General features: G+C 67.8%; 60 protein-coding genes and 2 pseudogenes (1 of these 62 only partly in view). 31 read left to right on the plus strand and 31 right to left on the minus strand.

The annotated features are described in order from the left end of the window. The 4 genes from ACFPLC_RS42105 to ACFPLC_RS42120 form a co-directional block, all read right to left on the minus strand. Window positions 1-2,600 carry the 5' portion of a CHAT domain-containing protein gene (locus ACFPLC_RS42105; protein ID WP_378194446.1) on the minus strand. The gene continues 679 nt to the left of window position 1, outside the view, so the window shows 2,600 of its 3,279 coding nt (coding positions 1-2,600); it begins with the start codon at window positions 2,598-2,600; the stop codon falls past the left edge of the window. 12 nt (window positions 2,601-2,612) lie between these two features. Continuing rightward, the gene (locus ACFPLC_RS42110; protein WP_378194449.1) at window positions 2,613-4,409 is read right to left on the minus strand and encodes a WD40 repeat domain-containing protein; all 1,797 of its coding nucleotides are present in this window, start codon (window positions 4,407-4,409) and stop codon (window positions 2,613-2,615) included. Between the two features lie 18 nt (window positions 4,410-4,427). Further along, complete coding sequence (locus ACFPLC_RS42115) at window positions 4,428-5,312, minus strand: hypothetical protein (RefSeq protein ID WP_378194452.1); 885 nt, start codon at window positions 5,310-5,312, stop codon at window positions 4,428-4,430. A gap of 101 nt (window positions 5,313-5,413) precedes the next feature. Then, complete coding sequence (locus ACFPLC_RS42120; RefSeq protein ID WP_378194455.1) at window positions 5,414-5,761, minus strand: hypothetical protein; 348 nt, start codon at window positions 5,759-5,761, stop codon at window positions 5,414-5,416. 746 nt (window positions 5,762-6,507) lie between these two features. Between ACFPLC_RS42120 and ACFPLC_RS42125 the strand changes: the two are divergent. The 7 genes and pseudogenes from ACFPLC_RS42125 to ACFPLC_RS42155 form a co-directional block, all read left to right on the plus strand. Continuing rightward, window positions 6,508-6,552 (plus strand): annotated as a pseudogene (locus tag ACFPLC_RS42125) (hypothetical protein); the annotation flags it as partial. Window positions 6,553-6,660: 108 nt separating this feature from the next. Next, window positions 6,661-6,876 (plus strand): hypothetical protein, encoded by a 216-nt coding sequence (locus ACFPLC_RS42130; RefSeq protein WP_378194458.1) that lies wholly within the window; start codon window positions 6,661-6,663, stop codon window positions 6,874-6,876. A 97-nt stretch (window positions 6,877-6,973) separates the two neighbouring features. Beyond that, on the plus strand, window positions 6,974-7,474 hold the full coding sequence (locus ACFPLC_RS42135; protein ID WP_378236148.1) for a hypothetical protein: 501 nt from the start codon (window positions 6,974-6,976) through the stop codon (window positions 7,472-7,474). A 1,317-nt stretch (window positions 7,475-8,791) separates the two neighbouring features. Then, a complete protein-coding gene (locus ACFPLC_RS42140; protein ID WP_378194463.1) occupies window positions 8,792-9,676 on the plus strand; it encodes an ATP-grasp domain-containing protein in 885 nt (294 codons plus the stop codon). Between the two features lie 16 nt (window positions 9,677-9,692). Continuing rightward, on the plus strand, window positions 9,693-10,460 hold the full coding sequence (locus tag ACFPLC_RS42145; protein ID WP_378194466.1) for a 2OG-Fe dioxygenase family protein: 768 nt from the start codon (window positions 9,693-9,695) through the stop codon (window positions 10,458-10,460). A 28-nt stretch (window positions 10,461-10,488) separates the two neighbouring features. Beyond that, a complete protein-coding gene (locus ACFPLC_RS42150) occupies window positions 10,489-13,116 on the plus strand; it encodes a hypothetical protein (protein ID WP_378194469.1) in 2,628 nt (875 codons plus the stop codon). Beyond that, window positions 13,116-14,054, plus strand: a complete 939-nt coding sequence (locus tag ACFPLC_RS42155; protein ID WP_378194472.1) for a phosphotransferase — start codon at window positions 13,116-13,118, stop codon at window positions 14,052-14,054. The genes ACFPLC_RS42150 and ACFPLC_RS42155 overlap by 1 nt, the downstream gene beginning before the upstream one ends. A gap of 365 nt (window positions 14,055-14,419) precedes the next feature. Here the strand turns inward: ACFPLC_RS42155 and ACFPLC_RS42160 are convergent, their stop codons facing one another. The 3 genes from ACFPLC_RS42160 to ACFPLC_RS42170 all read right to left on the minus strand — a co-directional run bounded on the left by ACFPLC_RS42160 (window position 14,420) and on the right by ACFPLC_RS42170 (window position 15,944). After that, complete coding sequence (locus tag ACFPLC_RS42160; RefSeq protein WP_378194475.1) at window positions 14,420-15,175, minus strand: hypothetical protein; 756 nt, start codon at window positions 15,173-15,175, stop codon at window positions 14,420-14,422. Between the two features lie 216 nt (window positions 15,176-15,391). Continuing rightward, window positions 15,392-15,520: a hypothetical protein gene (locus ACFPLC_RS42165; protein ID WP_378236149.1), complete on the minus strand. Its 129-nt coding sequence runs from the start codon at window positions 15,518-15,520 to the stop codon at window positions 15,392-15,394. 178 nt (window positions 15,521-15,698) lie between these two features. Beyond that, window positions 15,699-15,944 (minus strand): ANTAR domain-containing protein, encoded by a 246-nt coding sequence (locus ACFPLC_RS42170; RefSeq protein ID WP_378194478.1) that lies wholly within the window; start codon window positions 15,942-15,944, stop codon window positions 15,699-15,701. 371 nt (window positions 15,945-16,315) lie between these two features. Between ACFPLC_RS42170 and ACFPLC_RS42175 the strand changes: the two genes are divergently transcribed. After that, window positions 16,316-17,347 carry a DUF3800 domain-containing protein gene (locus ACFPLC_RS42175; protein WP_378194481.1) on the plus strand — a complete coding sequence of 344 codons (1,032 nt, stop codon included), beginning with the start codon at window positions 16,316-16,318 and terminating at the stop codon, window positions 17,345-17,347. Window positions 17,348-17,747: 400 nt separating this feature from the next. Here the strand turns inward: ACFPLC_RS42175 and ACFPLC_RS42180 are convergent, their stop codons facing one another. From ACFPLC_RS42180 to ACFPLC_RS42190, 3 genes are all read right to left on the minus strand, one after another. Then, complete coding sequence (locus ACFPLC_RS42180) at window positions 17,748-18,077, minus strand: hypothetical protein (protein ID WP_378194484.1); 330 nt, start codon at window positions 18,075-18,077, stop codon at window positions 17,748-17,750. Next, complete coding sequence (locus ACFPLC_RS42185; protein WP_378236150.1) at window positions 18,074-18,313, minus strand: hypothetical protein; 240 nt, start codon at window positions 18,311-18,313, stop codon at window positions 18,074-18,076. The genes ACFPLC_RS42180 and ACFPLC_RS42185 overlap by 4 nt, the downstream gene beginning before the upstream one ends. Window positions 18,314-18,523: 210 nt before the next feature. Next, window positions 18,524-18,862 carry a PadR family transcriptional regulator gene (locus tag ACFPLC_RS42190; RefSeq protein ID WP_378194489.1) on the minus strand — a complete coding sequence of 113 codons (339 nt, stop codon included), beginning with the start codon at window positions 18,860-18,862 and terminating at the stop codon, window positions 18,524-18,526. A gap of 404 nt (window positions 18,863-19,266) precedes the next feature. Between ACFPLC_RS42190 and ACFPLC_RS42195 the strand changes: the two genes are divergently transcribed. After that, window positions 19,267-20,490 carry a hypothetical protein gene (locus ACFPLC_RS42195; RefSeq protein ID WP_378194492.1) on the plus strand — a complete coding sequence of 408 codons (1,224 nt, stop codon included), beginning with the start codon at window positions 19,267-19,269 and terminating at the stop codon, window positions 20,488-20,490. A 50-nt stretch (window positions 20,491-20,540) separates the two neighbouring features. After that, complete coding sequence (locus ACFPLC_RS42200; protein WP_378194495.1) at window positions 20,541-20,687, plus strand: hypothetical protein; 147 nt, start codon at window positions 20,541-20,543, stop codon at window positions 20,685-20,687. 48 nt (window positions 20,688-20,735) lie between these two features. On the opposite strand, the gene ACFPLC_RS42205 is transcribed toward ACFPLC_RS42200, so the two are convergent. Then, the gene (locus ACFPLC_RS42205) at window positions 20,736-20,975 is read right to left on the minus strand and encodes a hypothetical protein (protein ID WP_378236151.1); all 240 of its coding nucleotides are present in this window, start codon (window positions 20,973-20,975) and stop codon (window positions 20,736-20,738) included. 10 nt (window positions 20,976-20,985) lie between these two features. Between ACFPLC_RS42205 and ACFPLC_RS42210 the strand changes: the two genes are divergently transcribed. Further along, window positions 20,986-21,420 carry a hypothetical protein gene (locus ACFPLC_RS42210; protein WP_378236152.1) on the plus strand — a complete coding sequence of 145 codons (435 nt, stop codon included), beginning with the start codon at window positions 20,986-20,988 and terminating at the stop codon, window positions 21,418-21,420. Window positions 21,421-21,621: 201 nt separating this feature from the next. After that, window positions 21,622-22,032 (plus strand): annotated as a pseudogene (locus ACFPLC_RS42215) (VOC family protein); the annotation flags it as partial. A 57-nt stretch (window positions 22,033-22,089) separates the two neighbouring features. On the opposite strand, the gene ACFPLC_RS42220 reads toward ACFPLC_RS42215, so the two are convergent. Continuing rightward, window positions 22,090-23,763, minus strand: a complete 1,674-nt coding sequence (locus ACFPLC_RS42220; RefSeq protein ID WP_378236153.1) for a DUF294 nucleotidyltransferase-like domain-containing protein — start codon at window positions 23,761-23,763, stop codon at window positions 22,090-22,092. A 557-nt stretch (window positions 23,764-24,320) separates the two neighbouring features. Here ACFPLC_RS42220 and ACFPLC_RS42225 point away from each other — a divergent pair. The 5 genes from ACFPLC_RS42225 (at window position 24,321) to ACFPLC_RS42245 (ending at window position 28,379) form a co-directional block, all read left to right on the plus strand. Further along, entirely contained in the window at window positions 24,321-24,815 is a 495-nt protein-coding gene (locus ACFPLC_RS42225; RefSeq protein ID WP_378194504.1) for an RNA polymerase sigma factor, read from the plus strand. Next, window positions 24,812-25,777 (plus strand): Crp/Fnr family transcriptional regulator, encoded by a 966-nt coding sequence (locus ACFPLC_RS42230; protein ID WP_378194507.1) that lies wholly within the window; start codon window positions 24,812-24,814, stop codon window positions 25,775-25,777. Before ACFPLC_RS42225 ends, ACFPLC_RS42230 begins: the two co-directional genes overlap by 4 nt. 12 nt (window positions 25,778-25,789) lie before the next feature. After that, entirely contained in the window at window positions 25,790-26,002 is a 213-nt protein-coding gene (locus ACFPLC_RS42235) for a hypothetical protein (RefSeq protein ID WP_378236154.1), read from the plus strand. A gap of 952 nt (window positions 26,003-26,954) precedes the next feature. Beyond that, window positions 26,955-27,776, plus strand: a complete 822-nt coding sequence (locus ACFPLC_RS42240; protein ID WP_378194510.1) for a helix-turn-helix domain-containing protein — start codon at window positions 26,955-26,957, stop codon at window positions 27,774-27,776. A gap of 147 nt (window positions 27,777-27,923) precedes the next feature. Further along, on the plus strand, window positions 27,924-28,379 hold the full coding sequence (locus ACFPLC_RS42245; protein WP_378194513.1) for a hypothetical protein: 456 nt from the start codon (window positions 27,924-27,926) through the stop codon (window positions 28,377-28,379). 436 nt (window positions 28,380-28,815) lie between these two features. On the opposite strand, the gene ACFPLC_RS42250 is transcribed toward ACFPLC_RS42245, so the two are convergent. Continuing rightward, entirely contained in the window at window positions 28,816-29,133 is a 318-nt protein-coding gene (locus tag ACFPLC_RS42250) for a hypothetical protein (protein WP_378194516.1), read from the minus strand. Between the two features lie 212 nt (window positions 29,134-29,345). Here ACFPLC_RS42250 and ACFPLC_RS42255 point away from each other — a divergent pair, with 212 nt between their 5' ends. From ACFPLC_RS42255 to ACFPLC_RS42270, 4 genes are all read left to right on the plus strand, one after another. Continuing rightward, on the plus strand, window positions 29,346-29,633 hold the full coding sequence (locus ACFPLC_RS42255; RefSeq protein ID WP_378236155.1) for a hypothetical protein: 288 nt from the start codon (window positions 29,346-29,348) through the stop codon (window positions 29,631-29,633). A gap of 273 nt (window positions 29,634-29,906) precedes the next feature. Then, window positions 29,907-30,113 carry a hypothetical protein gene (locus tag ACFPLC_RS42260; protein ID WP_378236156.1) on the plus strand — a complete coding sequence of 69 codons (207 nt, stop codon included), beginning with the start codon at window positions 29,907-29,909 and terminating at the stop codon, window positions 30,111-30,113. Between the two features lie 347 nt (window positions 30,114-30,460). Beyond that, window positions 30,461-31,456, plus strand: coding sequence for a hypothetical protein (locus ACFPLC_RS42265; protein ID WP_378236157.1), 996 nt, complete (start codon window positions 30,461-30,463; stop codon window positions 31,454-31,456). Between the two features lie 261 nt (window positions 31,457-31,717). Beyond that, window positions 31,718-32,209, plus strand: a complete 492-nt coding sequence (locus tag ACFPLC_RS42270; RefSeq protein ID WP_378194974.1) for an AAA family ATPase — start codon at window positions 31,718-31,720, stop codon at window positions 32,207-32,209. Here the strand turns inward: ACFPLC_RS42270 and ACFPLC_RS42275 are convergent. After that, window positions 32,118-32,438, minus strand: coding sequence for a hypothetical protein (locus ACFPLC_RS42275; protein ID WP_378236158.1), 321 nt, complete (start codon window positions 32,436-32,438; stop codon window positions 32,118-32,120). The two genes, ACFPLC_RS42270 and ACFPLC_RS42275, sit on opposite strands and share 92 nt — an antisense overlap. Window positions 32,439-32,891: 453 nt before the next feature. On the opposite strand from ACFPLC_RS42275, the gene ACFPLC_RS42280 reads away from it, so the two are divergent. The 5 genes from ACFPLC_RS42280 to ACFPLC_RS42300 all read left to right on the plus strand — a co-directional run bounded on the left by ACFPLC_RS42280 (window position 32,892) and on the right by ACFPLC_RS42300 (window position 36,763). Continuing rightward, entirely contained in the window at window positions 32,892-33,542 is a 651-nt protein-coding gene (locus tag ACFPLC_RS42280; RefSeq protein WP_378194525.1) for a pentapeptide repeat-containing protein, read from the plus strand. Next, complete coding sequence (locus ACFPLC_RS42285; protein WP_378194528.1) at window positions 33,500-33,736, plus strand: pentapeptide repeat-containing protein; 237 nt, start codon at window positions 33,500-33,502, stop codon at window positions 33,734-33,736. The genes ACFPLC_RS42280 and ACFPLC_RS42285 overlap by 43 nt, the downstream gene beginning before the upstream one ends. Before the next feature lie 191 nt (window positions 33,737-33,927). Next, window positions 33,928-34,173: a hypothetical protein gene (locus tag ACFPLC_RS42290; protein ID WP_378194531.1), complete on the plus strand. Its 246-nt coding sequence runs from the start codon at window positions 33,928-33,930 to the stop codon at window positions 34,171-34,173. Continuing rightward, window positions 34,170-36,338, plus strand: a complete 2,169-nt coding sequence (locus ACFPLC_RS42295; RefSeq protein WP_378194534.1) for an EAL domain-containing protein — start codon at window positions 34,170-34,172, stop codon at window positions 36,336-36,338. Before ACFPLC_RS42290 ends, ACFPLC_RS42295 begins: the two co-directional genes overlap by 4 nt. A 35-nt stretch (window positions 36,339-36,373) precedes the next feature. Beyond that, window positions 36,374-36,763: an NADPH-dependent FMN reductase gene (locus ACFPLC_RS42300; protein ID WP_378194537.1), complete on the plus strand. Its 390-nt coding sequence runs from the start codon at window positions 36,374-36,376 to the stop codon at window positions 36,761-36,763. A gap of 179 nt (window positions 36,764-36,942) precedes the next feature. Here ACFPLC_RS42300 and ACFPLC_RS42305 read toward each other — a convergent pair whose 3' ends face one another. The 6 genes from ACFPLC_RS42305 to ACFPLC_RS42330 all read right to left on the minus strand — a co-directional run bounded on the left by ACFPLC_RS42305 (window position 36,943) and on the right by ACFPLC_RS42330 (window position 42,433). Continuing rightward, window positions 36,943-37,716, minus strand: a complete 774-nt coding sequence (locus ACFPLC_RS42305) for a hypothetical protein (RefSeq protein ID WP_378236159.1) — start codon at window positions 37,714-37,716, stop codon at window positions 36,943-36,945. 461 nt (window positions 37,717-38,177) lie between these two features. Then, complete coding sequence (locus ACFPLC_RS42310; RefSeq protein ID WP_378236160.1) at window positions 38,178-38,786, minus strand: GNAT family N-acetyltransferase; 609 nt, start codon at window positions 38,784-38,786, stop codon at window positions 38,178-38,180. Window positions 38,787-38,834: 48 nt separating this feature from the next. After that, complete coding sequence (locus ACFPLC_RS42315) at window positions 38,835-39,539, minus strand: hypothetical protein (RefSeq protein WP_378194546.1); 705 nt, start codon at window positions 39,537-39,539, stop codon at window positions 38,835-38,837. A 510-nt stretch (window positions 39,540-40,049) separates the two neighbouring features. Next, window positions 40,050-40,997: an FHA domain-containing protein gene (locus ACFPLC_RS42320; protein WP_378236161.1), complete on the minus strand. Its 948-nt coding sequence runs from the start codon at window positions 40,995-40,997 to the stop codon at window positions 40,050-40,052. A gap of 68 nt (window positions 40,998-41,065) precedes the next feature. Further along, a complete protein-coding gene (locus ACFPLC_RS42325) occupies window positions 41,066-41,383 on the minus strand; it encodes a hypothetical protein (RefSeq protein ID WP_378194552.1) in 318 nt (105 codons plus the stop codon). 576 nt (window positions 41,384-41,959) lie between these two features. Continuing rightward, window positions 41,960-42,433 (minus strand): hypothetical protein, encoded by a 474-nt coding sequence (locus ACFPLC_RS42330; RefSeq protein WP_378236162.1) that lies wholly within the window; start codon window positions 42,431-42,433, stop codon window positions 41,960-41,962. Between the two features lie 134 nt (window positions 42,434-42,567). Here ACFPLC_RS42330 and ACFPLC_RS42335 point away from each other — a divergent pair, with 134 nt between their 5' ends. Beyond that, window positions 42,568-42,906: a hypothetical protein gene (locus ACFPLC_RS42335; protein ID WP_378194555.1), complete on the plus strand. Its 339-nt coding sequence runs from the start codon at window positions 42,568-42,570 to the stop codon at window positions 42,904-42,906. 287 nt (window positions 42,907-43,193) lie between these two features. Here ACFPLC_RS42335 and ACFPLC_RS42340 read toward each other — a convergent pair whose 3' ends face one another. The 3 genes from ACFPLC_RS42340 to ACFPLC_RS42350 form a co-directional block, all read right to left on the minus strand. After that, complete coding sequence (locus ACFPLC_RS42340) at window positions 43,194-44,810, minus strand: pentapeptide repeat-containing protein (RefSeq protein ID WP_378194558.1); 1,617 nt, start codon at window positions 44,808-44,810, stop codon at window positions 43,194-43,196. Between the two features lie 75 nt (window positions 44,811-44,885). Further along, window positions 44,886-45,179 carry a hypothetical protein gene (locus ACFPLC_RS42345; protein ID WP_378236163.1) on the minus strand — a complete coding sequence of 98 codons (294 nt, stop codon included), beginning with the start codon at window positions 45,177-45,179 and terminating at the stop codon, window positions 44,886-44,888. Beyond that, window positions 45,176-45,913: a DUF6624 domain-containing protein gene (locus ACFPLC_RS42350; RefSeq protein ID WP_378194561.1), complete on the minus strand. Its 738-nt coding sequence runs from the start codon at window positions 45,911-45,913 to the stop codon at window positions 45,176-45,178. The genes ACFPLC_RS42345 and ACFPLC_RS42350 overlap by 4 nt, the downstream gene beginning before the upstream one ends. A 317-nt stretch (window positions 45,914-46,230) precedes the next feature. Between ACFPLC_RS42350 and ACFPLC_RS42355 the strand changes: the two genes are divergently transcribed. From ACFPLC_RS42355 to ACFPLC_RS42365, 3 genes are all read left to right on the plus strand, one after another. Next, window positions 46,231-46,776 (plus strand): pentapeptide repeat-containing protein, encoded by a 546-nt coding sequence (locus tag ACFPLC_RS42355; RefSeq protein ID WP_378194564.1) that lies wholly within the window; start codon window positions 46,231-46,233, stop codon window positions 46,774-46,776. Beyond that, on the plus strand, window positions 46,725-47,030 hold the full coding sequence (locus ACFPLC_RS42360; protein WP_378236164.1) for a hypothetical protein: 306 nt from the start codon (window positions 46,725-46,727) through the stop codon (window positions 47,028-47,030). Before ACFPLC_RS42355 ends, ACFPLC_RS42360 begins: the two co-directional genes overlap by 52 nt. A gap of 66 nt (window positions 47,031-47,096) precedes the next feature. After that, window positions 47,097-47,642, plus strand: a complete 546-nt coding sequence (locus tag ACFPLC_RS42365) for a zinc-binding dehydrogenase (RefSeq protein WP_378194570.1) — start codon at window positions 47,097-47,099, stop codon at window positions 47,640-47,642. Between the two features lie 128 nt (window positions 47,643-47,770). Here ACFPLC_RS42365 and ACFPLC_RS42370 read toward each other — a convergent pair whose 3' ends face one another. The 4 genes from ACFPLC_RS42370 to ACFPLC_RS42385 all read right to left on the minus strand — a co-directional run bounded on the left by ACFPLC_RS42370 (window position 47,771) and on the right by ACFPLC_RS42385 (window position 50,723). Next, window positions 47,771-48,457: an SDR family NAD(P)-dependent oxidoreductase gene (locus ACFPLC_RS42370; RefSeq protein ID WP_378194573.1), complete on the minus strand. Its 687-nt coding sequence runs from the start codon at window positions 48,455-48,457 to the stop codon at window positions 47,771-47,773. Then, a complete protein-coding gene (locus ACFPLC_RS42375) occupies window positions 48,454-48,861 on the minus strand; it encodes an ester cyclase (RefSeq protein ID WP_378236165.1) in 408 nt (135 codons plus the stop codon). Before ACFPLC_RS42375 ends, ACFPLC_RS42370 begins: the two co-directional genes overlap by 4 nt. Window positions 48,862-48,952: 91 nt before the next feature. After that, window positions 48,953-49,561 carry a TetR/AcrR family transcriptional regulator gene (locus tag ACFPLC_RS42380; RefSeq protein WP_378194578.1) on the minus strand — a complete coding sequence of 203 codons (609 nt, stop codon included), beginning with the start codon at window positions 49,559-49,561 and terminating at the stop codon, window positions 48,953-48,955. Between the two features lie 661 nt (window positions 49,562-50,222). Continuing rightward, a complete protein-coding gene (locus ACFPLC_RS42385) occupies window positions 50,223-50,723 on the minus strand; it encodes a MarR family winged helix-turn-helix transcriptional regulator (RefSeq protein ID WP_378194581.1) in 501 nt (166 codons plus the stop codon). 66 nt (window positions 50,724-50,789) lie between these two features. Between ACFPLC_RS42385 and ACFPLC_RS42390 the strand changes: the two genes are divergently transcribed. Further along, window positions 50,790-52,214: an FAD-dependent monooxygenase gene (locus tag ACFPLC_RS42390; protein WP_378194584.1), complete on the plus strand. Its 1,425-nt coding sequence runs from the start codon at window positions 50,790-50,792 to the stop codon at window positions 52,212-52,214. A 60-nt stretch (window positions 52,215-52,274) separates the two neighbouring features. Here ACFPLC_RS42390 and ACFPLC_RS42395 read toward each other — a convergent pair whose 3' ends face one another. The 4 genes from ACFPLC_RS42395 to ACFPLC_RS42410 are packed head-to-tail and all read right to left on the minus strand — an operon-like array spanning window position 52,275 to window position 55,614. Further along, entirely contained in the window at window positions 52,275-53,747 is a 1,473-nt protein-coding gene (locus ACFPLC_RS42395) for an FAD-binding oxidoreductase (protein WP_378194587.1), read from the minus strand. 49 nt (window positions 53,748-53,796) lie between these two features. Then, window positions 53,797-53,982 (minus strand): tautomerase family protein, encoded by a 186-nt coding sequence (locus ACFPLC_RS42400; protein WP_378194590.1) that lies wholly within the window; start codon window positions 53,980-53,982, stop codon window positions 53,797-53,799. After that, window positions 53,942-55,153 carry a Cmx/CmrA family chloramphenicol efflux MFS transporter gene (locus ACFPLC_RS42405; protein WP_378194593.1) on the minus strand — a complete coding sequence of 404 codons (1,212 nt, stop codon included), beginning with the start codon at window positions 55,151-55,153 and terminating at the stop codon, window positions 53,942-53,944. The genes ACFPLC_RS42400 and ACFPLC_RS42405 overlap by 41 nt, the downstream gene beginning before the upstream one ends. Window positions 55,154-55,182: 29 nt before the next feature. After that, entirely contained in the window at window positions 55,183-55,614 is a 432-nt protein-coding gene (locus ACFPLC_RS42410) for a GlcG/HbpS family heme-binding protein (protein WP_378194596.1), read from the minus strand. Window positions 55,615-55,748: the final 134 nt, after the last annotated feature.

Here is a 55,748-nt window from a genome sequence, read left to right on the forward strand (position 1 = left end):
AGGGGCAAGAGGCCGAGTGCAGCGGTCGGTACCCACCACACCCGATGCGGCCTGTCGGACGGGGGCAACGCGTGCACTACGGGTTCGACGACGGCGTCCCATAACCACTTCAGCGTCTCCGGCACGACGCGGCGGCGGCGCAACCGGCGGGCCCGCGACTCGTCCGCGAACGCGTCCAGCAGCGCCGCCACCCGGGCGTCTCCGTCGCGCAGGCCGGTCAGCGCGACCATGCTGGGGTCGGCGTCGGCGCGGACGAGGACCGCGTTGCCGCCGTGCCGGTCCGCGTTGATGAGCACTGTCGTGCCCGTCTCCGGCCGCAGGTCGGACTCCCGCGGTGCGGCGAGGAACTCCTCGAAGCCCGGCAAGGCGCGGATTTCGCCGAGGAGATTGTCGTAGTCCGACCACCAGCGCTTCCGCTCGTCGGCCGGGAAGCCGGGGGTGTTGAGCCGCTCGCACACCCACTCGAACCGGTCGGCCACCCGCGGCTGCCGTTTGGCCAGGTCGGCGAGGTCGACGCGGGTGTTCGCCTCGGCGGCCAGCAGCACCCCGCGGCCCAGTTCAGCCGTCTCCATCGCCCCCGCCGGGTCGCCGATCGCGCAGTGCGCCGACACCGCCGCTTCGACCAGGCCGATCCTGTCGCCGACCCGCTGTTGCCGGTCCGCCCAGCCGGCCTCCCGGGGCGGCAAGGACGGCAACAGGGCGATCGCCGAGTCCAGGACCGGCGCCGCGATGCCCGCCTGCCCGGCGGCCAGCGCGAGGTCACCCACCGCGTGCCGGGCAGCCACCTGGTCGACCAGGGACGCCGCGCGCGACCCGGTGACATCCCGCACGAGTCCCTCAAGCAGCTCCGGCTCGAGCTGCCCACCGTTTTCCACGTGGGCGAGCAGGGCACCGGCGAAGACGGCGGCCAGCCGCATCCCTCCGGGGTGCTCAGTGCCGTTCGAGCCCGCCTGCCGCCAGGCGCGTTCGCTCAGCTCCACGGCCGCGTCGAGGTCGGCGGCGTCCCGCTCCACCCGGTACCGGTCGAGCCGGGCCTCCGCGAGCGCCGACCGGCGCCACAGCAGGTCGACGTGGTCTTCCGGCGTTCCGTCGACGGCCTGGGCGCTCAGTTCGACCGCCCGGCTCAGGTCGGCCGGGTCCGCGCCGGAACCGTTGCGGGTGCGGTAGGCCGCGGCCAGGTCGGCGAGGCGGGCGGGGCGGGACACGTCGGTGGCCGCAGTCGCGGCCACCGCGCATTCCCCGAGCTCGATTGCGCGGTCCAGGTCCGGCCGGGCCGACGTCACCAGGTAGCGGGTCTGACAGGCGCGGCTGAGCGTCGCCGTCCACTCCGGCGGGCAGCCGTCGGTCACGAGTGGCTCGGTCAGCTCCACCGCGCGGTCCAGTTCGGCGCGCACCCCGCTGCGGGCGTGCCAGGTCAGGAGGATCGCGGCGAGCGTCACCGCCGCTTCGGCCCGGCCGGGCTGGTGGGCAGGGAAGCCTTCGTAGGCCCACCGGGCCAGCGTGGTCGCGCGCTCCAAGTCCGGTTCGGACCCTTCAGTCAGGTAGCGGCGATGCCGGGCCACCGCGGCCATGCGCAGCAGTTCCGGCCGGCCGGGGTCGTCGTCCGGGATCGCGGCCAGGGCCTGGTCACCGATACGCACCGCATGCTCGAGGTCAGCCCGCTCGCCGCCGTACTCGTGCTTCGCCAGGAACACCGCAGCGATCTCGGCTGCGTGCTCGGTGGCCACCTTGGGCTCGCCGGCGGCCAGCGCGGCCGCGCGCACCAGGTCCGGCAGAGAGCTGTCCCGGCGGAAGCGGCGCAGCAGCGTGACGCTCAGTTCGACGGGGTCCGCGGCCCGCTCGGCGTGGGCCACCGCTCGGTCCAGCGCCTCGGGCTCGCCGGTCCGGTCGTAGCGGAGCCGGTAGGCGGTGGCCAGCTTCGCCGACGCCTGCTCGTCCGCGGGTTCCACCTGTTCGAGCAGGTCGATCACGCGCTGCAGGTCCTGGAGGTCGGCGTGCAGTGCGTAGCGGCAGCGATAGGCCTCGGCCAGGCGGTCGCGGGTTTCGGCGTCCGGCGCGAGTTCCACGGCCTGCTCACCGGTCTCGATGGCCCGCTCGAGGTCGTCGCTCGAGCCGGACCGTTCGTAACGGCGGCGGTGCGCGAGGCACAGCAGGGACAACAGGTCCGGCCGGCCTGGCGCGGACGGAGTGATGAGCTGGATGCCCGCGTCCAGCAACGCCTCGTCTGGATTCGCCAGGGACGCCGCGAGCAGGTCGGTACCGGCCCGTGCCTGCTCGTGCGGGTCGGTGAACCGGCCGATCAGGGCTTCCAGGTCCGGTGGCACGTGCCGGTGGTCGCCGGCGACGAACTCCAGGCACACTACGGCTTTCGCCAGGTCCACGGGCTCTCGGCGAAGCCGGTACCGCAGGTGGTGGAACCGCCCGAGTAGGACGTGGGCCGCCTCGAGCCGGTGGGCGAGCGGCGGCGGAGCCGTGCCGCGGTCGATCGCGCGCACGGTCTGCCACAGTGCCGCGGACTCGGTTTCCGCGGCCGGCTCGAACACCGGGGCGCCCGGCTCCAACAAGTCCCGGAGGAGTTCGATCTGCTCGTCGATCAGCATCGGCCGCTCCCTTCAGAGATCCAGCCGGAACATCCGCGCCGGCGCGCCGTCCTGACGGCCCACCGCCAGCAGCAACCCGCCGTCCGGCCGGGCCGCGAGGGCCACCGCGTGCGGGAAATCCGGCCGCCCGCTCGTCGCCGTGGCCAGCTCCACCCCGGATTCCGCGTCCCAGAGGACGGTGCGGCCGCCGTCGGTCGCCGCGACCGCCACCCGCAGGTCGGGCAGCACCGCCATGGCCACCGCCGACTCGCGCGCGTCCGGCAGGGAGAATGTCCGCACGGGCTCGCCGGTCAGGCCGTCCCACACCCGCACGGTGGCGCCCACCGCCACCGCGACCCGGAAGGACCGGTCCGCCAGCGTCACCACGGCCACCTGCGGCCCCCGGATATCCGCGTCGTCCCGCTCAATCGTGAATCGGTGCAGCCGCTGCCCGGCCGTCACGTCCCACACGTGCACCGACGCGGTCATGCTGTCGTCGGTCCCGGCCACGACGCACACGTGCCCGTCGGGCAGCACGGCGGTGGCGACCGACCACACGATGTCGACGCTCGGCCGGCCCGCTTCCAGCACAGCGATCTCCCCGCGGGTGTCCGGCTCCCAGACCCGCACGGTCGCGTCGTCGCTGCCGGTGACCAGCCAGGGGATCTCGTCGGGCGGGCAGACCCACGCGACCGCGTTCACCGGCGAGCGGTGCGCCTCGATCTCTCGCACCGGCTTCCCCTCCTGCGCTGTCCACTCCCGGGCCAGCCCGTCCTTCCCGCCGGTGGCCAGCACGACCTGGCCATCCTCGAGCGCGACCAGCCCGACCGACAGCACCCATTCGCTGTGGCCGACCACATTGCGCAGCTGCCGGCCGTCGCGGGCGCTCCACATGCGTGCCGCGCCGTCGTGCGCTGAGGCGAGCAGCACCCGCCCGTCGGCGAGGGCGAGGAGTACCAGGGCGTTGGCCCGCAGTTCCGGGTTCTCGTCCTGCCACTCTGCCGGGGTGACGTCCTCGAGGTGGGCCTCCCCCGGTCCCCAGTCCCGGGGCGCGGCCGTCATGCCGCGCACTCGTCGGGGCGCTGCAGAGGGGGGTGTGCGGGGCCAGGTCATCCGGCTGGGCGGCGCGCCGTACAGGTATTCGTGGTCGTCTTCGTTCATCACCGTGCCGTCGCCCAGCACCTTCAGACCCTTCGGGAGCGAGGAGGCGGGATCAACCGGGACCTCGGGCAGATCACTCCACCGGTAGCGGAATTCTTCGTCCGCGTGGTCGTGCACCTCCCGCTCGTATGCCGCGGCCGCGGCATCGCGGTCCGGGTAGTCGACGACGCGGTAGTCCGAGCCCGGATCGATCGCGATCGTCACCGCGTGCCGCTCGGCACCGGTGTCCGGATCCATGAACGTCACCGCCTCGATGGCGCCCCCGAACAGCGCGTGCGCCTCGGTCTCGTGGAAACGGCGGCCGTCGGCCAGCGCGTCCAGATACCGGTCCCACCGCTCGTCCTTGTCCTCGCCCCAGTGCCCGAACAGGCAGTTTCCCCCGGTGTCGTAGAGCACCCGCGATGCATCCGGCGGACGCAGTTCGTCGAACGGCGCGCGGTCGCACGGGGTTTCGCGCCACGTCCCGCGGTGGCGGCGCATCAAGTCCTTGATCGCTTCCCAGGCCGTGCGCTTGTCCGGGAACAACCGGCGGCCGAAGCCCGTGTGGTCCACGTAGTACCCGCGTTCCAGTGTGCCGACCTGGATGTGCACCTGCTCGTCCAGCGGGCCATGGTCGGTCAGCTTCCACTGCATGAGCGGGTGCGGTGCCCCGCTGTCCTCGGCTTCCACCGGCTCCCCCAGCGAACGTCATCGCCCTTTCCGGACGATCTCGGTGATCTTCTTGCCCTGCTCGAGGGTGAGCACTCCCGATTTCTCCGGATCGTCCACCCCGAGCGCCCGCGCGAGCGTCGTGCCGTGCAGGTCCACGGCGGCCTCGGACAGTGCTCCCAGGTCGCCGATCGCGGCACGTGCGCGAGCCCACCCCGTGACACCGAACGCCAGCCCCGCCACCGCCGCCGGCCACCAGAAAACCGCCAGTACCAGGTACGGCAGCGACCAGGTGCCGGTCGCGACCGCGGCCGCGAAGCTCGCCTCGGCCGCCGTGATCTCCGCTCGCACGGTGTCCGGCAGCACCAGCCACAGCCGCGGCCACCCGAACGTCAGGTCCAGCCCGTACCGGGCCAGCGCGACCTGTTCCACCGCGTGCACGCGATCGCCCATCCACGTCGGCCGCCCCGGCTCGGCGAGCGCGATCCGGTTCGCCTTCCCGGCCAGGCGATCAGCGGCCGCCCGGCGCTCGGACTCTTCCCCGCTCACGGCTCGCCGCTGGCCGACCAAGTCCAGCCAGCGCCGGCGGCGCGCCCGCACCCGCCACTTCAGCAGCGGCGCCGGCCAGCGGCCGAGCCAGACCAGCCGCGTCAGACCCGCCAAGGCCTGCACCACCAGGCCGACCCCGGCCGTGCCGAGCAGCGCGAGGACTAGCAGCACGAGCTGAAGACCCACCGGCAGCCGCGAAGCCGTCGCCGCGAAGGTGTCCACCCCTTGCCGGAACCGGGACCAGTCCAAGGCGGCCCGATGCCGCTGCCACCCGCCCACAATGGCGACCGCTAGGAACCCCGCGCCGGGAAGCACGAGCAGCGCGAGCCACCGCTCCGCCAGCTTCTTCGCCAGCTCCTCGAAGAACCTGCCCACTACCGCCGCCTCACCTCCGCACCTGCAAGACCGCACGAGCCTAGTGGCCCCCGTGCCGCGTCGGTGGCGTTTGCCGGAAGCGAGGTCGGGCAGCAGGGCCGTCAGCGACGGATCATCGGCCGGCCGATGACCAGGCACTGCGGCGCCGGACCCGCCGGAACGGTGTGCGCCAGCCGGTCGCAGGCGCCGTCCGGACACCCGAACTGTTCGTCGTCGGCGCGTCCCGGACCCGCTCCCGGCAGCCCGGTGCTCACGCCACGCACGACGTCCTGCCCGTCCAGTTCCCGCAGCAAGGCCGCGACGGGCCGACGGGCCCGCGCCTCGGTCTCGATGCGGGCCAGCAGGCGTAGTTCGTTCCCGCCCAGGGCGGAGCACTCTTCGCGGAGGGTCGGCAGTTCCTCACACAAGCTGGTCAGCGCCAGCCGTTCCTCGTCCAGTAGTGGCTCCATGAGTCGGAGAGGTTAGCCGTAGACTCCGCGCGCCAGGCGGCGTGCCCACCGTCCGTTCGCAGGCCCGACGGGCAGACATCTGCTAGTGGAAGACGTTCGCGCAGTTGCGCAACCGCTGCTGCTGAAACAGGGCCCCTGAGGGAAGGCTCTCGACCTGGTCGTCCCCTGGGTTCAGCGAGCCTCCGCCGACGGTGTGCCGGTGACCCGACGCCGGGAAGCGCGCGTTCGCCCCACCCAGGACGGTAATCGTTTTACCTGCTCAGGTGCCATACGCTGAGGAAGCAACAGCGGGAGCGGCCCGCCGAAGCGTCCCTGGCGCCCGGTAAAGTCGACGCCTCGCCGAGGCGAAAGGACCGCTCTCGTGTCGTTGGACTGGAACCGGATCGGCTCGTCCAGCCCGCAGCTGGTCATCCAGCCGCGCGACATCTTCGCCGCGCTGCCGAACAAGCAGTTCTCCTACCTGCGCCAGGAACAGGGCGAGGTGCTGGAGGGCTGGTTCGCCCGCAAGGACGACCGCGACGTGGCGATCAAGCAGAACACCGGCGGCGGCAAGACGGTGGTCGGCCTGTTGATCGCGCAGAGCACCCTCAACGAAGGCGTCGGGAAGGCGGTCTACCTCGCCCCCGACACTTACCCCGCGGCGCGGGTGCGCGAGGAGGCCGCAGCGGCTGGGCCTGCCGACCGCCGAGCGACACGACGCCGACGTCCGCCGCTGGCTGGTCACCCACGCACGTACGCCCCTGAACATCGACGACTGGCGGCCCTCGACCTACGACCGATACGTCGCGCTGCTGACGTCATGGGCGGCACAACTCGACCTGACCGCGGACAAGGTGGAGGAGCTGATCTTCCACTCGGCCATCAGCCAGGCCGGATCCGCGCTGTGGGGCGAGGAATGGTTGAGAGCTGCTGAGCCGGCGCCGCCACAGCAGGCCGCCAGCCAGGCGCAGGCCACGCTCCTCGAACTCGATCGGCTCTTCGAGACCGCCGACATTCAGGCCGCGGAGGATGCCCGAGCGCACCTGGACGAACTGGCCACCATCATCCGCGACCGCTGGGACGGACCGGCTACCCTGCACGCCGGCGCGGAGCCGTCGGCTGATCATCCAGGGTGAAGGGCATGAAACGGTCGTGACAGTCCACCCAGGCCAGCACGACAGAGCAGGTGCAGCAGCGGACGCTGCGGGGAGGGGCCGATGGCCGAGACCACGTATGCAGTGCACGGCCGACCTCGACAACGCCGGAACCCCGCTCCCCCAGCGGCCGCAGTCACGCCCGCAACCGTGGCTCGCCGCTACTTCGAGGGACGGTGAACGCCGGGCCGGGTGGGATCCGTGGAAGTTCGACGACGATCGCGCCGAGCGCATGCGCCACGGCGACCTTCGCCAGGTCTGCGGCACACCGCGGACGGACGTCGTGTACGTCCTGGCCCCGGCGAACCAGACCGGCACGATGGTCGAAATGTACGGCGGCGCCGTCTGCTCACTCAAATGCGCGCGCCTGACCGCCGCCGTGTGTCCGCACTACACCACCGCCAGCTCACCGACCCACATCTACGCCGTCCCCCGCCACGAACGCGTCGATCTCATCGGCTGCGACCTGGCCAACGACGACGAATACGACATTGCCGGTCTCATCCCCGCGGCCTCGGTCTCGACCAGCCGCTCGCCGGCGGATGCCATGAGAACTTCGGGGCCGCGGGCGGGGCAATGAGCGGCTTCTCCTCCCAGCATCCCCGACGTTTCCGGTGCCGGGACTGCAGCGGTGACCTGAAACACGACGTAGTGGGTCATGACAAGGTCCCTTCCCGCGCCCAAAACTCGAAGCTCGCCACGGATTGCCCAGGTGCCCATGTAACGCCCCTGGTCAGACTTGTTCCCTCTGTTTGACACTCCTGCCGGGGCATGGAAATGGGCGACATCAGCAGGCGAGCGGCTGGTACTCGAAGACACCTACCGGCTATGGGCACCAGCCACTCGCCTATTCCTGCTGGTCAACTCGACATGGAAGCCACTTGGCACCATCACGCCTTAGCTGACTAGGTCTGCATGACACGAACTACACGCCAGCACGGCCTCTAGAGATGTTTGCCGTCAAGATCTCGAGTCGCTTCGCTACGCCCGCAGGCTCAGACCTGGCTTCGCGGTCAGCGCTGCCACGGCGGCCGTGAAGCCCCTCCTCGGCGCTCGCGACGATGTCGCGTGTTGGGGAGACGCGCTGCCAGAGATGCTGAGCGAGCCGTTCACGGGCTGCTTGGCGGACCTCGCGGTCCTGATCACCAGCCTGCCAGTGGTGCAGAAGTTGCTCGTAAATTGACCAGGCAGCAAGTTCCAGTTTCGAGGCACGGTCGCGTTGGGGACCAGGCTCGAGGGCGACTTCCATCGCGGACTCAGCCGGCTTTGGCGATCTGCGGCCGAAATCGATCACGCGGCGAGCAGCCTCGACCTTCTGTACTCCGGCATGACGGCCGACGCCTGCGCAGAGACATAGGGACATTCTTCCAGCGGGACGGCTGGGCCCTGCTAACTCGGTGCCCGCTACCGGGGTGAACCTCAGAGAACCGTGCCGACCCTCAGTCGCCCTCATACAAGACGCCTGATCGCACGTTGTCGGGTCGCAACCTCCCGAACAGAACAACCAGTCCGCGTCCTCGTCACTCACGTCGGTCCGTATCCACCCGGTCAGGGCATCAAGGAACACTCACGTGTGACGCGGGCGGCGCCGGACGTACGAACAGCCCGGCGCTGCTTCTTCGGCCTGGTTACGCCGCCCACCGCGCCGCATTGGCTGGCGCCCGGTGGGGTGGTCGGCGGACAGGGCCAGCCACAATCACTCGACTGGACGTTGCCCCCACGTCCAGCACTCTGCCTCCCTTGACCAGGGCACTCTGGCCGTGCCAGCCTCAGATGACATGGCCGCACACAGGGGAGAACCCGGCACATGTCGAAACCAACCGAACCGGGTGACAGACAGCTGGACCAATTTGCCTCCTCGTCCAGGGGTCGGGAGGGGGTGCTAGCCTTCGGCGCCATGCTGCACCCCCACCGCGTGGCCATTGCGACTGCCACCTGCGCCCACGATGATGACCATGACACCCCCTTGTTGTTACGCAAGCTGGCCGATGCGGGTTTCCGCGCCGAAGCGGCCTTTTGGCATGACCAGCGGTCGTGGGCAGAATTCGATCTCGTGCTCATTCGCTCGCCATGGGACTACGCCATCAGGATCGCGGAGTTCCGGGACTGGACGCGGACAGTGTCCCGAGAAACCCTGCTGGCCAACCCGGCCGAGCTCGTGCTGTGGAACATGGACAAGCACTACCTGCGAGAACTGGCGGCGGCCGCTCTGCCGGTCGTGAACACCAGCTACCTCTACCCCGGCCAGGCCCTGCCGAACTTCGATCACGACATCGTCGTGAAACCTGCGATTTCCGCCGGCGCACTAAACACCGGGCGGTACCGAGCCGGCGACCCGAGGGCCGCGGAGCACGTGCGTATGCTACATGGACACGGCCAAGCGGTGATGGTTCAGCCTTACCTGGAGACCATCGACACAGCTGGGGAACACGCACTGGTCTTCCTGGACGGCGAGTTCAGCCACGCCATGGCAAAGGGTGCGGTGCTCACCGCGGCCAACGGCATCGACAACAGCCGCTTCCCCCACCCGAACCTGCAGCCCTACCAACCGACCGCCGGCGAGATTCGGCTCGCCACCGAGACGCTGGCCGCTATTCCTGTTCGGCTGGGTACCCCGCTCTACGCCAGGATCGACATGGTGACCGCAGGCAAGGACTCGACGCTGATGGAACTGGAACTCATCGAGCCGAACCTGTTCCTGCCCTCCTCGCCCAACGCACTCGACCGTTTCGTGAAAGCGATAGAGCAGTACATCGGAGCACGCCAGACCACGTCGACCTGAGCAGGAGCGTCCACCGATGACGGAATTGAGCACGGACGTCGCCCCCGATCCTCATCAGCCCCCGATCTACTGTGAAATCGATCCTGGCGTCGAACTCCGTCGACGGGGATATGCGGTGGTGCCTGGCGTCCGGATTCGGCTATCACCCAAACTGCGGGATAGTTTTCGGCGGTTCGCCGCGACTTGGGATCGCCTACAACCGGACAGTTACGTGCTCACTAGCCAGGTTCGTTCGGCCTACCGGCTCCGCCGGTATGGCCATTACCTCGTCCCGTCATCCGGCACGGACATCCAGGTGCTCGGCAACCGTGACTACTACCAGCAGAAATCGGCGAACCCGCTCTTCGGCGGCATTCGACGCCAGTTCGCCGGACTTACGCGGGACGCGCAGCGGAACCCGTTCCTGCTGGCGCTCCTGCGTCATGCGACCACGCAGATCACGACAGCCGCAGACGCCCCGGAGCCGTCCTGGCTGGTCGACGTGCACCAGATCCGCATTCTCGGCACAGCTGACCAGCCGGGCGCGCCGGCGCCGGAGGGGCCACACCAGGACGGGCTCGAGTTTATCTCTGTGCACCTCATCGCCCGCGACAACGCCGCAGGCGGGCGCACCTCGCTGTATCGCGGCGCAGAACAACTGGTCACCGCCGAGTTAACCCGGCCGCTGGACTCCGTCTTCGTCAACGACACACAACTGTCGCACTACACAGAACCAATCACACCGGCCGCCGGGGGCACCGCCGTGCGCGATGCTCTGCTGCTGGGCTTCCGCACGGCGTCATAACCATTACACAACACCGGGACCACTCACTATGAGCTCAGACCTCCGGGTGCTGTTCCGCACCAACCTCAGCAGCATCGATGCTCGGCAGATATTCGTAGACCGGGACGCCGAAAGCGCTGCCTTCGAACGCGCTTTCGCCGTGCACGGGGCGTCTGTATCTGCCGGTCGCTGCGATCCAGTGGACGTGCTGGAACCCAGGCGCAACGTCATCACCTTTTATGGCATGGGCGGAGTCGGCAAGACCACCCTGTCCCACCAGTTGCAAGCCTGGGCTTCCGGCCGAAAGCGGCCCGATTCCTCGACCTGGCCTGACTTTCCGCACGACACCGGCCTGATCCACACCGCTCGGCTGGACCTGACCCGCGAGTCCGGCGTAGATCTTGAAGCGATCATGATACTTTTGCGCGCTGCCCTGATCGGCGCGCAGCGACGCACCATCGCGTTCGACCTTGCACTCTCCCGATACTGGAGCCGAGTCCACCCGCACGAGAACATCGCCGAATATCTCACCAACCGGGGTGCTCTGCTGCGGGGGGAGAACACCACGAGACTGCCGGAGGCCCTGCAGTACTCTCTCGATGAGGTGGCTAGGGCGCTTGACCTGCAGGTACCGGGCGTCTCGCTGATCACAATGACTGGCAAAGCACTTGTCAAGGCGTTGCGCGGTCGCGCAGACCGCAAACGCGTGCTGACCGCCTGCACCAGACTGACCGAGCTGCTCGAGGCGGAACCAGACCTGGAGACCCTCAGCTACTACCCGTATCTGCTGGCCTGGGACTGCTACCAACAACAACGCCAGTCTACGACGCGCCCGGTCCGGCTAGTCGTCTTCGTCGACACCTTCGAAGAGGCGAACCGGGAATTCGAGCGCTACCTTCAGCGCTTGGTGTGGTTGATGCCGAACGTTTTCTTCGTCATCACCGGACGCAATCGGTTGACATGGGCTGATGACGACGTGGACGGTGTATTCGATTGGGCCGGCCCGGTGAGTTGGCCGGGCCTGGCTGCGGGGAGTGAGGGGGACCCGCGGCAACATCTGGTCGGCGCGCTATCCCCGCACGATTCCGATCGATTCCTGCGCGATCGGTTGCGCCAAGACAACAGTCCGCTCATCGCCGAGGACATCAGGGAGCGCATCGTCGCCAACGCGCACGGCCTACCGCTCTATCTCGATCTATCCGTCATGCGCTACCTGCAGTTCTACGAGGACCGGCGGCCGGTCAGGCCCGAGGAGTTCAACGTCGAGTTTCCCGGCCTGATTGCCAGGGTCTTCCGCGATCTCGGACAGGAGGAGCGCGCTGCGTTGCGCGCGGCCAGTCTGCTTGACGCCTTTGACGTAGGCCTACTAACCGAGACCGCAGGCCTGCTTGGCGAATCCGGCTCGTTGCGCCTGATTGATCGGCCGCTCGTACAGTTCACCGAATGGGAACCGTGGCCGTACCATCTGGACGAGCTGATCCGCAGCCACGTCGCGGCCGCCGACCACGGACTGGACGATTCGTGGAGCGCGCACGACTGGAAACGCGCCGCGGCCCGCGCCCTGCGCCACCTAGGTGCGGCCGCTGAACGTTACACGGCGCACAGCCATCGCGCGGCCCTGATCTCTTGTCTGAACCAGGGGTTGCGCCTCGCTCACGAGTTCGAGCTGCAGCCTGGCTGGTTGGTGGATGCGGCGTACCGGTTCGTAGCCGACCATGTGTGGGAACCAACCCTCGCGCCGAAGATCGACGGACTCGACACCGGACGACCGCCGGAAACTCCGGCGGCAACTCTGGCCTACGCCCTACTCATAATCTGCCGGCGACAGCAGGAGCATCGTGAACACACCGCGCGTGAACTCACCCGCTGCCTGGATTCCGGCCAGTTACCGGAAGAAGCAGTGGAACTCCTCCGCTACTACCACGCAGAGTGCATGCGCGACCTGGGCCGGCAGACCGAATCCGAGATCGGGATGCGGGCGCTGGTTGAGGCAAACGGTCGGATGGCCGACACGGCCGCCCGCGGACTGAGCCACGTCCTCCGCCGAAAGGGCCGGTTCCGTGAGTTAGCTGAACTGCTCACTACCCGGGAGCGGACGGCAACCTGGTCTCGCGTGCTAGGCGATCTACAGTGGACACAAGCCCGGTACGAGGAAGCCGACGCGGCCTATGCGGCAGCCCGCGATCTCGCGCTCGGAGCTGGCATGCAGGGCGAGGCGGCGCTGTCCGAGGCGTGCCGCGCGTTCGCGCTCGGGTTCGCAAACCCGGCCGCGGCACGGGTCGCGGCGGACTCGGCCCGTGACCTGTTGCGTGGCATCAACCTGACCTGGGCCGAGCTGCAGGTGCGCAACGCTGAACTGCTGGCCGCAGCGGGCACCGGTCAGTCGGCGGACTGCGACGAGGTAGTCGCGGCCGCTGACCGGCACGGCCTCACCTCGATCGGTGCCTATGCCGAACTCGCCCGCGCCCTCGACGGCGCCTTGCGCCGTGATGCGAACGCCGTGGCTCGTGCCCGTGCCGGCGTGCTCCGCTACGTACACGGCGCCGAGTTCGCCTATCTGCTGGCCATCATCGACTTCTGGCAAGAGAAGCCCGGCGACCCGGCGCCGGCTGAGGTGGACTGGCTGGCTGATGTCGCCGACACCGCGCGCGCCTGGCGAGCGGTACTGGCGCGATAGTGGCCACCTATAGCCCGCTGGCGACGGACACGCTCGCCCAGCTCTACGAACGCTTCGGCCTGTCATGTGCGACTGCCGAACCGCTTGCGGGCGGCGCGGCCAACACCAGCTACCTGATTACCACCGTCGACGACCGGCAGTATGTGCTAACCGTGCTGGACAACCACGACACGGTTTCGGCTACCCGTTTGGCCCGGTTGCTACGCCACCTCGTCGACTGCGGAGTGCCCACCAGTGAACCGCTACCTGACCGCTCAGGCCAGCCGGTGGCGACGTTGGCGAACCGGCTGTTCCTACTCAAGAACTATCTGCCCGGTACCTGCCAAACCCAGTTGCCCTCCTCCGCGCTGCGCGCTGCTGGGGCGTTGCTTGCCCGGCTGCGCGAAGTGCCACCACCGGCGTTCGACCTCCCGGTCGGCCGCCGACTACCCGCAGACGCGCTCGAACTGGCCGAAAAATTCGCCGACCACGATTTTGCCGATTGGGTGCGCACCCACGCGGCCCTGGGCAGGTTACCCGCGGCGAACCAATCGCGTTCCGTTCTCGTGCACGGCGACTTGGCCGGGGACAACCTCGTGCTCGGCGAGAACGGGCGACTTGCAGTGCTGGACTGGGAGACCGCAGCCCTGGACCTGCCGGTGGTGGACCTGGGCATGACGCTCTACGCTCTATGCCGCACCGACGGCCGGTTTGACCTCGCCCGCGCCCGGCAACTACTGTCCGGATATGCGGAGGTTTGGCCGCCGTCCGGCCAGGAGTGGGATCTGCTGTTGCCAGCCATCACGCACGCCGCCGTGCTGATCGGCTACCACCGCTACCGTCGCCATCACATCCGCTACCCTGACAAGGCCAAACAACATCTGTACCTGGAAGTGCCGCCCTACCTCGCGGACATTCGAACTCGCTGGCCGGACCTTGAATGGCAACAGCGAGCGTAGCCGGAGTGTGAGCCCGGTCCGCGCGTGCCTCGTCGAGCAGCCATTGGACGACTTGGAGGATGCATGTGGAGGCGTCCCGTCGGGGACAGCGGAAATCCGCGGACTCCAGCGGTCGTCATCCGCCAACACCGACAGGTGTGCCGACACGCCCTGCGTGAGGTCTACCCAGGTGGCGGCGATTCGGTATTCGAGTAAAGCGCTCCACGCGCGGTGCTGATCACCGACCGTCCGCCACCGATCTCGAAAGGGCGCATCGGCGGACGACGTTCCGCCTGAGCTCAGCAGCACATCACAGCAGCGTCGGTTTGCGATCCTTACTAGCCGCGGTCGGCGAGCGCCGCTCGAAGGCATATGGGGCCACCGGGTTAGCTTTCTCGAAGTGCCGCAAGGACGTGATCCTGAGCATCCTCGAGAGCCTGGCGCCATTCATCAACTAAACCTCTTATATCTTCACATGCCTGATCCAAGACCATCTGCGCCTGCTTACGTTTGGCTTTTCGCCAGCTGCGATAGACGGTAAATCCCGTTGTCGCGCCACCTATGATCCAGCCAGCAGGACCAAAAATAATGGACGCCCCCGCCGCTGAACTTACTCCTGCGGCTCCTCCGGACGCGGCTCCACCAAAGCCCGCAATAAAAGCTCTCTTACCCAGGCCAGTCATGGCCGTCCGAAATAACATAGGCCTGACGGCGCCAGCCATTGACACATTTAGGGCACCCATGAATAATCCCCTGGTTGCGGCTGCAGCCCCGACTCCGGCGAGGAGATTGGTAAGTATCTCCGGAGCAATCTCATCGGCCACAAAACTTGTACCAGAATTGACATTCATGTTTTGCGAAGAACCATCTGCGGAGAACCTGGCGATTTTGCTGTCGCCGCCAGATTCCTGCAACTTTTCAGTAATCATCGACTCGATTTGATCGACACCCTTTCGCAAATCTTCCGCCAACAGTCGAAAACTCTCCTGAGCGTGGGCACAGATCTCCTCGATGACCGAGCCACATTCCAGTGGACCACATTTTTCCACTCGAGCCCGGTATTCAGTCCGAAGTTCGCGAACTTCACTTTCTGCTTTACGCTTCAGTCGACCTGAAAGCCAACCGATCTTACTGGAAACCATGGACTCTACATCATGAAGCCATCGAGGATCCATCGATGGATCACCACCTTCATCAAAGGACCTCTTCTCTGACCGAGATACCTAGGTCGCGGTAGATCTTACTTCTATCCGTAAACCGCGTCCAGACACAAGCGCCATCACACCTTCTTTGATCTTTGGATGCCCGCACCCTCGGTTGCGTCGATAACCCTTGCAGTCGCAGTCGTAATCTAGTCCTCACCAATCTGACCAGTCCGGATCCTTGATGCCGATGCACCCAGGCAACCGGGTGGTGATCTCCTGCCACAGCCAGACGTCCCCATCAGGATCGGCGAACGTCGCCCACGAACAGTACGTCCGGTGCACTCCGGGGCCAGCGCCCGCACCGGTCCGCCCGACCGATGTGGAAGAACTCGCCCACCTCGATCCCGACGGCGACCAACGCATCCCGCGCCGCGACGATTTCGGACACGACCAGATACCCCTTGCCCGAGCCCCAGCACAGCCCAGGTCACCGTCCGGATGAACACTGGCCCCGGGGGGGTCACTGGCCGGGCCAGCAGGCGTGCTCGATCAGCTGCTCCGCGACGACCCGAAGCTTGACGTTGTCGTTCTGGGCACGCTGGACGAGAAGGCCGAACGCCTCGTCGGCGGTGATGTGCCAGGCCGCCATCAGGATGCCTTTCGCCTCGGACGCGCCGCCGGCTGGGCGCCCTCGCCGCCGCGGCCGTCCTCGTGTTCGGCATCTCGGTGGCGGTTTTCGCCAGGGACCTGTGGTCCAAGAATCCACTACGGCAACGCCGCTTGGGCCATGATCATGAGGCGCGGGTCGCGCAGTCGGACGCCGAGGCGTTGTCTCAGAGGCCTATCTCATTGTGGTCAAGACGCGGCAGCACGGTAGGAGCCTGGTCGGGCCGCACAGACTGCTGTTCGCCATGGCACGGCGGCGGCTGATCGACGCGTTCCGCGGGACCGCAAGCCGCTCAGCCTGGCCCAGAGCAACGATGGCATCGCCGAGACGGAGAGCGTCCTGTCGCGAGCGTCGCCTGGCGTTGCCAAAGACGTCCCGCGAAGCAAGTGGCTTGCGGAGGTCTTCGACCACCACGACGGCCTGAAGGAAACCAGGTGGCCCCGGTTCATCGCGTGGGGCAGACTCGCCGGGTGAACGATGCAGCGCTACCGGTCGTGTATGCGGATGAGAGCAACAACACCGGTGAGAATCTCCGTGACGAAGACCAACCCGTCTTCACTGTCGCCGGCGTGCACCTCGACGACGACCGTGCCAACGAGATCGTCGACACGGTGGTGGGAGCGATGCAGAAAGGTGCGGGCGAACCGAAGTACAGCCTCCTGGCCAGGCGTCCGCGTGGGCGCGTCCTGTTGATGTCCGCGTTCGCTGCGCTACCTGACGATAGTGTGAAAGTTTTCGTTGCGGACAAGAAATTCATGACGGTGTCGAAGATTGTCGATCTGGGGATCGAGCCGTTGATGTTCGCCGACGGCTACAACATGCACGCCGATGAATCAGCGCGCGCTCTTGCCCATATGGTTGCCCTCGTGGGACCGGTCGTTGGCGACAGCCACAAGTTCACGAAGGTCCTTGAGGCGTTCGTCCGGGTTGTGCTACAACGCGACCTCGTTGGCCCCGAGGCGTATGTATCGGCAGCAGAGGAATACCTCGCCACCGTCGACAAGTCAAATGGATCAAGCATTCGGACGGCTCTCTTGCCTACCCCGGACTGGCTCGACACTGTCCTGGCGGAGCGAAACAGTGGTCTCCATCCAGACACACTCGATCCAGCGATACCAGCGATCGTTGCTCTATGCCGAGAGTTCTTCGAGATCATCGGCCCTCTTCGCCTGGTCCATGACGAGTCGAAGGTGATCGACCGGAATAAGGAGCTCCTCCTCACCATGGACCAGTTCCCGGACCCCTCCGACCCCGACTGTCCGATGCAGACCTCTGGCGTCAAACAAATTGATTTCGGCGACAGCAAAAATATTGCCCAACTCAAAATCGCCGACTGGGTCGCCGGCGCAGCCAGAGACGTCGCCATGAGCAAACTCAACCCGCCGCGAAGGGAAGTAAGCCAGGAACTGAGCGAGATCGTAGAAAGTTGGCTTGCCGGCCGACCGCTATGGCTCGATCAAAACTGGCTTGCCGACCGACTCGGCATCAGTGACAGCAGCTAAACCACTTTCGCAACATCACGTTCCGTTCGACAGCCCTCGCCTGTGTGTCGACATCGATTTCCTCCCTCGTAGGCAGTCGGGGCTGTCCCTGGAAGGACAGCCCCTCCCCGAACTGGCGTGAAATCGCAGGGGACCCAGTTCGCCCGCATGTCACAGATGCTCGACAGCCTTGAGGTACAGCTCATTCAGCCGGCCGCTGGGCGGCATCGTGTTCCGTGGCGCGGGCGACCCGGTCTCGGTGAGCCATCGTGGCCGTGTGAACTTCTTGCTTGTGGGCGAGGGTGCGCTCGGTGGACGCCTGGCGGCGCCAGGACAGGTACAGTGCGACGACGCCGCCTACCCCAATGCTCAGCCCGATCTTCAGGCCGTTCAGGCCGGGGTCAAGCCCTCCACACAGAGATCAACCTGTCCTTTGCCGCGGCCGTGCCTTGGTGTCCTGACCTGCTGAAGGTGTACTACGTGGCCCCGTCATGCCGGTGGCGGGTGGTTTCGTGCGGGGGACGGTGGAGACGGCGCGGCGCCGCGGCGGGGTGGAGGTACCGTGGCGCCAGGTGGACACCAGCAGCGTGAGCCGCTTCGCGCGGTCATGATCGTCCAGCACCCAGCAGAACGCGACGATGATGGCGACGACCACCAACGCGATCCCGGTCCAGTCCCTCATAGCGACGGTGACCACGAGCCCGCTAACGCCGACGACCTTCACGGTCTTCACCGCCGTGAGGTGCTTCACCGGTCCGCCGCCCGACGGACAGCCGCCCACCGCAGGCTGATGGCGAGCCGGGGCACCGCGATCAGCACCAGGGATAGCAGCTCCATCCACCGTCGAAGACGTGGCGTCCCGTCGGCCCGCAGGTCCGCCATCCACGCGGCCCATTCCTCGCGGTATTCGTCTCTGACTTCGGCGGGAAGCAGCTGGCCGACGCTTCCGAAGGCGTGCACTTTGGAGGCCACTTCTCTTCGCGTCACCTTCATTCCACGTCTGATGAGGATGGCAAGGATACTCAAGGTGATACCACCGACGCCGGAGATGACGGCGGCGGTGGCGGCGGAGTCGTCGCCGAAGACAAGTGCGAGGAGGGCAATGACGGCGCCGACGACCGTAAAGATGCCAGCGACGGCGAAACCAAGAAGTAATCGGATTTGAGGCCTGTTTTGCGGCACGATCGGCGTCTCCCGTCAGCTTCCATGCTGGGGACTCAGCGTCGGGACATCGCCGGCCGCCGCGGGGGCGGAGTCAGCTCGGGCGACAGCCCGGTAAGCCGTGACGGTGGCTCCGTGGCCGGCGAAGCGGTAGTAGCGGCGCCGGGGCCGACCTTCGTCCTCGTGGTCGGCCGGGTCCTCCCAGAAGCTCTCGATCAGCCCCGCCTGCTCCAGGCGGCGGAGAATCGGGTGCAGGGTGCCGGTCTTCAACCCGGACACCCGGGCGATGTCGAGTCCGTAGCGCGGCGCCGCGGGGTCTTCCAGCAGTACGCGCAGCACCGCGATCGTCTGCGGCGTCATCCGTGGTCCAGTCACAACAATCAATCTACCTAACTAGACTTCGGAAGTCTAGCTAGGTAGGGGTGATTCCTGAGCTAGGTCGAGCCGACTCAGAAAGGGCAAACCAACGGCGATGAAGTGCGCCCTCAACCGCCCCGCTTCGACACGCCACGACATATTCGCTGGTCAGACCACCGCAAGAGCCCAGCTCACCCACCTTCCGCAGGCTCCTTAGAGGGTCTACCAGCCGTGACCTGCTCCAGCCAGCTTCGTCCGTCTTCCCGCAACCGCCGGACGCCAAGGCGAACGTGCCCGTCGGCTGGCACCGGGAAACGGTGCGCTTCCGCAACCGGTCTTCGAAGGGGGGTAACTGCGAGGCGACTGGAGACGATGAACGATTCGCCCAGGCTGAGCCTGGAACGGGAGAAGGGTTCTGCTTCATGGGGAAATCGGCACGGGTGCTGGGCTGGGAGTTCGGGCGGACGGCTCGCGGGATGAACGCGCTGCTCAAGCAGTACGGCTACCTGCACGGAGTCCCCGGCGCTTACGGGCTCACCGAGAAGGGGCAGCAGTACGCGCAGGGGCAGCACCACGCGCGTGGGCCAGGCGGATACGCGCACTACAACAGGAGCTGGGAAACCCGCACCTGGAACGATGAGACGGCAACGGCACTGAGAGCTGACATGGAAGCCAGCCCGGCAGGCATCGGCGAGGATCCCGCGGATATGCCCCTACCTCGACATCTCGACGCTCACTCAGACACCACCGAAGCGAACGACGTCGGCCGCGCACCTGTCGTGGTCTGCAGCTGCCGTGGCGATGTCAACGAGCTGAAAGATCTCTTCCACATCGAGAAAGTCCACTTCCTCGTCACCGTGTCGACAGACGCCCTGGACTCGTTCGAGCGGCGTGGGCTGGCCGGCCGGGACGCGTTCGATTCCGCCTTTGACACCGTCGTGCACACTCGTCGGCTGGAGCTCGACGAGTCCCTGGACATCGTGCGTGCCCGGGCGACCGGCTTCCCGCCCATCGTCGCAATGCTCTGCCATGCCTGGTCCGGTGGTCTTCCGCGCGACCTCCTGCGGACTGCCCGAGCCGCTGTGGAGCTGCAGCGACGCAACTCCAAGGCACCTCTCAGCATCGATACGATCTTCGCCACCGTCGTACTCGATGACCTGGAGGCCGCACTGCGTGCGTCCATGCGTACCCTGGACTTCGACGACGACCAACTCGAAGATCTCTGGGGCATGCAACGAGGCCTGGCCGCCGCACGAGACCAGAGTGGAGACTTTGATCGAATTCGGAAAGACCTGCCCGCCCCGGACCACTTCAAGACACCTCCGCTGCGAGCACTGCTTTCGAAAGTCAAGCTGGGGCTATCACTCTTACGGGTCGCGAAGGTCGCCAGGTCGTTGCCGAACTACTGGCAAGAAGACGGCGTCGCCCTTCGCGCGATGCGGAAGGCCGCGGCTGAACATGCCACGGCAATCGCGGCACTCAGCGAGCCTCCTCTCGTACACGAAGCCGCCGTGACCGCCGCAGTTCGCGACTTCGACGCAACGTCTCTCGTCTCGGTGGCCGCTGCCACCGCGTACGCGACGGCGGACCCTCCTCTCCCAGACGCATCCACGAACGGCGCGTCGGCGTCCTCATCGAGAAGATAGAGCCTCAGCTCCGAGATGCCGACGTCGAGGAACTGGACACCCGCATCCTGTTGAAGCTGAGGGGAGCCACCCGGCTGAAGACCGGGCCTTTCCGCGGCTTGGGCTCGACGGAACTCGGTGAAGGCGCCGGCTACTACGAGAAACAGGACGCCGCCGAGCGCGAGCGACTGAAGAAGCTCGAAGGAGGCACCCGGTGATCGTCACTCCCCCACCACCTCCCGGCCCTCCGACCCGGCCGCCCTGCCCTACCCCGAGGACGCCGACGCGGTCATCCGGCGCGCCGCCGGGTTCATCTGCGCCGACGGCATCATCACCCTGCTCAACAAGCTCCGCGTGTTCATCGCCGGCGACATCGGCAAAGTCCAGCATCTGGCCGACACCTTCGCCAGCCAAAGCGCCCTCTCCGACGCCGTCGACCAGCTCAACACCGCGCAGCTGACGCTCTCGACAGCCTGGCACGGCGACGCCGCCGACCAGTTCGCCACCTACGCAGGCATGGCCAAACCCATCCTCACCCAGAACCAGGCCTCGCTGGCCACCCTGACCAAGACCATGTCCTCCATCGCCGAAACGATCATCGACACCTACAAGAACCTGCTCGTCGTCCTCGGCAAATGCGCCATCAACATCAACCAGCTGGGCGGCAAGATCGGCATCGCCATCGCCACCTCGGCCGTCCTGCCACCGCTGGCGCCGATCAGCTTCAAAGACATCGCCGACGCACTCAACACCGCCTTCGCGACCTTCTGGCAGGACCGCCTCAACCTCCTCAGCGGGATGATCACCGACATCGGCAAACTGATCGGCAGCCGCATCGAGCTCACCACGATCGAGAACACCTTCACCGCCCTGCCCGAAGTCGGTGGCAGCACCGGAGTCATCAGCGACCCGGCGCGGTGGCACGTCAAACCAGGAGCCAGCCAGCCATGACCGGCCGCCACACCCTCCCCGCTCTCGCCGCCATCCTGGCTCTGGGTCTGGCCGGCGGGTGCGCACCCGGCCCGCCACCTCGGCCCGCTGACCCGTCGGTGTCCGTCCCGCCGATCCCCGGCGCCGGTCTGCCCGGAGCCAGCCGCTTCCGAACCGACCCGTGCGCCGCGATCACCGTCGAGCAACTCAACAGCCTCGGCTTCGGCGTTCTGGCGCGAGGTGCTGGACTACGTCCACCTTGCACCACCCGGCGTCGAGCTGCCCGAAGGCGCCGACCCCTTCGCCGCGTGGGACGAGTTCCTCGAGCGGGCCGGAGTGCCGGAAGAGCAGCGCACCAGCAGCTCCGCCGTCGAAGACCCCGACGGGCAGGGGCCACGCCTGTTCTTCCAGCGGGTGCCGGAGGGCAAGACCGCGAAGAACCGGGTCCACCTCGACGTCCGGGCCGCGCCCGGCCTGCAGGGCGACGAGCGGATGGCGGCGCTCGAAGCGGAGTGCGAACGGCTGGTCACCCTCGGCGCGACTTGGGTCCGCCGCAGCGAACCCGAGCCGCCGCTGAGCGCCGGGTTCATCGTGCTGACCGATCCCGAAGGCAACGAGTTCTGCCTGGACTGAGCTGTCATCCCGGTCCTCCGCGGTATCGCGGACGGCTTGGCCGGCGCCGGGGCCGCCTCAAGCGAACGGGTTCTCGTCCGAACGCGCCGGGAGTGCCCCGCTGTCGTTCTTCAGCACGCCGGTTCCCGACTCGACCAGGTACTCCACGCCGTCGAGCTTCACCCGCTGATAAACGAGGTAGCTCTCGACGAGGATCTCCTCCAGCTTGGCGACGCGTCCGTCTCCGAGCTTCAGCAGCGTCGTGCGTACCGTCGTGTCACGATCCTTGCCAGTACCCGGCGCCTCGGTCGGAGCTTCTTCGGTTGCGGCCTTGCGCAGTGCGCCGAGCGTCATCGAGCGCGCCAGGGTGAAGCCCTTCGAGCGGGCGAACAGATCACGGTTGATGTCGGACGCCCGCCTGAAATCGGCTTCCTCGGCCGTACTCAGCACGTACCCCCGGTATTCCGGGTCGGCGTCCTCCGCGAGGCGGAAGGTCTCGTTCTCGGAACGGTAGAAGTTGTGCAGCTTGATCCGTAGCGTCGACGCGAAATCGACGACGAAGCGCAGGTCGGCGGCGACTGCCGCGGACAGGACGCCGTGTTCGAGAAGGTCGTCGGTCCGGGCCCACACGCTGAGGTCGGTCGTCGTGCGGCCGTGGTAGAGGGCCAGGTTGCGCACGATGAACGTGGGCAGACGCAGCAGCCCCTTCTTGACGTCCTTGTCCTCGTGGCTGAGGTAGACGCTCGTCGGCGAAAACTTGGTGCTCTGGGCGTCGATCAGCGAGGTGGCGATCTCGCGGCGCCACACGTCGTCGGCCGCCAGCCGGCGGCGTGCGGCGTAGTAGGCGTTCTCAAGTTCCGGGCCGCGGCCTTCGGTGTGCAGGGTCCGGGCATCGAGCAGGACATCGCGCTTGGTCACGAGGTGCTCCCGCGCGACGGCGCCGGGAGGGCCTTTGCTCAGCTCGTCGAGGTCAGGCTCGCCCATCTCCTTCAGCTGCAGCCCGATCAGCGCGTCCACCGCGGCGACCTTGGCGGTGACCTTCCGCACCAGCACGCTGTAGTCGACGTCGGAGTGCGGGAACATCTCCTCGCGGCCCACCGAGCCGACCGCGAGGAGGACGTAGTCGGTCAGCCCGAGCTCCGCCGCTGCGCCCTGGTACAGCGTGCGCAGCCAGCTCGACAGCTCACGGGTCAAGTAGCTCATCACCAGCTGTGGCGCCGCGAGCACGCCATCGGTTTCCAGGTCGCGCACGTACTCCCGCACTTCGGCGAGGTGCCTGCGGCCCGCCTCGGTCGCTCGGTGGAAGGCCGCCGGATCGGGCTCGCGAGCGTGCTCGTCCGCCTCGGCGTAAATCTCCCGCAGCTTGCCCACCCACTCGGGCAGCCGCCCTACCAGCCCCTCACGGAGGGGATTTGGGCGCGCGACCTCGAGCAGGAATCGCCAGCACACGGCGTCGTCCGCGGGATCCGGGAATCGCGCCGGCGGCCGTTCGATGAATCCTTCCACGATCCGAGCGACGATCTTCGTTCCCTCGACGCCCGCCTGGTGCAGGAGACTGTGCTTGGTGGCGTTGTTCAGCGATTCCATCCACCGGCGTGGCCGCGGCGGAAGCTGCGCGACGAGCTCGTTGACCTCCGGTAGCACCTTGCCGAGCGCGCCCGCGGAGAAGGCATCGCCGAAAGCGGCTTCGGCCGCGCCGGAATCGAGGAAATCGCGCTGCAGCACGATGCTCACCGCCTGATTCCCGGCCATGCGCTGCAGTGCGAGGACGGCGGCTTGCGACGGCGTAAATTCACTCTGACGGCGGATTCGGTTCACGCCGGAACTACGCCCGCTCGCGTCTTCCTCTGCGCGTCGCCGCATGGTTTCAGAGTATTTGCCGGGAAGGAAAACCGTCAAGGAAAGAGCGGATCGGTGCGTTTCTGTCAGACCCGTGTGGGTGACAGCGCGCCGAAGTACCCGTGAGCAATACCGAGGAAAACTCCGGGAACAGCAGCACCACCACCGGCGGCAACTCCGGCCGGGCGGGCAACGGCGGCGACAGCACCGCCCAGCCGCGGCCGGTGAAGATCGCCGCCGGGGCACCCGTGGCGATCCGGAAGCGGCGCGCCCGTCCAGCTGCTCGCTCACGCGGATGCCCAGCACCCAGGGCCGGGGTGCCACCTCCCGCATCCGGATGCCGCATCGGGCGGCGACTGCGGGCATCGAGCCGCCTTGCACGACGACCGAGAACGGCGAGGAAGCCGCAGCCGTGAGCGAGGCGCGGGAATCCGCAGGAGCTGAACGAGGCCGAGGAGGTCGGACCTGCGGTGTCACATGACGAGGCGTTCGACGCGTTCTTCCGTACGCACGTGCTCGCAGAGGTCCAGCACCTCGTTCGATGCGGTTTCAGCCCGGACAGCGCGACGGAAGCGGTAGAGGAAGCCATGCTGACCCTATACGTACGCTGGGCAGAGATCGAGAACCCGAGAGGTTGGATCCGGGCAACCGCACGGGGTCACGCCTTGACCATCACCAAGCGGCAGTTCGCTGTCATGCCTGACGACATCGAGCGCCAGAATCCAGCGTTTCGGCACTACGATGAAGATCCGATCATCCAGCAGGAGTCGAAAGCGAGGATCACTCAGCTTTTGTCCGGGCTGTCACCCAGACGGCGGGCGGTGCTGTCTGCCTGGCTGGGAGGCCTCGACGATCAGGAGATAGCCGCGGAGCTGAGGATCAGCGAGGCGACCGTCCGCTCGCACAGACGTTACGGCCTCGCCGACGTTGCCAAAAAGCTGAGGTCGGAAGGAGGTCTGTCGTGACTGACAACGAGCACGCCGAAGCGGAGGCAATCCTGCGGCAGGCCGACGCCGAGCTAGGCCGCGAGCTGAGCGCCCGCACGGACGTCGAGGCCATGCTCAAGCGGGTGAAGGGCCGGGCAGCAGCATCGCGAGTCAGCGAGCCAGCGGTAGAGCGTTCGCAGGCATCGGCGGCCGTTCCTCGCCGAAGGGAGCCCGAGCGCGTGCACTACGGACATTCGGCTCAAAAGACAAGCACGGTGGCGACCGCCACCAGGCCACACCACGGGGCGCTCCTGGCCTACCTCGCCGAAGCCGATCGCGAGTACCTGCTCGCCCGGGGCACGCGCCGCCGGTTCCGCGCGAACGACGTCGTGGTCATGGAGGGTGATCCGTCCAACCACGTCCACGTGCTGGTTTCCGGCTGGGTACGCGTCTCCACGATCGCCGAGGACGGCCGCGAAGTGCTCTTCGGCCTGCGCGGCCCTGGCGAGGTGCTGGGCGACCTCGCCGCGGTCACCGGGCGGCCGCGGACGGCATCGGTGCGCGCGATCGAACCCTGCACCGTCTTCCAACTGACCGGGGCGGAGTTCGTCGACATTCTGAACGCCCGGCCCGCCATCGCCATCGCCACGATCAAGACTGTCGCCGTGCGACTACGTGCCGCCGAGTCAGCACGTGTCGATTCCGCAGCCTTCGACGTCAGCCGCCGCGTGGCCGCGCAGCTGGTCCGACTGGCGGAGGAACACGGCCGGCGCGTCCCGAACGGTGTGATCATCGAGGCCGCCTTGTCGCAGGAGGACATCGCCGGACAGGTCGGCGCCGCCCGACGCACAGTCGCGCGAGCCCTGCGCGTCCTGCGGGAGCGGGGGATCATCGAGACCGGCCGCCGCCGGATCCTCATCCGCGAGCCACGCGTCCTGCGCGCCTTCGCCCGCTCTGAACCTGACACGGACGCAGCGCTACGACCTCCCGGACCTATGTAGTCACGGTCCCGGGTGACAAGGACGGGATTCCCTGCCGCCCAGGCCGATCGCGGCTCGATGGCGCCGCACACGAGAAGACGTCTCTCACCCGACCAGCCGTCACTGTCCGATGGCGAGCGGCTCTCCTGGAAGGAGGCACGCCGACGCGGCTTCGTCACCCGGACCGAAGGCGAGCTCCCCGAGCCCGTTGCCCGTCAGACTCGCGCCGCCGCCGACACCAGATGATCAATGCCGACCGTGGGAATGGCGTAGCCGCAAGGTTCACTCCGGCGAGTGGGTGAAAGCTAAGAGAACAGCCTCCTGCTTAGGCCCATCGTCCGAGCCTCGCCGGCTTGGAGCACTGCCAGCCATGATGAATGCCACCATGAAGCGGCGGGCGCGGTCGAGGAAGATCTGCCTCGCTGGCTGCGGACGGTAGTCACCGCTGTCACTCAACCGTTGACCGCTCACTCGCTACCACTCAGCGCGACACCCTGAGTACTACGCGAAGGTAACCAACCGGCTTCGTCATGATGTCTTGTACCGATCTGGGGGTGAGACCCGAGACGGTGCTGCATGGCCCCCTGTTGCACCAGGGGGCCATGCGGATTGCCCGATTACTCGCTTGCGACACAAGGAATGGGACCCAGTGACTGTACAACCTGATATTGGTAAGGCGCTAGACGAAGGTGAACCTCGTCGGGTCAAGATCGTTCCCAAACCCGCCGATGAAGTTCAGCCCCGACGGATCGCTACTCGCGACGAGATGCTGGCCGCAGCCGACAGGGTCATGCTCCGTCGCGGCCTCGTTCGGCGCCAACGTCGCACCGGTGACAACTGGCTGTGTTTGGCGATGGCCGTCCTCGCAGGCTGGGCACCGACCCTGCGGGTGTGCCTTCTGCTCGCGGTGGCCGGCGGAATCATCGTGGCCGTGTTCAAGACGAGCGGGCCAGCATTCGGGGCGTCGGTGAGTACGTTCGTCGGCGGCCTTAGCCTGCTTGGCGCGTGGGCGATGCGCCCTCGGCGCGGACGAGTCCCGAGTCTCTAACCGGTCACATGCTCCGCGTCGGCTACGAACAGCCGACGCGGAGCATTCGTCCGGCTCTGGACACCAATCGCACCTAATGCCGTAGTGACTTTGCGTCAGCCCTCTCTTACCGTAGCTGTTCTAACGCGAGCTGCAGAGGGAGCAGTACTCGTGGACAACGGTCCCGCATCGCAGAATCCTGATTCACCTGCCAGCTTCTGCTCCGACTTCGCGGCCGAACTCCGTCGTCGTCGAGTGTCGGTGCGTCGGGCAGCCGAACTGTCGCACTGGGGGAAGTCGACGATCTCCCTCGCCTGCAGCGGACACAAACTGCCCAAACGTGACCTGGTCGAAGACGTACTGCGCAGCCTCGGCGTCGACGATGAGCTCGAGGGCTGGCTAACGCGCTACGACCAGCTGTCTAGTTCAGAAAATGGAAACAACCAGCGGTCACCTGATGCATCAGCTGCCGGCACCGCGCCACGCCGTCGCGTCTCCCGCAAGGCACTCGGCGCCGCAGCTGGCGCCGCCGCCGTGATCGCTGGAGGCATCTGGTTGTGGCTCGCACTCGACGACTCGCCGAATGGATCAGACGAGAACCATAGCCTGGAGGACTCAGCGGCAGCCCTACGAGGACAGCCACACAGCACGGTGATAGTGCAGAACATGTACGCCAGCGGCCCATCCGGATTGTACGAAGACCGGTCCCCGTCCTACCTGTCCTCGCGCCCGGTCGCGCGCTGCGCCAACATCGGCTGCAAACTCCCGGATACCGAGATGAGCACCGGGGCCGCGATCACGGCCATCTGTCACATCCAAGGTGAGCTGCTCACCAACGCCGACATCTCGTCACCTGGCATCAAGACGAATCCCAACGCCTCAGCGTCTGCCCTCTGGTACGAGATCATCTGGCCAGACGGCCGACGCGGCTACATCTCCGAGGTCTACCTGGCACCTGCATATCGAGGAGGTTTGGCGCTGCCTCCGTGCTGATCCACTAAAACTGCAGGTGAGAGGTGTCCACCGCTGTCCGGGACACTTGCTGGACAGCGAATCTATCGACCTTCGCCGCAGCTGCTGCTGACGTTGAATCTGCCGCTCGACCAGCGGCAGCCATCAACGCTCAGCGAAAGGTAACCCATGGAAATCCTGCAGAAGTTGCTCGCGGCGCTCCGCCGCAGGGCCGGCGTAATGGCGATCGCGGCGGCAGCCATCGGGCTGCTGTTCACGGCCGGAACGGCGTCGGCGGCAACGACCGACCCCAACCCGCAGACGAGCGGGTGCGCGGCGAGCATGTCGCGCGAGGTCGTAGCCGACATCTACGACGGCGGCACCCGGGCCGCCACCGCCCACCTGCGCTACAGCCGCAACTGCGGCACGCAGTGGGTCACCGTTTACTTCCTCCCGGGGTACTCGGCCTCGCCGTCGGTCTGGCTCCAGAACCAGTCCGGGACTAACCTCTACACCGCCTACTCCGACAGCACCTCGGCCTACACCTACCAGCTGTTCAACATGGCCAACCGGGTCGGCTGCGGCGGCACCCACCTCTACCACAACGGTGCCTACCTGAACTGGACGTACCTGGGCTGCTTCTAATAGCAAACGTCGGCGGCCGTGGCGGGCAGCTACCCGCCACGGCCGTTCGGTGTCTGCGCAGACCCAGGCGTAGTAGCCGCAGACTCACCGCTGCCGCGTCCGAGTACTGGCCTGGGAAGGCCAACCCGTCGCCGACCGCTTAACCAACGTCGCACACGCCACCCATCGGCTCGCCCGCCCCGACAGCGCCATCAGCGCGTTTCCCGAACCGGCACCCGTCTTATCTCCACATCGGCGACGATGCCCAGAGCTCTTGCGTGCGGTCGGCTACACCATTCTTACCGGCGTCGGCATCGGAATTGGTCAGCACCTCACCGTCCGCCTGCTCGGCCGTCGAGGCCGCTGAGCCTGCGCCACGACTCCACCGGCTGCACAGCCTGGGCTCCCGCACCCAAGCCGTTCTGCTCGGCGTTCGGCGCTGCCCGCAGCCTCGAGGTCAGGCAGTGCGGGCGAGGCCAGCTTCAACCCATTCGGCCACATCGAGGAACGACCCGACTTCGTAGCTGGGCTCAGTGCCGTCAGTCGCGCTGCGACGTGCCGCGTCCGCGATCGCGGTGAGCAGCGCACGGCGACGGCGCATCAGCTCGCGTTCCAGCACGGCAGTGACGTCGGCAGGGGCCGCCGCGGCGAGGGCCGACTGCAGGGCTGCGACGTCGGCTGCGACATCCACAGGGTCCATTAGACGCCCAACCAGCTCGTCGAGACCGGTTACGGACGTTGACGGCATTCCAGCCGTCGCGAGCGAATTCTCCATAAAGCCATGGTGCCCCACACCCAACGCGCAGGACTCGTCACCCCACGACTACTGCCTGAAGCTGGCCAACGTCGACGCTGTGCTGCGCTGGGTCTAACTCAGGGAACGCGGCACGTGTCTCTCGCTGCGAGACTTCCCGTGAAGTCTTGTCTTTAACTCGCTCGCTACCGTGAATAATAAACGTACATTGGCCGGATGGACGTTCTCGCTCTGTGACGGCCATGCTCTCATCTATGACAGATTGTGAGCATTCGCCGAGCGGGAGGCCCGGCGCAACACCGAACGACTCGGCCGCCTGGCGACTGATCTTTCACCTCCTGCCGAGCCCGGCTTGGGGAATTGCTTTTGCCACGCTGGGCGCAGCCGCGCTCGTCTCGTTCGCATGCTTCGCGCAGCCAGCGCTCGGCATCGCCGCCCTGTCCGCCGCACCTGCGGGTGCCGCCGCGCGAGCCGGCTCCATTCTGCTTCGCCGGCGCCGCGAAGTGGCGGAAAAGAACTGAGCACTGTCCGGACAGCTCGCAGAAGTCCAGATGGTGACCGTTCGCTTCACCTCCGACCTCTACATCGGACACCGCGCGTCGCCGAGATCCGCGCCTTCGCCTCCGCCAACGAGCACGACGAGCACCTGGCCGCGAACTGGCGGGCCGAGGAGTTCGGCGTCCCCGGACCCGCCCCCGCGCAATTCTCGTGGGGAAGCGCTCCGGCGCGGCCGCGCTCCCGACGCCGACCCACCGCCCTCTCGCCAAGGGCGTCTCCAAGGACGGTGGCGACCTATGTCTCCTGCCCGGGGCCTCGATGACCGAGGTGCTCGGCTGGCCGGGCTCGTCAGCTTTTCGCGGATCGTCGACCCGGGCGGCCGGGCCATCACGATCAAGGGCACGGGTACCCCGTTCGAAGCCACGAAAGGACTCAGCCGCCGATTTCCACGATCATTTCCGCTGGTAACCGCAGTGAGCGACTGGCTCACCACAGTTACCTAGGGTAAAAAATTGAAACTTCAAGTTCACTCGCTCGGGGCAAGTGCAGACGTGGGACGACGTCGCCCCGACCTGAGTTACGACATCAGCGCTCACTGCCAAGTTCGGCAACACTCTCAACCGGCTCGGCCACCCCACACCGTCCTCGGGTAGTACGAGCAGGCCGGCGAGGCCTGGTACGAGGCACTGTCGCTGTACCAGGCACCCGCGACGACGCTACCCGCGTGTGGCGGCAACTCGACGACCTCGCCGCCCGCAATCCCCTGTCACCCGACACAGACGGCGCGTGTAACGCCAGGTCAAACGCCTGCGACTGCCGCTAGAAACGCCGCACCACCATCCAAAAGGTCGTGATCCCCATGAGATGGATCCTGCGCAACCCGCTCGCGCTTGTGGTGCTGACCGTGGCGTTCGCGCTCCTAGCAGCGGTGCTGGAGCAGGTGATCGCGGTGTGGCTCGGACCTGCCCGTTGGGACTGGGTCAAGGTGACGCAGGACTTCGTCCGCAACGGGTTCCTCGCCGCCCTACTCGCGTTCCTCACGTCGGCGATCAAGAACCATCAGGACGCGGCTCGGCTGCGCCGCGCGCACGGACGCCATGTCCTCGGCCAGGGCAGTGTCATGGCCCTGGCGATGAGCGGGTGGAGCCACGTGCCGTCGGAGGACCGCGAAGGCGCCAAACCCGAGGACATCCGGATCGACCGGAACAGCGTGGAAACACTGAGGACCGAGGCCCAGGCTTGGCGCAAGACGGCGACCGGGCTGGACGCCGTCCGTGCGCCGGAAGTAGCGCAACTCGCGGCGTTTCTCGTCCTGCAGAACCTTCGCTGGAAGCTGGCCGGCGACTACGCCGCGGAAGGGGGACGCCGGCGGCGGCTCATCCACCTCGCCCGGCTGATCGACGACCTCGCGCTGGTGGAAAGCTCACCCGACACCGGCATGTCGGCCGCCGCACACACGTTTCGGATCCGGGCGACTGTCCTGCTCGGCTGGGTGCACCACACCGACACGACCATCGTCGAGCGACTGCTCGTGGAGCGTTCGATGCCGCTCACGACCCTGGATCTCCCCGAGAGCAGCGGCCTCTTCTCGCTTTACTCCGACGGCCTGGACAGCTCCGCGATCAGCCACGACCCGCTCTACTTCCTGCTGTTCCATCTCCACGGCATTTGCGAAACGGTCGATCTGAACGCACCGGACACGCAGCGCATCGACCTGCTCTTGGACCAGTTGAGGCGCATTGTGGGTGCGCTCGTCAACGAGCTCCGCGCCGCCGCCGACGTCGCCGAGGCGCTCGTCGACCTCGCCGAACACGCGATGCGGATCGACGGATCACTCGCCGCATGAAAACGCCAGTACGGCGCGCCCGTTCATAGTCGGCGGCGATCCTGTGGACGCGGAAACGCTGTCATGGGTGCTGACCAGCTGGTTCGCGGCGTATGGGCGAACGGTTGACGAAGAGGGCCGTGACGAACGGCGTCCCAAGTACCGATCTGCCGCCGCAGCTCCCGAACAAGTCGACGATACTGTGCCCCTCGACAACGTTGGCTGGCCCCTGGTACGAGTCGGCGAACACCCGGACGTCAACCACACCACCGTGCTGCACAAATCGCGCGAACGCGGCATCTTCGCTCGCGATACCCACGGCGTCCAAACCCGACCTACTCATACGAAGACTTAGTCGACGGTTACCGGCCACGGCAGGACGGCAGCGGGTTCGATCTCACCAAAGGGCCGCTGCTGCGCATCGCGGAAGAAGGCGCCGCGCACCCGGACGACCAGTACGTCCTGGTCATCGATGAGCTGAACCGGGCGAACGTCGTCCAGGTCTTCGGGGAGCTCAACTTCCTCCTCGAGCACCGCAACGAGTCGGTTCAGCTGCTCTACCGGCACCAGCCGGTAGAACTGCCGCCAAACCTGTCCCTGATCGCGACGATGAACCGGCAACTCGCCGTCGGAACGCGCGCTCAGGCTCGCGTGCGGCGCCCTCCTCCAGGACGCAGCCGGGCTACGGGGCGCTCGGCTCCGGCAGGGCGAACAGGATGTGCTGGGCCGGATCGTCCGGCTCGCCGGCCAAGCGTTGGCACTTGCGGCAGCTGACCGGCTGGTTGGTCGGGGTGATCTCGCCGCCAGCGCCCAGCCCGGACCAACCCTGATGGCAGGCAGGCGCGGGCAGGGCGAAGCTGTTGATCCGCGGCACCCACGCGACCCGGGCGATGTCGGAGCGGCCGATGTGCAACCTCATCCCGGTGAACGGCCGGTGCTGCGCCGTAGCGAACCGCACCGGATCTACCCGGGCCACAGGGAACAGCGGAATCGGCCCGCTCACCCGCCCAGTATGGAACGGTTCGTCAGGCTGGCGCGCTGCCCGGACGGCGACGGCGGTTAAGCTGTGCCCCGCATCGCCAGCGAGAACTTGGGGAACACGCTGACTCGCCCGATAGGCGATCGGAACTGCAAGGCTTACTTCGCCACCAGCCGCAGCGATCCTCGGCGCAGCACGCAGCGGTTCGTCAGAGGGGCCGAGGCTTCGGGATCCGGTAGTTGACGCGTTCCTCTCCGCTGGTCAGCCTCTCCCGAACTCGACTATGCCGCCCCGGCGAACCGGCCGGCGCGCCAGAGCCCTGCCGGGCCGATCGATGGAAGTGACGGTTTAGGCCTGGATTGCGACCTTCAAGACATGAGCAACATGCCGCGCCGCCGTCTCGCCCCTGGTATCGCCCGAGGCCGCATACGTCCTCGCCCCCGGACGACCGCTGCCCCAGCCGCGTCGCATTCCACGGTGCAGGCAGTCAGTACGTTGATCACAGCCTTCACCGCAATCGGCGCTCTGGTGTTCACCGGTCTATCCCTCAATGCCACCCGCGACCAAGTCGAGGTCGCCCAGCAAGGCCAGTACACCGACCGCTACACCAAAGCCGTCGAACAACTCGACCAAACAGGACCCGAACACCTACAAACGCGCCTCGGCGGCATCTACGCGCTGCAACGCCTGGCCATCGACTCACCCCGCGACCAACCCACCATCATCAACGTCCTGGTCACCTTCATCATCTCCACCATCCATCGCGTCGTTGACCCCCCTTCCTGCGCGGAGCCCACGGCTCCCGACACTCAAGCGGCCCTTACCGTGCTGATCGAACGTGACCGCAAACTCGACGCAGGCACCACGCCTGACCATGGAATGCGTTTGCCGGGGGCCTGCCTCAGCAGCGGCCAACTCCGCCATGCGTATCTGAGTGGAGCGGACCTTGACGGGGCCGACCTGCTCGACACAGACCTTGGCGCTGCAGTCCTGAATGCTGCGCTCCTGGACGACGCGAACCTGCTGGGGGCGAACCTGCGTGGCACGGACCTGAGGGGGCGCAACTGGGCAATGCGGACCTGGGCGTGGCGACACTGGGCGGGGCGAATCTACGCGAAGCAAACCTGATCAAGGCGCACCTGATATCTACAGACCTGCGCGGGGCGGACCTGAGCGCGGCGAACCTCACCGAGGCGGACCTGCGCTGGGCGAACCTCACCGGGGCGGACCTGCGCGGGGCGAACCTCGATGGCATCAAACACGACGGCGTCATCGTCGAAGGTGCGATCACCGATGCCACAACAAAGGGCAAATGGTGGTGACTTCGATCCCTAGTACCGATGATCACCCCCCGGTATGGGAAGTTCCTACGCGAGGCAAATAGGCCGGATCACCCCACAGCAACACTTTCGGGTGAACCACCTTCACGATCATGGCCTGGATGGCGTGAGAGGAAGTGAAGGGCGCGCGATACGGCGCGCGCCCCGGTTCCCTCGGGAAGGAGGGTCACCCGGTGACGTACCTGGTGACCGCGTTCGCCGCAGCCGTCACGTCGCTGACCGGCCGCTGGCTGTGGTGGACGCTCGTCGGCGCGGTCCGCGCGCTACACCGGCTGGCCGCACACGCAGACGTCGTCCTGCTCGCCGTGCGTGTACTCGCCGCCGGCGGCGACGTCGAGTGGCGCATCCGCCGCCGTGACCTCGACGTGCGGATCAGCACCCGCCCGGCTGGCCCGGGCGGGCCCCCGACTGCGACGTGAACGGCGATGACCATGCGCTTCTGGAGCACTGCGCCCGAACTCCCGAGGAACTGGCCGAGTACCAGCAGTTCTTCCGCGACAACCGCGGCAAGCTTCTCTGGCACGTCAAGCGGATCATCCCCGGCCACGACCATGTCCTGGTCGCCGACGAGGCGCTGGTGCGGGTCTGGGCGACCTGGCGGCAACCGGAGGGACCACGGCTGGCGTGGGCGATGTCGATCGCGACCAACCTCGCTCGCGACGTCCTGCGCAGGACACGGGAGTTCGCCGACGAGGTCCTCGAGGACACCGTCCCGCTGTGGACGACCCCCGTGGACGCCGAACAGCACTTCGAGCTGCGCGAGACCCTGCAGTACGCGGCAGAGGAACTCCCGCCACGGCAGTTCGCGGCGATCCTGCTGCAGGTCCTGGGCTACACGACAGTCGAGGTCACCGAGAAGGTCGGCGCCCAGTCGGACTCGGTCCGCCGCTACCGCAGCGACGGGCGCAAGAAGCTGGAGGACTGGCGCGCCTGCGGCCGCCCGCAGCCACGCACCGGGCCGGGAAGGAGGAACACCTCGATGAACCCGTCCACGTTCCAGCATCTGAGCCAGACCGCGCTGCAGCAGCTGCGAAGCCGGCTGCTGCGCGCCCTCCCCGGTGACAAGCCCGCTGTGCCGGACGGGTCGCTCCCGAAGCCGGCGGCGATACGACCGCTGACCGACGGCGACATCGTGCTCCGGCTCGCCCAGCGTGGCCTCATCGGCGGGCAATTTGCCCATTTCGACCCGACCGCGCTCCCGCTGACCTTGCACACTGCGGGCCCGGCCGACGTCTGCGACGGCGCGGTCGACGAGGACTTCCTCGCGCTGGCCGACGCCGCGCGCACCGTGCCCGGCGGCACGGTTGTCGTGGTGGTCCGGCTCCCCGATCGCACTGCGGCCGGCCCGCTGTCCGCCGCCGAGGTCGAGCAGCTGCACGCCGCGGCCGCCGAGCGGGTCGCCGCCACGCTGGGCGACCCGGGCGAAGTCCGGCTCGGCAGCCACGGCCCCGACCTGCTTGCCCTGGTCCCCGGCCGGCTCATCGGCCAGGACCTCCAGCTCCGGCTGTCCCGGCTTGCTGATGCTCTGGCTGACCCGGTTCCGATCGCCGGGCGCCACGCGCCAGTCCGGGCGCACCTGGCGCTCGTGCCGCTCGCAGCCGACGCGGACATCCCCACGGCCCTGGCTCTGCAGTCGGCTAGGACCAGGCTGCCCGGGCCTGGGCCGCTCACTTGGATGTCGCCCGTCCCAGCGGCCGACGGGCCCCGCGGCGATCTCACGGAACAGGCGGAGTTGCTGCTGCGGGCGCGGGCGGCCATCGCGGCGGGGCGGTTCGTGCTCCTCTATCGCGACATCCACAGCATCGGCGAGCCTGGCGTGGCCGGCGGCCGCGCGGTCCCGGCGTGGATTGACACCGACGGCACCGAGCACACCTTCACCGAGCTCGACGCTATCGCCGACGCGACCGGACTCACCCGGGAGGTCTTCGACCACATGTTGCCCGCGCTCTGCCGCGATCTGCTGCTGTGGCGGGCCGCCCGGCGCCGAAGCACCCCGCACGTCCTGCTGGAGGTCCCCGAGCAGCTGCTGCGGGAGCGCTACCTGACCGACCGGCTGGCCGCGGTCCTGCAGGCCGGGCCCGTGCCGCCGTCGCTGCTGATCCTCGGCATCCCCGCCGCGGCTCTGGCCACTGTCGAGGGTATCGATGAGCACCTGCACCAGCTCAGCGACGTCGGGGTGCAGCTGGCCATCACCGGCTACGGTGACACCCACACCCCGCTCGCGGTCCTCACCCGTCGCCGCTGGAACCTCGCGGTCCTCCCCCACACCGTGCTGGCCAAGCTCGAAGATCGCCACCCCGACGGCGTCGACGCCGAACGCGCCGTCATGCAGGCCCTCGTTCACACCGCTGACCAGCTCCAGATCCGGTTGCTCGCCGACAACACCGCCCTGCCAGTAGCCCGCCGCTACCTGTTCAACGGTCTGCACATCCCGCCCCGCGCTCCCATCACCGCGGTTGAATTGTCCGAGCGCTCTTGGATTGAGCTACCCGACTTCCCGCCCGAACGACCCGAACCGGGCAACTTCTCCGCACCCAGCACGCAACCTCGGCATGCGGTACCCGCGCAACGAGCGGATCGATGAGCCGACCACGACCGGCGCGTTCCCCTTGAGCAACCATGCCATGTGCACCGCTGGCCACCCCCGACCGCCGACCGTCGGCGGCTGTAAGGGCTTGGCTTATGGCCATGGCGGCCGCCGACGGCTACGTCTTCGTGACACCCGAGTACAACCACGCACTGCCGGCAGCGCTGAAGGACGCCCTGGACTTCCTCGCCACCGAGGCCGCCGGCAAACCCGTGTCGGTCGTCTCGTACTCCACCACCGCACACGGCGGGCCCTCGCCGGTCAGCAGCTGCGCCTGGCGCTCAGCAAAGCGGGCATGCTCCGCTACCCAGAAGCCCTCCCTTCGCCCACGCCGACCGGCTCATCGACCCCACCGGCGAACCGGCCGAGCGACCCGACTGGGCACGCCGCGTCGCCGAGTTCGCTCCGGCCTCCCTGCGTGACCTGGTAGCGCACGCCCGGGCGCTCAAGACCGTGAACAAAGCCAACAATTGGACGACCGAGTAGATCACCCGACCAGCCGCGCCGCCGTGCGACCGATCTCGACGCATGTACATACCCACAAGCGGATGCCGCCACCTGAACGAGGAAACCAAGCCGAGTCTCCTCCGAGAGCGCCTAACTACAGCGGCAACATGTCTCCGACGAGGCGGAGCTTCAGTTCCCACTGGCCCTGCTCACCCGACGGCCAGGGGAATCCACCGTTGCTGAAGACCCAGTTCAGATAGGAGACGAACGGCATCCGGGACTCCCAGGCGAACAACCCGTCGGCGCAGTCGTCGGGCAGCACGATGCCGTAGGGCGAGCCGCCGCTGGTGTTGTCCTTGTGCAGCCGGTCAGGCGCGACGGGCAATTCGAACAGGCCGGCCGCGCCGGGATCCTCCGTCCGGCGATCCAGCCACTCGGCCCACTCCTCTTCGACGTACTCGCGTATCGACGCGTCACCGGCGTGGCGGGACCCCTCCAGCTCGATCACCAGCGGATCAGCGGCCGCCGACGCGGGCCACCTTGGGTGCGTGCCCACGAGCCAGACGTCCCCGACGATCCGCAACCAGGACAACAAGGTCATCGGCACAGTGTCGAACCGCTGCTGCAACCAGTCCGCGTGCGCCGCAGCCGCCGGAGTCGGTGGGATATGGCCCAGTACCGGAGCCCGCTCGTCGTCGTTGGTGTGGAAACGATAGCCGTCCTCGGACAGCCGCTCGACGATGAGCTCGACGTTGTGACGGGCGCGTCGAGCCATCTCGTCGCAGACCAGCTGTGCCTCGTAGGCCCAGTCGGGCTCCCGGACCCGACTGCCGAGCCCGCGCAGTTCCTGCCACACCTGTTCCCGCTGCCCGTTGTGGTAGCGGCCGAGCCAATTCGGCGAGGACATCATGCCGCGATCTTGCCTCATCAGCTCTGCCGTCGACTCGCCAAGGATGCTCCCGACGATCTCGACTCGTGGGCCCGCGACCACATCGACCAGCTGACGAGTTGGGAGGCCACCGCGGTTGAGTACGTCTCGGGAAACACGCTCGCCCACACCGACCTGCACGCCTTGAACCTGCTCGGCAACGACGCAACGGTTCAGATCGTCGACTGGGCCTGGTCACGAAACGCCCACCCGGCAGTCGATCCGGCCTTCCTCATCACCCGGCTCATCGAGCCCAGCCACGATCCCGCGGCTGCGGAGACCTGGCGCAGCGGCTCCCGCTGTGGCGGCAGATCTCCCTCGAGACCAAGACGGCTTTCGCAGTCGCGATCTGGGGCATCTGGGAGTACCTCGAGCGCCATCAGCCGCTGGCCCACCGCGCCGCTCTTACCGTGGCCGCCCGATCGTGGGCTCGGTTCAGGCTCGAACTCTGATCTCACCTGTCACGGGTGATGACAGGGTGGGCCGGGTCGGCGCATGGCGATCCGGGCACGGAACGACTGCGCCACCAGCCCGTCGGGCAGCGGGGCCGTCCACCGGTAGGCGGGGGCACGGGCCACCGCGGCCGCGACCAGCGTGCGGCCGAAACCGAGGCGCCGGTACTCGACGGCGACGTGGACGTAGTCGAGGGTGGCCATTCGGCAACTCGCGCAAGGGCTCGCGGTGACCGCGCCGACCTCGACGCCGTCGAGATGGAGTTCGATCCGACCAGCCAGCATCCCCACAGCCGGTGGGCAGGCGACCAAGACGAGTCCATCGCCCGGGGCCGTTTCGGGCGCGTGCTGAACGGTGACGTCGAGGTGTGCCCACTCGGCGAGGCGCCGGGCCGTAGGCTCGCAGCCTTCCTGCCCGCGGCAGACCTCGCACAGCGTGCCGTGCAGCCGATAGCGGTGACTGTAGGGCTTGAGCTTGCCGTAGAGGTCCAGGTCGAGCCGATGACCACGCAAGCAGACCACGAGCTCGCCGGTCGCCGGCCGGACGGAAACAGCCCGCCGAACTCGCCGCGCGCACCTGACCGAACCGTGCCGCTGGATTGATCGATCACCGGACATCTCGCAACAGTCTCGACCGGGTCGTGTGTCGGCGCTCCGACATGCAGATCATCCGGCGGCCTCCGACAGCCGGCGATTGGCGGTCGCGTCAACGGCGACGACGGCACCACCGGCACCCGGGAGTTGCAGCGCGACGGCGCGCGGGCGAGCCGCGGCCCCACGGCCACGGCAGGTCGCGACAACCTCCCGGCTTTCCAGATGACCAAATCCGTAGTCGGCGAGGCCGCGCCACCGGCGTTTCGAGACGTGGACCTCCAAGTCGGCGCCGGGCCATGGGCCGGTGGTGAGCAGGACCCCGCCGCGATTGCGGGTACGGCCGGCCAGCCGGCGCGCGAGCTGCGGCTGGATCCCGCGGGCGACCGCCTGGCCGAGCACGACGAGGTCGAACCCGTCGATCAACGCTGACACGACCGCGACCAGCTCTGCTCCCGGGTCCGGCACGAGCGCGAGCCGGTTCAAATCCACGCCCAGCTCGGCGGCCGCCACCACCCCGACGGCCGGCATACCGGCGATCGCCGCCCACGATCCCTCCCGCGTCGCCTCGGCCAGCAAGGCCAAGACCAGCGCGGTCGAGCCGCGGACGGCCACAGCACTGCCGCGCCGCAGCCCGCCCGGCACCAGCTCGGCGAGGGCCGGCGCCACGGGCAGGGACCCGGTCGGCGTTGAGCTCTCGAGGGTCGGCTCGCCTAGTTGCGCGGCCGTGCGGATGCCAGGGATCGCCGCGAGCCCGGCCACCGCTTCCGGCACCGCCACCACGCACCTCCAGCACCAGGAACACGCACCGGAGACGCCCACGTGGGAAGCCGCGAGCGAACCCGAACTCATCGAACACTTGTTCGGATACTGCGAGATGGCGTGGACGCTGTCAAGCCGAGCCGGGCAAGCTCACCCCGCCATGGCCGCTCCTGCAGCGCCCGGCACTCGCGCTCGCACCGACTGTCACCAACCAGGGCGGTGACCAGCGCAAACCCGGCGAGGTTAGGCCAGCCGGGTTACCGTCGAAGCGGGCGATGATGGCTCGACCTCGGGAGGCTGACCATGGCTGGGCGTGCAGACAAACGTGGAACTGCGCCGCTGGGGATGCCACCAGTATGCATGCACCTATTACTGGACTGGTCTCACATGTGGGGCGTCCCTGCCTGGTCTCGTGAGCGGTGATCCATCGTCTCTTCCGGGCCCGGTGATGCGCTGGTGCGAGGCCGACCTCGCGGTGAGCGGCACACCGATCTGCTCACCGCTATGCGTGATGATTGCAGGCGTGGCTCAGGCCAACTTGAGCGGGGCGAGGTCGGTGGGCACGAGGGTGGTAGACCGGATCAGTTCCGTTATGAGATTGTCGAGGATTGCGTAGCGGGGCTGATCTCCGATTTCCTCTCGGGCCAAACCCGGGACGCCGGCGTGCAAGAGGCGTGTACGCACCCCGTCAACAACTTCTTCCACCCGGCGTGGCGTCCATCCGGCGCCGGGTTGCAATCGGTTCATGTGCTCGGTGACTTGTTGCCATGACAGCGGCAGTGGAGATGCTTCATAAGATAGGTATTTTTGGGCGAGAGTGGCCAGCACCAGCCGTTCGTCCTCGACGAGACGCCAACCCACTGGCACGGAGTCAACAACCTCGGACTGTACCTGTGAGTCGGTGACGACCACCTCGATCAGATGCTGACGACCGCTTCGCCCGCTGAGAAACAACGGGGTGTATCCCATTTCCAGCGGCACCGGTTCGTCAGTGTTCCGCAGCATGCGCGAATATGGCATTCGAATAGGCAACCGGCCCGTGTTAGTCAACCACCATCTGGTCTGGCGGTAGGTCAGCATCCCCTGACGGCGACCCACGTACGGGTCATCCTCGCCTACGCGAACGTCCACTTCCAACGGGTGCCGTCCGAACGCGACCGTTCGGCCCTCGCCTGGTTCGATGGCAACCCCCCCAGCTCGGCTGAGCACGAAGATCGTGCCGGGCTTCGCGTTCGGCACCCCATACGCCAGACTGTCATGTCCCGTTTTCAGCGATCGAATTTCCGTTTTCGCGCTCGGATGCGCGTCGATCGCAGACGAGCTCGATGCGGAGGATTCGTCTCGTTCAAGATCACGGTGGGATGCCGGGGTCGCCGACTCACCTGTAGCAAGGTCAGGCGGCTCGATGGGCAACCTGCCGACAGCACGGATAAGTCGCTGACCGAAGCCCGCGGCTGGTAAGCCGGACTCGACCACTTGTCCCCTTCGGTGATGGGAGAGCGCGTCAAGGAGTCGGTCAAGGAAGCGGCGGAACTCAGCGGATGTCATGTGGTCGACTTCCCATCCGACACATCGCGACCACTGGTGAACGGTGGCACCTCTTGCGCGATGCGCGCAACGATCAAAGGCGCTGAGATCCCGACGCAGAATGCTGGCCACCTACCCGCGAACTGCTCGGACATCGCGGCGGCAACGAGCGCCGCCGCAGTCAACCGCAAGCCCACCGCCAGCAGCGATGGCCACAGCCGTGGACCTGTCCAAGGCCAGCGACCCTTTCTGCGGCGGATCTCCGCAGCCAATTCGAGCACCTCGACAACCAGCGCGCCGACAAGGCCCCATGTGGCGGCCGCTAACGGTGTCATGCGGCTAAAGTTAGCGTCAGCCACGTACTAGATGACGTATACTCGCGAGGACTCAACCTGAATGAACCCGTTCGGCCGATTTCCGTTGAGGTGTCAGCCGTCGGTGTGACCGTCGCTGGCTTCGACATGTGAGGAGTCGACGAACCCGGCGGGTGACACGGGGACTAGCCGCCGCGGCGGCCCGCAAGTCCGAGGCTCGCTGGTCGGTGCCCAGTACAGCACTTGCGCCGCTGTTGGCCGCGTGGTGTCCCGCCACGCCGGGCACAGCCCCCGGGGCCGACCACGGCACCCAGGGCGCAGGGGCCGGCGGCCACGACCCGTCACCGGTCACGGCGTTGCCGGGCATCGCTTCCGCCATACGGCGGGACGCGTGCGTCGCGGGCCAAGTCGAGACCAGCTGTGCTGCCGGCGCGACCGAGACGCGCGTCGGCCCCAGGATGCTCATGTGCGGCCCGGCGGTGCCGGACGTGGACGCCACGGTGGCAGAAGGTGCTGCTGCATCGTCCCGCGAGCGCGCTGTAGGCGACATCCACGGCAGCGGGGATGGCAGTGACGCTGGCGGGGTCACTACGGCAGTCACGACGGTCGTGACCGCCGTGGTGGTTGTGGTGGCCACCGCCGTAGCCGAGATCCGCACGGTCGCGGTGACCTCGGCTGCTGTGGTGGCGGCTGAGTTCCGCGCGGCAGCGAGAACACCGCGGGCTGCGGTCGTGGCTGCGGCCGTGGTGCGGGGTGGATGTTCACCGGCGCCAAGGCGTGAGCCGCGGATGCGACGTGCGTGTCGAGGCGGACGGCAATGGGGGCCGACGGCGCTGGCCGCAGTATCGGCTGGGCGTCGGCGGTGGCGTCGGCGATCAAGCTCGGATCAGTCGGGATGAGGGTGTCTTGTGCGTGGGCCGACCCGCCGAAGAGCAGCCAGCCGGCCAGCAGGAACCCGGTCAGCATCCCCAGCCGCAGCAGCCAGCGGCGCGCCGGCGGCCACCGCGGGGCGGCAGGTGCGGGCATCGTTGTCGGCGCAGGTGACACGCGTTCCGGTACACGCCTGGTCACCCCCACCGGGCTATCACCCACCCACAGTTACTTTCCTACCGCCCGTTGTCGGCATACGGTGGCTTTGCCACCCCTACCGGTGACGGCTGCTGCCCCGCCAACCTGAACACCTGGGCCCCCGGCTACGTGCGTCGTTGACCATGCGGATCCAGCGGGCCCTGGCGACCAACGACGCCTGCCACGCAGACCGGCTGAACCTGCGGGTCTTGGTCGACCTCGGCACCGTCAACAGCGGCCGCCGCGCCTTCTCCAGCCAGCTGGTCATCAACCAGCTGCGGCTGATCGAAAGCAACCCCGTCCCGCGCGATCACCAACGCCGCGCCGCCGCCCTGGCCATGTTCACCTCACCCCGGGTGCACGAGCTCACCATCCGTGCCCCCGTCACGCGCTACCCGAAAACATGGCCTTCGGCCAACCGACCACCATCTTCGACAGGAGCAACCAGACCCTCAAGGCCTGGTCGCTGCTGGTGACCGACCGGCGAGCCAGATCGGCATGACAAACCCGGACACATTCCCGACACGCAGCTTCAGGGAAGGTCCCGCGGGTCGGGCATTCGCCGCGTGTGACGGGCTTCGGCCGCTAAGCGTTACGTCGGCCAGGGCGCAGTCGGGCGAGGCCACTGAGGGGTGCTTCCCCGGCGTCTTGTCGGTGCGGATGGTCAGCTTCGTCGCGATCTCTGGCACGGGGTGCCCTCGTCTCGCAGGGCGCGGGCGAAGAGCAGCATGTCCTCGTCGATCACCTTCGGCCGGCCGTTTGACTACTCGACTGGATCGAAGGCAAGTCCTCGATGAGTCGCCCCGTCGAACATGGTGTCGCTGGAGAAGGTCGTCCCGGCGAAAATGACATAGCTGGAGAAGGTTGTCCCAGCGAACCGGGCGGCGCCGGTGAAGGTCGCTCCGGCGAACCCGGCGTGGCCAGCAAAGTTCGCCCCATCGAACCCGGCGCTGCTAGCGAAGGTCGTCCCGGCAAACCCAGAGTGGCTAGCGAAGAATGCCCCGGCGAACTCGGCGTGGCCTGAGAAGGTTGCCCTGACGAACAAGGCGTGGTCGGCGAAGGTTGTCCCGACGAACCGGGCGTTGCCAGTGAATGTCGTCTCACCAAATCCGGCGGAACCGTCAAAAGCCGCCCTGACGAACCCGGCGTAGCCGCCGAAGCTCGCCCAGCCGAAGCGGGCGTCGCCGGTGAAGGTCGCTCCGTCGAAGCGGGCGCGGCCAGCGATGGTCGCTCTGACGAAGCGGGTGTGGCCGGTGAAGGTCGCGCCGTCGAACCCGGCGTCGCCGGTGAAAGTCGCGCCGTCAAACCCGGCGTCGCCGGTGAAAGTCGCGCCGTCAAACCCGGCGTCGCCGGTGAAAGTCGCGCCGTCAAACCCGGCGTCGCCGGTGAAAGTCGCGCCGTCAAACCCGGCGTCGCCGGTAAAAGTCGCGCCGTCAAACCCGGCGTCGCCGGTGAAAGTCGCGCCGTCAAACCCGGCGTCGCCGGTAAAAGTCGCGCCGTGAAAGGTGGCCGTACGGACGCGGCAGCCGCTGAGGGTGAACGCGATGAGGGTGGCGCCGGTGAGATCCAGATCGATGTCGGCCCAGAAGGTGTCACGCGGTTGATCCTCGCCCGGCTGAAGATGACGATGCAGGACGCGTTGAGCGGTGAGGCGCACCTCGCGTTCCTGCTGCCGGTCTTCCCGGGTATGGCCTGTACCCAAGGGTGGTGCGGGTGTGTGGTGAGCGGTGGTCGATCGCAGCAGTGGGCGTCGTATTCCCAGAGGGCGAGGTCGACCGGTGTCGGGTGGCGGGGTGAAGGGATTGCGGAGGTAAGCGCAGATCACGTCGGCCACGGTTTGCCGCTGGGTTGGGTTGTCTTGTGCGACGCGCTCAAGGGCGTAGAGGCCACCGTGGCGAACCGCGGCTTGCGGGGAGCCGAGTTGCTCGACCGCTTTGAGGTACAGCTCGGTCAGTCGCCGTTCGGCTGCGTCGTGCTCGGTGGCCCGGGCGATCCGGTCCTGGTGGGCGATGGTGGCTGCGGCGACCTCCTGCTGGTGCGCGAGGGAGCGTTCGCGGTTGTCCAGATCGGCTTCGGTGGAGTGCTGGCGACGCCAAGCCAGGTACAACGCGACCACGCCGCCGCTGCCTACTCCGATGCTCAACCCGATCTTCAATGCATCCAGCCGTGCCGTCACCAGCTCGGCCCCGTTCAGCCCGGCGGTCGCCGGCCACCACAACACCACTACCGCCCCCGCGGTCAACACCGCGATAACGGCCGCCGTCAGCCACATGGTCTTCGGTGAGAGCTCCCGCAACCGCACCGCCCGCACCGGCGCGACAGGCAACGAAGGCGTAGGAACGTCAGTAGTGGAGGCCGGAGGAGGGGCATTGTCGGTCATGCTCGTAACGTCGCCGAGCGCTGCTGGAATGTTGCCGGCGACGGCACCGCCGTCCGCAACGTCGCGTTCAGCACCTCATCCACGATCGTCGTCCTCACCGGGCGACGGACGCCGGCACGTGGGGGTGACGATCGCGTGCGCGGGGCTACGCGGGTGCGGTGACGGGGTGAGGCAGAGCATCGCCAGGGTGTCGACGGCACATTCCGGACAGATCCGCAAATCTGCGGGGCGGTGCGTCGTCAGGGACTCGAGGATGAGTTGTCCCTGGCGGAGATGCCGGGTGCAGACCGAGACGTCGGTTCCCGGCAGGGCGGTGTGGGCCCGTTCGCGGTGATAGGGGCTGACGCCCCACTGCAGGGAGGTCGTCATGACGGGGCTCCTTCGACTGCGGCGGTGATCTCCTCGAAGCTGGCGTAGGCGGTGTCGAGGTCGGCGTCGGGAAGCAAGTCGAGCCCGACATCCGCGCGGGCGAGATTGACCTCGGCCGGCCGGTGCAGCGGGTAGAGGCGGCTGACACCGCCGAGGTGCAGCCACTGGGTGCCGTAGCGCTGGCCCCGCTTCTCGTCGGTGGCGACCCGGTCGGAGAGGTAGGCCAGATCACGCGGGCTTGCGTCCCCGCACGCGACTGCGTCGCGCAGTTTCGGCAGCCAGCAGGCGCGATACCGGGCGGGCGCGTGCTGGGCCAGGATCCAGGCAGCGTGGACCGCTACGATCGGTGCGAGCCAGTGCAGGTTGTCCTCGTCGACGCGCTGCACGGCAGCCCACTGATGCGGCGTGGGGCCCGCCGGGTCGAGCTGGGCCCGGGCGTGCTGGTCCGCGGCCGCGCGTTCGATCAGCTCGTGTCGCAGCGCCGCCAGCGCGGCACTGGGTGGCTCGATCGCCTCCCGCAGCGCAGCACGCAACCGGCCTGCGTCCATCGGGTCGAGCACCGCGACGGTGGAGCCGATCGCCAGCGTCGGGCCTCGTTCACCGATCAGCACCTCGGCTTGGGACCGGCGGCCGTCGCGGTCGCGGCAGGGCACGGTCCACTCGCTTCGCCGCGGCTTCCACCTGGCTCTGACCAGCATGGCCAACTGTTCGTGCCGCCTCTGCGTCGTGCGCATGCTCGTCGCCCCGATGCGAGCCAGGGCGCCCGTGTCTGGGCAGCATTGACACGCTCGGCTATGCCGGTCGCCGGCGAATACCGCCACGGGGGCACACGGCATGGCCGGAGCTTGCCAAGCGGTTCACGACGGCGGCGGAACAACTCGTCGCTGAACCGCGGACGGGAAGCCGATGGCTCGCGATCGCGGATCCCGTGGCGCTGGCCGATAAGCACGAGCAGCTGAGACAGGCTTGCGTGGACGTCTTGTGCGCATACCTCCGCGCCACCGCTGCCGCCAGCGGTTCGACGTCCGCAGAGCAGGATGTTCGGAGTGACTTGCTCGACATCATCGCTTCTCGCCTGAACGGGCACGCCGTGAAGTCCTGGTCTCACTGTGTGTTCACGCTCATGGGCATGCTGGTGGACAGCCTGGACTTCTCACGCGTGGTGATCGATGGTATTGCCGACTTCACCGGCTGCCGGTTCGGCGACGGGAAGGTGTCGTTCGCCGGCGCACAGTTCAGCGGTCACACGGTATTCGCTGACTGCGCGTTCTCCGGCGGGGCTCTGGATTCCTCCCACGCCCAGTTCGACGGCGACGTGACCTTCTCCGAAAGCGTCTTCGATAGTGGCTCTGTCTCATTCGCCGGGGCACAGTTTGGTGGGACTGTGAACTTCAACGGGTGCGCGTTCAGTGGCCGTCCGCGCCTGTTTCGGCTGACACGAATCCCCGCCTGCCCACCACGGCATTCGACGCCGTGGTGCGCAGGCGTCACCGAGCCAGGCCAGGCGGCCCGGCACACTCGGCGGAATCCGGCAAGGGAGGTGCCATGCTGCCACCGCTTAGGAGACCTCGCGCCGTCGTCGCGACTCAGCAGCTGACTGTGCTGCCGTTCCTGCTGTCGATCATCGTCGTCCGGACCTTCGGCGCCGACGCCCAGGCCGCGGCCGAAGCCGAGCTCAACCGGCAGGGACTGTCCGCTCCGCTGCTCGCCGAGCACGGGTCAGCGTCGGCTCGAACACCGCCGAAACACCGTTACCGGCCGCGACCGGCGGTGCCCGTCAGCCTTCAGATAGAGGTCGGCGCAGAGTCCGCGCCGGGCGTAGTCGTGTCACGTACTTGTGCCGCCGCATGATCCACGCCAACGGCTCGAGGTCGCTCTGCCGCATACTGCTGACGGCGGCGTCGGTTCCCCCCCCTGGTGCAACTGGCGAAGCGAGCCGGCGTCAAGGTGATCGGCACGGCCTCGCCGCGGCACCACCAGACGGTTCGCGACCTCGGCGCGATCCCGATCGACTACCGGGACCCGGCAATTTACCAGCGGATTCGCGAACTTGCGCCAGACGGGGTGGACACGGTCTTCGATCACGTCGGCGGGGCGGCACTCAAGCAGTCCTGGGCTCTGCTCCGGCGCGGCGGCACCTTGGTTTCCTACGGATCAGCGGCGACCAAGGACGAAGCGGGGAACTCACGATTGCCCGTCCTGAAGTCGGTTGCGCGGCTGCTGGCTTGGAACTACCCGCCGAATGGCAGGAGTGCGTACTTCTACAACTTCTGGGCGGGCAAGCGGCGGCCGGCAGCGTTCCGGGCCCGGCTCACCGAAGACCTGACCCAGGTGCTTCGCCTGGTCGACGAGGGTGTCCTGGTCCCGCAGATCGCGGCGGAGTTTCCGCTGTCCGAGGTCGGATCGGCGCTCACACTCGCGGAGTCACGGACGGTGGCCGGCAAGGTCGTTGTCGTGCCGTAGCCGCATTCTGTGGAGACAGCTGTGACCGCCCGCCCAGGCTGCGCCGATGCCACGGGCGAATTCGACTTCGCCCGTAGCATCGGCGCAGCGTCGGGCTTCCTGACGGCCAGTCGTCGCGCGAGACTGGTTTACCAGGGAAGCTCCCCAGTTTCGTCGCTGAAGGTACCGGTCGGGCCGTTGACATCGAGCGTTGCCAGGCGCACGACGACCCTCGCGCTTTCTTCCGGAGAGCGTCCGATCCCGAAGGCTGCGGTCATGTCGGTGGCGGTGGTGCCAGGCTCGACGGCGTTGAACTTGATACCCGGCTGGGACTTCGCGTACTGGACGGTCAGCATGGTCGCCGCGGCCTTGGATGCGGAGTAAAGGGCGAGCGGCAGCCCGAATTCCGGTCGGTCGGGGTTGGTCACCGCCCAAAACGATCCGGCGCTGCTTGACACCGTGACCACGGTGGGGTTCGACGACTTGCGCAACAGAGGAAGGGCTGCTTCGGTCACGCGCACGATCCCCACCGCGTTGGTGTCGAAGACCCGCAGCGCGGTCGGGCCGTCGAGGGTTTCGCCGCCCAGGACACCCGCGTTGTGCACCAGCACGTCGAGCTTGCCCTCGGCGGAGTCGATGGCGGCCAGCGCGCCGGCGACCGAGTCGTCGTCGGTCACGTCGAGCTGCACGAACCGTGCGCCGAGGTCCGCGGCGGCCTTCTCGCCGCGCTCGACGTCACGGGCTCCTATGTAGACGGTGTGCCCTTCGGCCAAGAGCTGTTTGGCAGTCTCGAAGCCTATGCCCTTGTTGGCTCCGGTGATCAACGTGACGGTCATGAGTGTCCTTTTCGGTCGGTCAGCTGCCGGCGCAGTTCGCCGGCGTCGTGCAAGGCGGTCATGTGGACAAAGCGTCCATTGCGGACCTGGTAGATGGCGTACTCGACGATCTTGAACGAGGCACCGGTCGGTGCCACGCCGAGCCATTCCTTCACCGGCGTGCCCGTGTTGACCAGGCGCGCGGCCAGGCGGTCGCCGTCGGAGAGGAGTTCCTGCAGGTCCCAATGCAGGTCGGGAACCGCGTCCACGTCGGCCCGCTGGACGGCGAGAAGGTCGTCCCGGGTGGCGGGCTCGCCGTTCAAGGTGGTCCGGTCGGCGATGAACCCGTCCATCCGATGGAACCGGTGGGCGTTGAGCTCGTGCAGGTAGCGCAGGTAGAACGCGCGCAAAGCGCTGGTGGACATCGGATGCCCCTGATCGTCGAGTTGTGCATCGATCGATGCACAACTCGACTGTAGCAGGTTTCGCATCGATCGCTTCAGAAGTCCGGGTGACCTACGAGAGCGGCCAGCCACGCAGGGCGGCGTCGGCCATCTCCTGCAGTTCGTCGCACGGGACCCCACTCGCGGCCTGCACGGCGATGCCGTACCCCAAGGCGGTGACGTAGCGGGCGAGCAGCGCCGGATCGGCCTCCGAAGGCAGATCGCCGTCATCGACAGCTCGCTCAAACCGCTCGCGGAGGGCGGTGTAGCCGTCATCGCGCCAGCCGATGAGCAGGTCGCGGGCGCCACGAGCGGAGTCCCCGGTGGCCAGCGCGCCCTGGACGCCGAGACATCCGCGGGGGCCGACCGGCCGGGTGGTCGTCCGGATCGTGCCCGCGAGAATCGCGGTGGCCACCTCCAGGGCGGTGGGCTCTTCCAAGGCGCGCGCGACGTACGCGCTCGCGCCTTCGGTGTAGCGCTGCAGAGCCTTGCCGAACAGCTCTTCCTTGTTGCCGAAAGTCGCGTACATACTGGTGGTGGAGATCCCCATGGCCTCGGTCAATTCAGCCAGGCTTGCTCCCTCGTAGCCGCGCTCCCAGAACACGAGCAGGGCACGCTCGAGCGCTTCGTCGGGGTCGAATCCCCGTGGCCGCCCACTCCGGCGGCGCCGTTCAGTCTCCACGGCGCCAGCCTACCCTTTTCCGCATCGATCGATGCTAAACACACTACCGACCGCACTCGTCACCGGCGGCAGCATCGGAATCGGGCTGGCCTGCGCCGTGCGGCTTGCGGCGGAGAGCGCACACGAATTCGTCACCGACCCACCGCGGCCGACATCCTCCCCTGCCCTGCGCCCCGCATGGGACCTCACCGAAGCCGACTTCGCCCCGATCCCCCGGTGTCCCGCGACGGCGCGTCGACGGGCTGGGCGTGCTGCGGCTCAGCTTCGAGACCTTCGCGATCACCGGCCCGGAAGGGCACGACGTCGGGTCCAGGGCCGAGTACGGCGGGCGTGTCCAAGACCGGGCGCGGTTGGGGTCCGCTCGCCGAATCACGCGGACACCTCCCGCGCCTCGATCGCGGTGGCCTGCTCGGCCGAAGGCAACAGCACTGTCACGGCGGCAGTCTCACCACAGCAGGTTCGGCGGGCAGCGACGCCGAATGGTCGGCCGCAGTCGCCCTGGGCGCGTCCAGCTTCGGCCCCGATCATCCACGTGTGCCGCCGGCCCACCCGCTGATGACCGGGCCGGACCGGCGACCGTGGATGCGTGTTTCCTCGCCCTCCGCTGACTTCACAGCCTCATCCTCGGTGGCGGCGCCACGAGCTGGCCCACCTGGCGCGCTCAATCCGGAATCTCGCCCATCGAGCGGCACAGGCGCCGCAGCAGGTCGGCCAGCTCGTGCCGGTCCGGCTCGCTCAGGCCGCTCACCATGTCTTCCTGGGCTGTCAGCTCGGCGGCGAACGCCTCATCGGCCAGCGTGAGGCCCGCGGGCGTGAGACGGATCAGCGCGGTGCGGCGGTTGGCCGGGTTCTGCCGCCGGTCCACCAGCCCGGCTGCGACCAGGCGGTCGAGCCTGCTCGTCATCGTGCTATTGCCGGCCAGCATCCAGCGGGCGATCTCGCCCAGCGTCAGCTCGTACGGCTCCCCTGCGCGCCGCAGCGTGGCGAGGATGTCCAGGTCGACGTGGAGCAGGCCGTAATCCTTGAGCGTGTCGTCGAGGCGGCGGGTGACTCGCCGGGCGATCCGCGTCAGCCGGGCCAGCACCGACAGCGGTGCCGGGTCGAGGTCCGGGCGCTGCGCACGCCACTGGTCCAGGACGTCGTCGACGAAATCGCGCTCCATTCCCGTACTCTACAATGATGGACAGTACGACATCGTACCTTTCAACCCCGGAGCGAGGGAGGGAAGATGCGTGGAGTGATCGTCGCCGGTGGCGGACCGGTCGGCATGCTGCTGGCCGCGGAACTCGGCCGGCTGGGGGTGCCCACCACCGTCGTCGAGAAGCTGGCCGAGACCCATGACGAACCCCGCGCGGGTACGTTGCACGCGCGCACCGCGCAGTCGTTGCTGCGCCGGGGTTATCTTCCCCCACCGCCGAGGCCGGGCGACCCGCATGCCGTCGTCGAGGTCCCGTTCCACTTCGGCGGCCGCCCGGTGCTGACGGTGGAATCGCCCGCCATCGAGGGTGCGCCGATGATCAACCAGGCACAGTCCGACATCGAACGGTTCTTCGAAGCGCAGGCGCGGGCTCGCGGGGTCGAGGTCCGGCGCGGTCACCGGATCACCGATGTGCGCGACCACGGGGACCGTGTCACGGTCACCACCGACCACGGTGAGCTGACCGCCGAGTACGTCGTCGGCTGCGACGGCGCCCGCAGCACCGTCCGGGAGGCGGCGGGAATCACCGGGACCACCCATCCGGCGACCTTTGCGGGCATCCTCGGCCTCGCGCGGCTGGCGGACCCGGCGCGGGTGCCCGGTGGCTGGACGCAGGGGCCGACCGGCTGGACGCTGATCAACGTCAACGCGGCCGGGTACAGCCGGGTCCTCACGCACGAGTTCCCCGAGCCGCTGCCGGAGCGCGGCGCGCCGGTGACGCTCGAGGAGCTGCGTGCGGCCGCGTCCCGCATCCTCGGCCGCGACGTGCCGATGAGCGATCCGGTGTTCCTCGGGCGGTTCAGCGACTTCACACGGCTGGCCGACACCTACCGCCGCGGCCGGATCCTGCTGGCCGGGGACGCGGCCCACGTGCACGCGCCGCTTGGTGGGCAGGGCCTGAACCTCGGCCTGCAGGACGCAATCAACCTCGGCTGGAAGCTGGCGATGGTGATCGCGGGCACTGCGCCGGAGACTTTGCTGGACACCTACCACGCGGAGCGGCACCCGGTCGCCGAAGCGGTCATCGAAAACACCCGTGCCCAGGCGGCATTGATGCGGCCGGGCCCGGAGTTCGAGCCGCTGCGCGCCCTGGTCGCGGACCTGCTGTCCACACCCGACGGCAACCGTCTGCTCAGCGACCGGATCAGCGGCCAGGGTGTCCGGTACTGTGCCGGCCCCGGCTTGGACGGCGCGTTCCTGCCGAACTTCGTCCTGGGCGAGCAGTCGGTGGCGGAACTGTTGTCCCCCGGCCGCCCAGTGCTGCTGCTGGGCTCAGGGATGCACGGCCTGGCCGACGCGGCAGCGGGCTGGAAGGACGGCGTGGATGTCGTGGAGCATCAGCACGATCTGGGCGCCCCGGCTGTTCTCGTTCGCCCGGACGGCTATGTGGCCTGGGCCGGCCGGGGAGCGGAGCAGGCGATAGCTGCCCTCACCACCTGGTTCGGCCCTCGGTGAACGTGTGAAGGCCACCATCACGGCATCGGATGCCGTGATGGTGGCCTTCACGTGCATCCGCTAGGCCGGGCGGATCGACTGGCGGTGATGGAAGAAGTCGCGCGGATCCCACGCTGACTTCGCCCGCTGCAGGCGCGCGTAGTTCTGCTTGAAGTAGAGGTCGTGCCACGGCACGCCCGAGGTGTTCCACACCGGGTCGGACAGGTCGGCATCCGGGTAGTTGACGTAGCATCCGTCGACCACCTCGCCCGGCACCGGGACCCCGCCTGTCTCCGCGTACATGGAGCGGTAGAAGTCGCGCACCCAGGCGATGTTGCCCGCGTCCGCGTCCACAGTGGACCAGAAAGCCTGGTACAGCAGCTTGAACGTGCTGTCCCGCTGGGCCACCGCCGTCACGGCCGGGTCGACCGCCGAGATCGCGCCGCCGTAGGAGAACGCGACCAGCATCGTGTTCGGGTTCGTGACGTCCGGGCGGGTCAGGAACTCGTATGCCGTCCGGAGCTGGGACTCCGGCAACGTGCTGCGGACGTAAGCCGACTTGTGCTCCGCACGCAACGTCGGGTCGTTGAGCACCGGTGTGTTCGTGCCCAGGAACCGCGTCGCCCGCAACCACGGCAGCCGCCGTGGGCGGGACAGCCCCGGCATCGGGCCGAATTCGCCGGCCGCGGCGAACTCCCGGGTCACCAGGTCACCGAGGACGGCCGACAGGTGCTCGTCGAGGACGCGAGCCGCGTGCGGTGCGGCCGCGTCGATCTGCGCCACCAAGCCGACCGTGCCGTTGCAGCGGTGGTTCAGCATGAGCAGGCTCGACAGCGCCCTGCCCGGCGCGTCCGGCGCACGGTGTTTGTGGTGCCAGCGCGCGTACCCGCCGAGCAGCCGGGCGAACGCGCGCTCGTCGAGGTGTGTCCACGGCACCGACAGCGCCGCCACGAGCACCTCGGACGGTGGCGTGACCAGCGGCGCCTCGAACAGGAACCGTGTCACCACGCCGAACGAGCCGCCTCCGCCGCCGGTGTGCGCCCAGAACAGATCGGCCTCGGCACCGGCCGAATCGCGGGTGACGACGACCGTCCGGCCGTCGGCGAGCACGACCTCCACGCCGTACAGGTGGTCTACGGTCAGCCCGTCCCGCCGCGAAAGCAGGCCGTAGCCGCCGCCGGTGATGTGGCCGCCCGCGCCGACCGAGTAGCAGATCCCGCCGGGGATGGTCACGCCCCAGCCGAGGTACAGCTTCTCGTAGACGTCGTGCAGGCGTGCACCCGCCCCGACGGAGAAGACACCGTCGGAAAAGTTCACCTCGGACAATGCGGTGAGATCGAGGATTTCATCCACCCCCTCGTGGTGGACGAAATCCTCGAAGCAGTGGCCGCCGCTGCGGATCGAAAGCCGCCGTCCCGCAGCGGCGGAGACCGCCGAGGCGACCTCGGCGGTGGTCCGCGGCAGGTGCACGGCCGACGGTTTCGCCGCGTAGCGCTGGTTGATCCCGGCCGTTAAGTCCGCGTAGCGCGGGTCGTCCGGGCCGATGACGTTCATGACTCCTCCCTGCGGGAAGAGGCCGGGACGACGCTGTCCCGGCCTCCGCTCAGAGGTCCGCGGCGAGCTTCCCGCCGAGGCCCCAGTGGTCCTTTTCGACGTCGGTGACAATCACCGTGACCGCCGCTTCGGGACAGTTGGCGATCCGCGAAACGGTGCCCGTCACTTCTTCGACGAGCTGGCGGCGCTCGGCCTCACCGGCTCCCCTCCACCAGCTCACGTGCACGACCGGCATCGTTGCCCACCTCCTTTCCGCTGTCGGTTCCCCGGCGGTCCAGCCCCACCGCGGCCAGCGCGACGAGCAACGACGCCACGGCCAGCCCGGCGCCGATCCAGCTCGGCGAGAGCAGGCCGGCGCCGGCGCTGATGCCCAGGCCGCCGAGCCACGGGCCGAGCGCGTTGCCGACGTTGAACGCCGAGATGTTGCTGGTACTGGCCAGTGTCGGCGCCCCCTCGGTTTCGTTCATCACCCGCGTCTGCAGCGCCGGGTTGATCAGGAAGCTGCCGATGCCGAACAGGAACAGCGTCACGACCATGACCGGCTTGGTGTGCGCGGTCAGGGAGAACGCGCCGAGCATCACCGCGAGCACCAGGAGGCCGACGCACAAGGTGCCCATCAGGGACCGGTCGGCGAACCGGCCGCCGAGCACGCTGCCGAGGAACGTCCCGATCCCGAACAGCGCCAGCAGTGGCGGCACCGCACCGGCCGAGAAGCCGGTGACGTCGGTCAGCAGCGGTGAGATATAGGTGTAGGCGGTGTAGAGCGCCGCTTGGCTGAGCATGGTCGTTCCCAGGGCCAGCCAGACCTTGGGACTGCGGAAGGCGGCCAGCTCGTGACGCACGCCCAGGTGGCCGGCGCGCGGCTGGTGCGGAACCAGCGCGACGACCCCGACGAGGTCGATCACGCCGAGGACGGCGACGGCCAGGAACGTCGCGCGCCAGCCGAAGTGCTGGCCGATGAACGTGCCGAGCGGGACCCCGGCGATGGTGGCGATGGTCAGGCCGCCGAACATGATCGAGATGGCCCGGGCTCGCCTGCCCGGCTCGACCAGATTGGCCGCGACCACCGCGCCGATGCCGAAGAACGAGCCGTGCGCGACGGCGGTCACCACGCGGGCGGCCATGAGCACCCCGAACGAGGGCGCGAGCGCGGCGAGCACCTCACCGGCGACGAACACCACGAGCAGTGCGACCAACGCCGTCTTCCGCGGCACCTTGGTGGTCGCCGCGGTGATCAGTGGCGCACCGAGGACGACGCCGAGCGCGAACAGCGAGATGAGAAGCCCGGCCTGCGGCAGCGAAACGCCGAAGGCATCGGACAGCTCCGGCAGCAGGCCGGCGATCATGAACTCGGTCGTACCCAGGCTGAAGACCGTAAGCCCGAGCACGAACAGGGCGATGGGCATCGTGGACTCCCGGAGGTCTCGGCGAGCGATCAGGATTTCGCGGCGAGGACCGCCAGGCCGGCCTCGGCGATCTTGACGTCGTCGCTCCAGTGAGCGCCCGAGACGCCGACGGCGCCGACCAGCTCGCCGTCGATCACGATGGGCAGGCCACCACCCATGCTGACCAGGCGGTCGATCGCGGTGGGCGCGCCGGCCCGCAGCACCGGGTCGGCCTCCAGCACCTCGGACCACTTCTGCGTGGGCATCGCCGAGGACGCCGCGGTGTAAGCCTTGTCCTGCGCGACCTGCACGGCGTTGAGCTTCGCCCCGTCCTGACGCAGGAACGCCTTGAGATTGCCGCCTTCGTCCACCACCGCGATGGCGAAACGCTTGTCGGTCGCCTTCGCGGCCTCGTCGGCCGCGCGGACGATCTGCCAGGCCAGCTCGTCGCTGACGGACGACCGGCGCTGCACGTGAGGCATGACTGAACTCCTAGTCTGATCGGCTGCTTGTTCGGTCCACCGCCGGACCACGGCGCGGGTGCGCACCGGCACTGGCCGCACACGGACCGCATCCGGCGGTCGCCTCCGACGGTAGCAAAACTGGATCGGTCAGT

Source organism: Amycolatopsis plumensis, assembly GCF_042652605.1.
Classification (GTDB): domain Bacteria; phylum Actinomycetota; class Actinomycetes; order Mycobacteriales; family Pseudonocardiaceae; genus Amycolatopsis; species Amycolatopsis plumensis.

What these genes read in the sequence shown, in the direction of transcription:
- ACFPLC_RS42385 (WP_378194581.1), bottom strand. Translation starts at nt 50,723, where the DNA reads ATGGAGCGCGATTTCGTCGACGACGTCCTGGACCAGTGGCGTGCGCAG.
- ACFPLC_RS42400 (WP_378194590.1), bottom strand. Translation starts at nt 53,982, where the DNA reads ATGCCGGTCGTGCACGTGAGCTGGTGGAGGGGAGCCGGTGAGGCCGAG.
- ACFPLC_RS42260 (WP_378236156.1), top strand. Translation starts at nt 29,907, where the DNA reads ATGTCTCCTGCCCGGGGCCTCGATGACCGAGGTGCTCGGCTGGCCGGG.
- ACFPLC_RS42360 (WP_378236164.1), top strand. Translation starts at nt 46,725, where the DNA reads ATGCTGCCACCGCTTAGGAGACCTCGCGCCGTCGTCGCGACTCAGCAG.
- ACFPLC_RS42325 (WP_378194552.1), bottom strand. Translation starts at nt 41,383, where the DNA reads ATGACACCGTTAGCGGCCGCCACATGGGGCCTTGTCGGCGCGCTGGTT.
- ACFPLC_RS42300 (WP_378194537.1), top strand. Translation starts at nt 36,374, where the DNA reads ATGCCATGTGCACCGCTGGCCACCCCCGACCGCCGACCGTCGGCGGCT.
- ACFPLC_RS42350 (WP_378194561.1), bottom strand. Translation starts at nt 45,913, where the DNA reads ATGCGCACGACGCAGAGGCGGCACGAACAGTTGGCCATGCTGGTCAGA.
- ACFPLC_RS42340 (WP_378194558.1), bottom strand. Translation starts at nt 44,810, where the DNA reads ATGACCGACAATGCCCCTCCTCCGGCCTCCACTACTGACGTTCCTACG.
- ACFPLC_RS42305 (WP_378236159.1), bottom strand. Translation starts at nt 37,716, where the DNA reads ATGAGGCAAGATCGCGGCATGATGTCCTCGCCGAATTGGCTCGGCCGC.
- ACFPLC_RS42145 (WP_378194466.1), top strand. Translation starts at nt 9,693, where the DNA reads ATGACGGAATTGAGCACGGACGTCGCCCCCGATCCTCATCAGCCCCCG.
- ACFPLC_RS42140 (WP_378194463.1), top strand. Translation starts at nt 8,792, where the DNA reads ATGCTGCACCCCCACCGCGTGGCCATTGCGACTGCCACCTGCGCCCAC.
- ACFPLC_RS42310 (WP_378236160.1), bottom strand. Translation starts at nt 38,786, where the DNA reads ATGTCCGGTGATCGATCAATCCAGCGGCACGGTTCGGTCAGGTGCGCG.
- ACFPLC_RS42120 (WP_378194455.1), bottom strand. Translation starts at nt 5,761, where the DNA reads ATGGAGCCACTACTGGACGAGGAACGGCTGGCGCTGACCAGCTTGTGT.
- ACFPLC_RS42210 (WP_378236152.1), top strand. Translation starts at nt 20,986, where the DNA reads ATGGCCAAACCCATCCTCACCCAGAACCAGGCCTCGCTGGCCACCCTG.
- ACFPLC_RS42135 (WP_378236148.1), top strand. Translation starts at nt 6,974, where the DNA reads ATGCAGTGCACGGCCGACCTCGACAACGCCGGAACCCCGCTCCCCCAG.
- ACFPLC_RS42390 (WP_378194584.1), top strand. Translation starts at nt 50,790, where the DNA reads ATGCGTGGAGTGATCGTCGCCGGTGGCGGACCGGTCGGCATGCTGCTG.
- ACFPLC_RS42195 (WP_378194492.1), top strand. Translation starts at nt 19,267, where the DNA reads ATGGGGAAATCGGCACGGGTGCTGGGCTGGGAGTTCGGGCGGACGGCT.
- ACFPLC_RS42375 (WP_378236165.1), bottom strand. Translation starts at nt 48,861, where the DNA reads ATGTCCACCAGCGCTTTGCGCGCGTTCTACCTGCGCTACCTGCACGAG.
- ACFPLC_RS42405 (WP_378194593.1), bottom strand. Translation starts at nt 55,153, where the DNA reads ATGCCCATCGCCCTGTTCGTGCTCGGGCTTACGGTCTTCAGCCTGGGT.
- ACFPLC_RS42250 (WP_378194516.1), bottom strand. Translation starts at nt 29,133, where the DNA reads ATGGAGAATTCGCTCGCGACGGCTGGAATGCCGTCAACGTCCGTAACC.
- ACFPLC_RS42245 (WP_378194513.1), top strand. Translation starts at nt 27,924, where the DNA reads ATGGAAATCCTGCAGAAGTTGCTCGCGGCGCTCCGCCGCAGGGCCGGC.
- ACFPLC_RS42150 (WP_378194469.1), top strand. Translation starts at nt 10,489, where the DNA reads ATGAGCTCAGACCTCCGGGTGCTGTTCCGCACCAACCTCAGCAGCATC.
- ACFPLC_RS42220 (WP_378236153.1), bottom strand. Translation starts at nt 23,763, where the DNA reads ATGGCCGGGAATCAGGCGGTGAGCATCGTGCTGCAGCGCGATTTCCTC.
- ACFPLC_RS42410 (WP_378194596.1), bottom strand. Translation starts at nt 55,614, where the DNA reads ATGCCTCACGTGCAGCGCCGGTCGTCCGTCAGCGACGAGCTGGCCTGG.
- ACFPLC_RS42395 (WP_378194587.1), bottom strand. Translation starts at nt 53,747, where the DNA reads ATGAACGTCATCGGCCCGGACGACCCGCGCTACGCGGACTTAACGGCC.
- ACFPLC_RS42370 (WP_378194573.1), bottom strand. Translation starts at nt 48,457, where the DNA reads ATGACCGTCACGTTGATCACCGGAGCCAACAAGGGCATAGGCTTCGAG.
- ACFPLC_RS42345 (WP_378236163.1), bottom strand. Translation starts at nt 45,179, where the DNA reads ATGACGACCTCCCTGCAGTGGGGCGTCAGCCCCTATCACCGCGAACGG.
- ACFPLC_RS42160 (WP_378194475.1), bottom strand. Translation starts at nt 15,175, where the DNA reads ATGGTTTCCAGTAAGATCGGTTGGCTTTCAGGTCGACTGAAGCGTAAA.